We start from the raw sequence: 56,834 nt of genomic DNA, 5'->3' as shown, positions 1-56,834 counted from the left end.
GTCCAGCGCGGCGCGCAGCACCTCCGGCTTCTCGTGCTCGTTGCGGCCGTCGGTGAGCAGGATGCCGTGCCGTATCGACACGTCGGAGGTGGCCAGCAGCCGGTCGGCCAGCCGCAGCCAGGTGCCGATCGCGGTGCCGCCGCCCGAACTGAGGCGGCGCAGCGCCTCCTTGGCCTGGTGCCGGGTGGCCGGGTCGGCGACGGCCAGACCGCCGTTCGCCGGGTAGACCTCCTTGGCCTGGTGGGTGCCGGCGACCACGGCGAAGGCGACGCCGTCGCGGATGGTGTCGATGGCGGCGGCGGTCGCGTCGCGGGCGCTGCGCATCTTGGTCGGCGGGTAGTCCATGGAGCCCGAGCAGTCCACCATGATCACCACGGCCGCACCGGGCGCGGAGCCCGGCACGTCGCCGGGCGCGTGGGTGGCCAGCGGCAGCCCGCCGGTGGTGCCGCCGCCGGTCGAGGTCACGGTGACGATCGCGTTGACCTCGCGCCCGCCCTCCGGGAGGAACTCGTTCTGGTAGATGTCGACGGAGAACTGCGGCACGTTCGACTTGGAGAAGTTGGCCATCGGGTGCGCTCCTTGCGCTTGTTCAACCTTCGGAAGAGAGCATCAGGGAGAGGTCACGCGGCCGGGAACGGCAGCACGGCGACGGTGATGTTGTCGTGGCCGCCACCGTCGATGGCGACCCCGACCAGCGTGCGGGCGCACGTCAGCGGCCGGGTGCGGGCGTCCTCGGGCACCACGGAGGCCAGCTCCGCGGCCGACTCCGCGTAGTTCCACAGTCCGTCGGTGCACACCACCACTACACCCGGTTCGTCCGGTTCGAAGGAAGCGGTGTGCGGGTCCAGTTCCACGGCGTCCGCGCCGAGCCAGCCGGTGATGGCGTGGGCCCGCTCGTCCGCGTACGCCTCGGCCTGGGTCATCAGGCCCATCGTCACCATGCGTTCGGCCCACGAGTCGTCCTCGGTGAGCCGGGAGGCGGGGGTGGAGCGGTCGTCGGGGATCCAGTAGGCACGGCTGTCCCCGATCCAGCCCACGGTGAAGGTCTTGCCGGAGGTGATCGCACTGACGCAGGTGCACGCGGGCGCGTTGTGGTGGCGCCGGGCCTCCTCCTCGGGGGTCTCGGCCGCCAGGTCGGTCACCGCCTGGGCGGCGACGAGCAGCGCGTCGCGCATCGCCTCCTCGGGGTGGGCGCCGCGGGCGAGGGACCGCACGAGGGAGGTGCTCGCGGTGCCCGCGGCCGTCTCCGAGGCGTCGTCGGGACGGTACGCGGAGGACACCCCGTCGCACACCACGGCGACGACGGCGGGCGTGCCGTCGGGCAGCGCGGTCGTCGCCAGCGCGAAGGCGTCCTCGTTGCGGTGGTGCCGCAGGCCCCGGTCGGTCACGGCGGCCACGCCGTCGCACTCCTGCTCCTGGTGGTCCCTGGGCCGGGGCTGTGCGTGCCCGCAGTGCTCGCAGTAGCCGTCCCCGTCGACGTCGCCCATGCCGCAGGCGACGCACCGCGGCGAGGCCGCGGACGTCCCGCCCGGGGACGGGTCCAGCCGCGGATCGGTGATCCGCGCCCGGGGCAGGTCGGCGGTGCCCAGGCCGAAGGCGAGCGTGTCGGTGTCCCTCCCCGGCGGGGCCAGCTCGTACGACTCCGGCTCACCGCCCGGCGGTCCGGGGGCGGCGGCGGGGTCGGGCGGCGCCAGTTCGTACGCGTCCGGTTGCCGGGGCGCGGACAGGTCGGCGCCGCAGACGCCGCAGAACTTGTCGTCGGGTTCCAGAGGCTCGCTGCACTCCGGGCAAACGGTCTCGTGCGGCATGGCGGTTACACCCACGTCCGGGGGCGGAGGCGGTTGGCCCGCTCCACCAGATCGATCCTTGTGCGGCCCTGGTCGGCGAGCCGGGCCAGTACCCGGTACGAGTGTTCCAGGCCGAAGCGCAGCCCCCGTTCGTCCAGGTCCCGGCCCAGGAGCCCGGGCGTGGCGGATCCGGCGGACGGGGCGCCGGCGGCGCCCTGCTGTCCGGCCAGCACCCAGTCCAGCGCGCTGCCCAGCACCTCGGTGGACAGCTGCTCGCGCAACCGCGTGTCAAGACCCAGCCGTTGCAGGTCCTCGACCTGCCGGGCCGCTGCGCGCAGGTCGTCCAGGAGCGGCTCCTGCGGGGCGCGTCCGCGCAGCCGCGCGCGGACGGCCGCCACCCGCGCGGCCGTGTAGTGGATCGAGGACTCGGGGACCGACTCCAGGGCTGCCACCGCCCCCGCCCGGTCGCCCGCGGCGAGCCGGACGCGGGCCAGGCCGAAGGCCGCGCTCACGTAGCTCTGGTCGGTGGTCCACACCAGCCGGTAGTACTCGGCGGCGTTGTCCAGCTGGCCCAGCACCTCGGCGCAGACGCCGAGCGCCAGCTTCGGGGCGGGCTCGCCGGGGAAGGCGTCGTAGACCGCGTCGAAGGACAGCGCGGCGGTGCCGTCGTCACGGGTGACGAGCGCGGCCAGACCGCGGTGCCACACCACGCGCCAGTCGTCGGGATGCTCCTCCTGCAGTCTCCGCAACTCCTCGACGGCCGTGGGCGCGTCGTCGTTGTCGAGCCGGGCGCGCACGGTGCGCAGCCGCAGCTCCGGGGACCGCACCGGCGCCGCCTGCAGCGCGGCCACCAGCTCGGACGGCGCGGCGGCCGCGAGTCCGGCCAGGAAACCGGCGTTGGGGTCGGCGGGGTCGACGTGCGGCACGGGCAGCGAGAGCGCCGCGGCCGGTACGTCGAGCGGCGAGACGGCGGGCCCGGCCGCCAGGGCCGGCGGGGCGGTCCGCTGGGCGGGCACGGTGAACGGGGTGCCCGGCACGGTCGCGGCGTACCCGCCGGGGCCGGGCACCGGTGCCGGCGACGGGGGCAGGGCGGGAGCGGCGGCCGTCGCGGCGGGCAGGGCGGGCGCGGCGCCCCTGCGGTCGCCGTTCGTACCGTTCGCGCCGCGGCCGCCCAGGGTGGAGGCGTCCTCGGCGGCCGCCAGCAACTCGGTGTCGACCACCCGCAGTTCCGGGCCGAACAGGGTGGAAAGCGCGGGCCGCGGCTTGCCGGTGCCGAGCGCGACGACCTCGCGCAGCACGCCCAGCAGCTGCTCGCTCATCTCCTCCGCCGAGCCGAAGCGCCGGCCCGGGTCGGGGTCGGTGGCACGGACCAGCAGCCGGTAGAAGGACTCGTAGCGGGAGAAGACCTCGATGCCGTCCGGGTCCGGCAGGCTGTCCGCGAAGACGTTCGTGTAGCCCTGGAAGTCGAAGGTGAGCACGGCCAGCGTCCGCGCCACCGTGTACAGGTCCGAGGCGACGGACGGGCCGACCTCGGGCACCTCGGGCGCCTGGTAGCCGACCGTCCCGTAGATCGGGCTGTCCTGGTCGTCCATCCTGCGGACGGCGCCCATGTCGATGAGTTCCAGCCGGTCCTCGGTCTGGATGGCGTTGTCGACCTTGAAGTCGCAGTAGAGCAGGTTGCGGCTGTGCAGGTGGCCGAGGGCGTCCAGCGCCTCGATCGCGTAGGCGATGGCCTGGTCGACGGGGAGCGGCTCGCGTCTTCCGTCGGCGCTGCGACGCTCGTTGGCGATCTCCTTGAGGGACTTGCCGCCGACGTACTCCATGACGATGTAGCCGTCGAGGGTGCCGCCCCGCGGGTCGAGGTGCTCGACGAAGTTGTAGATCCGCACGATGTTGGGGTGCTCGATCTCGGCGAGGAAGCGGCGCTCGGAGACCGCCGCGGCCAGCGCGTCCTCGTCACCGGTGTCGAGCAGGCCCTTGAGCACCACCCAGCGGTCGCTGACCGCCCGGTCCACGGCCAGGTAGATCCAGCCCAGGCCGCCGTGCGCCAGGCAGCCCACGACCTCGTACTGGCCGTGCACCACGTCGCCCGCCCGCAGCTTGGGCGTGAACGAGTACGGGTGACCGCACTTGGTGCAGAAGCCCTCGGTGCGCCCGGCCCGGTCGCCGCGGCTGCGTCCGACCGGCGCCCCGCAGTCGCCCTTGCTGCAGAACCGCTTCCGCTCGGGGACCTGCGGGTCGTGCAGCACCGCGGCGGCCGGGTCCGGCCGGGGGATGGGCGGTACGGTCACCAGGCCGGCGCCCAGCTTGCCGCGGGTCGGTCCGCTGGAGCCGGAGCGCGAACTGCGCACGGAGACGGAGGCGGCACCGCTCGTGGTGCCGCTGAGCGAACGGGACAGCCGCCCCGACACCGAACGGCGCGAGGAGCGGGACGAGCCCGAGGTCCGCGACGAGCGCGAGGAGGCTGCGGAACCCGGTCCGGTCCCCGCGGCCCGCGACGGCTGCGACGGCTTCGACGAGCCCCCGCCCCCGCCCGGGCCGGCGGCCGTACCCGCCGCCGCGGCGAGCGGCGCCAGCCCGCACGTGTCGCAGAACAGCTCACCGCCGCCGACGTCCTCGATCGTCCCGTCGCAGCCCGGACGCTGGCAGTTCATCGTGCATCCCCCCTGTGGTCGGCAGGTCCCGCCTGCCCCGGCACCAGCAGCTCGGCAACGGCCTGCTGATAGCGCAGCACCGCGTGCTCCGCGGCGCGCAGGTCGCACGGGGCGCTCCACAGGAGACGCCGTGCGTGGTCGTACCGCTCCATCAGGAGCGGGTCCTCCGCCATCCCGTGACGCGCCACCTTCGCCCGGTACGCGTCGAGCCGGCCGCGCAGCTCGGCGCGGACGGCCAGCGGCGCGGTGACCGCGGTCAGCGACTCGCGGGCGCGCAGCAGTTCGTCGTCCGCGCGCTGTTCGAGGCCGTCCAGCAGCGGGGAGAGACGGTGCCACTGGCCGGTCCTGCGGAAGTCGACCGCGGCGGAGAGCTGATCGTGCAGCGCGACCGGCGCCCCGCTCACCGCGGGCACCTCCGAGGCCGCGATCTTGGCGAGCACCTCGACCCGGGCGCTGCGCGCCTCGGTGAGGGTGCGGTCGGCGCGCGACAGGACGTCCCGCAGCCGCATCAGCCGGTGGTCGGCGTCGTCGCGGACGTGCAGCACGGCCTCGACCTCACGCCGTATGTCCTCCAGGGTCCGCCCGGCCCGGTCGTAGCGCCCGGTGTCGGGCCGGCCGCCGGACCAGAAGGCGAGCGGGTCGGAGACCACCTCGGCGCGCAGCGCCGCCAGCGAGTCCAGCATCCCCGCCAGGTCGTCGCCCGAGGGGTGGGTGCCGGGGCGCACCCCGACGGACTCGGCGAGCGAACGGACCCGCTGCGCCTCCGCGATCAGCAGGTCGATGCGCGCGGGCAGCGCCGACCACACCGCGTCGGCTGCGGACACCACGTCCATCACCTGCGCGTACCACTCGTTCATCCGCGCCAGCAGCTGCTCCAGGCTGACCCGTTCGCTCAGCCGGGCCGGACCCGTCAGGCCCCGTGCCGCCTCCGGCACGGCGCCGCCGGAGACGGTCACGCCGGAGCCGCGCAGCAGCTCGGTCAGTTCCCGCAGTTCGCTCTGGGTGGGCCAGCGGCGCCGGCCGCGCAGGGCCCGGGCGGTGACGAGGGCCTCCGTGTACGTGTCGAAGTGCGCCCACAGCAGGGCGACGGCCTGCTCGGCCGCGGCCCAGCGCTCCTTGGTGGCACCGCTCAGCGCCGCGCCCTCCAGCAGCCTGCGGCCGGAGTGGTCCTGCAGCGCGAGCAGGGACGCCTCGATCGCGTCCCGCTCGTCACAGAGCCGTGCCAGGGCACGGTCGGCGTCCTCACGGCTCATCGCCGGTCCGGATGGTCCCGCGACCGCCATCGCACCTTCCTTCTCTCCCGCCGGTCCCCGTGCTTGGCGTCAGTCCTTGTAGAGCGGTTCCGGCGGCCCCTCGATGCCCGGAAGGTCCGCCTCCAGCCAGGTACGGTACGCCTGCATCCAAGGACTGTCCGCGCCACCGCTGCGGTAGTCCTCCAGCACCCTGTTGACCCGGCGCACCAGGTCGGTGTCCTTCTCGTTCATCGCCACGCCGTAGTACTCGGTGGTGACCGGGGTGCCCACCAGCCGCACCGCCGGGTCCTGGGCGGCCTGGCCGGCGGCCAGCGCGTTGTCGGTGAAGACGGCGTCCGCCTCGCCGAGTTGCAGCATCACCAGGCAGTCCAGCTGGTTCGCCACGAGCAGGACGCGGGGCTGCAGCCGCTCCTTCTCCTTCTCCAGCTCGGCCTGCCCGGTGCTCCCCTGGGCGACGCAGATCCGTTTCCCCTCCACGGAGGAGTCGAACCCCTTGATGGTGGACCCCTGGCGGGGGACCAGCAGTTGCTGCCCCGCCTCGAAGTAGGCGGTGGAGAAGGCGATGTGCTTCTCCTTGATCCGTTCGCAGGTGATGCTCACGGTGCGCACCAGCAGGTCCACGTCACGGTTGTTGACAGCGTCGAAGCGCTTGGCGGTCGGCACGGTCTTGTAGAGGATCGCGTCCTCGCTGCCGAGGATGTCCTTGGCGATGGCCTTGGCCAGGTCGATGTCGAAGCCGACGATCTTCCGGGAGACCGGGTCGCGGTAGCTCCAGCGGTAGCCGTTCTGGTCGACCCCGATGACCAGTTTGCCGCGCTTCTTGATCCGTTCGATCGCCGGTCCGCTCGCGGAGGACGGCCGCAGACTCGCCTCCGGGTGGCCGCTGCAGTCGTCGTCGGCCGTGGCCTTCCCCGGCGCGGCGGCCGGCGTCCCGGTGGCCGCCGCCCGTGCCCCGGGCCGGTCCCGGTCCCCGTCCCCGGACGTGCCGTCCTGCAGCGGCAGCGCGGCGCCGGCGGCCGCTGCCGCGCACAACGCGGCCGCCGAGACCACGGCCGCCCAGCCCCGCACGCGCCAACCACGCTCCTGGCGTCCCATCAGCCGCCTCCCCCCGCTCACCGGTACTCCGACAGCCGGCGCCCGATGCCGAGCACCGCGCCCGCGGCGCCGAGCACCGCCAGCAGCGCGGCACCCGCCACCAGCCCGTCCAGCGCGCCGCGCCCGTCGGCGGCCGCCCGTTCGAACTCCTGCTGCTCGTGGTCGACGGCGTCGGCGAGGTTGTTGTCGACCTCGTCGAAGCAGAAGCCGGTGAACTGCTCGGGCCGCTGCCCGTTCTCGTACGTGCCGCCGATCGTCTGGGCCACGGCGTCCAGGTAGTTGCCCGCGTCGTCCTTCTCGCGGGCCTCGCCGTGCAGTCCCCACCAGGCCTTCGCGGCCTTCATCGCGGACGTGATGCTCTTGCGGCCCTGGTCGTCGTCGGCGAGGTCGAGCGCCCGCGCCAGCAGGCCCGTCCGCCCGTCGGCGTCCGTGCCCGCCAGGCCCTGCAGTTGCTTGTCGTACGCCGTGCTGTAGGCGTCCCCGCCGCCGCGGGCCACGAGCGTCAGGTTCTCGTTGCCCCGGGCCTGCAGGGTCTGGATCCGGGCCTCGTTGAGGACCTGCAGCGACCGCGCGCCGTGCGCGTAGGAGTCGTCCAGTTGGGCACGGGCGACGCCGTGCCCGGCGACCAGCCACAGCAGCACCACGGCGGTGGCCACCGTGCCGGCCAGCATGCCCGGGTTGAACACCCGGTGGGTCCGCCGGTACGAGCGCCGCTGCGCCCACACCAGTGCGACCAGCGCGACGAGGCCGAGGCCCCAGGCGGCCAGCGGCAGGGCCTTGGCGTCCTGGTAGTCCTCGCCCAGCCGTGCGGTCTCGATCGTCCACAGCTGCTTGGCGTCCGGGAGGATCTCCTCGCTCATCATCTTGTTGGCGCGCCGCAGGTACGCCCCGCCGACCGGGAAGCCCTGGCGGTTGTTGGCGCGGGCCCGTTCGACCAGGCCGGTGTAGACCGACAGCCGCTGGTTCAGCCGCTCCAGGCGTGCCTGCGCCTGGGCGGAGTCCTCGGAACTGGCCGCGGCGTCGGCGATGTTCCGCGAGGCGATCTCGATGTCCCGGGTGTACCGCTCGCGGTCCTGCGCGGGGTCGTCGCCGCCGGCGAGGAAGCCGCCGGCGGCGGTGGCGTCCGCGTCGGCGAGCGAGCGGTAGATGTCCGCGGCCCGGGCGCTCAGCGGCTCGCTGTGGTGGATCACGTCGTCGGCCGCGGCGGCGCGATCGGTGATCTGCCACGCCGTCACGGCGCCGAAGGCGACGACGAGCAGGGCCAGCAGCGCCCCGATGATCCGCAGCCGTCCCGGTTCCGTGGTGGCCGCGGCGCGCCACACCCGTAGTTGCTCCACCCATGCCCGTGGCCGCCTGCCGCCGGGTGCGGGCGTGTCCGCCCGCACGGTCGGCGACTGCGTCTCCATCGGCGTCCGTGTCACCTGCCGGCCCTCCCCCCGACCCGTTCCCCCGCGCGTACGCGCGACGAGCCCATGACCAGCAGTATGGCCGTCGTCACCGGCATCCACCCAGGGATTGCGTGGATCTTGCCGTCCGTACAGCCCGTCCGCCGCCCGCCTGGTCCCCCCGCGCGCCGCCCCCTCGCAGCTCACCACGCACGGGGGAGGGCGTTCGGTTCCCCCGGCGTGCGCGCCGGTTATGACACGGAGCCCACCGATGCGTAGTGCGCCCGCAGCCGGGCGTGCGCCTGCGCCGCCGCGCCGGTGGCGTCCAGGCCCAGCAGGGCGGCGCCCAGCACCGGCGGGGAGGTCACCACCTTGGGGACGGCCTTGGGCGCCGCGGCGGCCAGCAGGGAGGTCACGGAGTTCATCAGCAAGGGGTGGCGGGCGGCCAGCACTCCGCCGCCGAGGACGACGTCGGTCTCCTCGTCGAGCAGGCCGAGCCGGCGCAGCGCGACCGTGGCCATGACCACGATCTCCTCGGCCTGCCGCTCCACGATGGCCCGGGCGACCGGGTCGCCAGCCTGCGCGGTCGCGAAGAGGACGGGGGTCAGCTCGTGCTTGCGGGAGATCGCGAGGTGGCCCAGGTGCAGGGCCTCGATCAGGGCGTACATCGAGGTCAGCCCGAAGTGCCCGGGCAGCGCGGCGGCGAGCGCGGTGGCGCCGCCGCGGCCGTCCTCGGCGCGCGCCGCCCACCACAGGGCCTCGTCGGCCAGGCCCGCCCCGCCGCCCCAGTCGCCGGACAGGTGGCCGATGGCCGGGAAGCGGGCCGTGCGCCCGTCCGGGAGCATGCCCGCGCAGTTGATGCCGGCGCCGCACACCACGGCGACCCCGCGCGGCCCGTCGACGCCCGCGCGCAGGAGGGCGAAGGTGTCGTTGGCGACACGGGTGGTCCCGCCCCAGCCCCGGGCGTGGACGGCGAGTTCGAGCTGCTGCTCCTCCACGGGGAGGTCGGCGTTGGCCAGGCACGCGGAGACGTGCCGCACCAGCGGCTCCCCGGGCCGCGGGGCGAGGCCGGCGGCGTCGGCGGCCCGCTCGACGATGCGGGCGATCACCTCGACCGCCGCCTCGGTGCCGACGATCTGCGGCTGGAACCCGCCGCCGCGGGCGGTGCCCAGCACCGTCCCGTCGGCGGCGACGAGGGCGACGTCGGTCTTGCTGTTGCCCGCGTCGACGGCGAGCACCCCGTCGACGACGAGAGGGTTCAGGCCCACGCGAGGTGCTCCCGGTTGTGCGCGATCAGACGGTCGGTCAGGGCCTCGGCGTACTCGTACTGGCCGACGAGGGGGTGCGAGAGCAGGGCCTTGAAGACCCGGTCGCGTCCGCCGTGCACGGCGGCGCTCAGCGCCAGGTCCTCGTAGGCGGTGACGTTCGCGACCAGACCGCCGAACAGCGGGTCCAGGGGCGGGACGGGCAGCGGGTGCGTCCCGTTCGCGTCCACGGTGGCCGGGACCTCGATGACGGCGTCGTCGGGGAGGAAGGGGAGGGTGCCGTTGTTCAGGGTGTTGACGACCTGGACGTCGCCGGTGTCCCGCAGGAGGGAGGAGGCGAGGGCCACGGCGGCCTCGGAGTAGTAGGCCCCACCGCGCCGGGAGAGCAGCTCCGGCTTCTCGTCGAGGGTCTCGTCCCCGTACATCCCCAGCAGTTCCGCCTCGATGGCGGCCACCTCGGCGGCCCGGGACGGCTTGGTCCGCATCTCCCGCACGACCTCGTCGTGGGCGTAGTAGTAGCGCAGGTAGTACGAGGGCACCACGCCCAGCCGGTCCAGCACCGGGCGGGGCAGGTGGAGGTCGGCGGCGATGGCGTCGGCGTGCTCGGCGAGCAGCTTCGGCAGGACGTCCTCGCCGGCGGGGCCGCCGAGCCGGACGCCGCGTTCCCAGGTGAGGTGGTTGAGGCCCACGTGGTCCAGGTGGACGTCCTGGGGCGCCACGCCGAGGAGCCCGGCGAACTTCCGCTGGAAGCCGATGGCGACGTTGCACAGTCCGACGGCCTTGTGACCGGCCTGCAGCAGGGCGCGGGTGACGATGCCGACCGGGTTGGTGAAGTCGATGATCCAGGCACCGGGGGCGGCCCGGCGGACCCGCTCGGCGATGTCCAGCACCACCGGCACCGTGCGCAGCGCCTTGGCCAGCCCGCCCGCGCCGGTGGTCTCCTGGCCGACGCAGCCGCACTCCAGCGGCCACGCCTCGTCCTGCGCCCGGGCGGCCTGTCCGCCCACGCGCAGTTGCAGCAGCACGGCGTCGGCCCCGGCCACGCCCGCGTCCAGGTCCGAGGTGGTGGTCACGGTGCCGGGGTGGCCCTGCCTGGCGAAGATCCGCCGGGCGAGCCCGCCGACCAGCCGCAGCCGGTCCTCGGCGGGGTCGACCAGGACCAGCTCCTCGACCGGCAGGGTCTCCCGCAACCGGGCGAAACCGTCGATGAGTTCCGGGGTGTACGTGGACCCGCCGCCCACGACCGCCAGCTTCATCCTTTGACTCCCGTCAACGTCACGCCTTCGATGAAGGCCTTTTGCGCGAAGAAGAAGACGACGATCACGGGTGCCATGACCAGCACCGTGGCGGCCATCGTCAGGTTCCAGTTGGTGTGGTGGGCGCCCTTGAAGGACTCCAGGCCGTAGCTCAGGGTCCAGGCGGCCGGGTTCTCGCTCGCGTAGATCTGCGGGCCGAAGTAGTCGTTCCAGCAGTAGAAGAACTGGAACAGCGCCACCGCGGCGATGGCGGGCTTGGCCATCGGGAGCACGACGCTCAGCATCGTGCGCAGTTCGCCGCAGCCGTCGACCTTCGCCGCGTCCGTGTACTCCTTGGGGATGGTGAGCAGGAACTGCCGCAGCAGGAAGATGGTGAACGCGTCGCCGAAGGCCATCGGGATGATCAGCGGCCACAGCGTGCCCGACAGGTGCAGCTGCTTCGCCCAGAACAGGTACATGGGCACGATGACGACCTGCGGGGGCAGCATCATCGTGGAGATCACCAGCATCATCGACAGGTTCCGCCCGCGGAAGCGGAACTTGGCCAGCGCGTAGGCGACCGGCGTGCTGGACACGACGGTCAGCACGGTCCCGAGGCCCGCGTACAGCAGGGTGTTGCGCCACCAGGTGAGGAAACCCGGGGCGTCCCAGACGGTGCCGAAGTTGCCCCACTCCCAGGTCCTGGGCCACAGGTCGCGGGTGAGGGCCTGGTTGTCGCTCATCACCGCGGTGAGGAAGACGAAGACGAACGGCAGGACGAAGAAGAGCGCGGCGGCGATGCCGAGGGCGTGCACCGCGATCCAGTGCAGCGCCGCCTTGCGGGCCGCGGTGCGCCGCGCACCGGAGGGGAGTCCGGTGGCGGACGCCGGGGAGGAGGGGGCGAGGGTCGCGTGGGTCGTCATGGGTGTCAGTCCTCCGCCGTCAGGAAGCCGCTGCGGCGGCGCATCAGGAGCGCGGTGAAGGCCATGGAGAGCGCGAAGAGCACGAGGGCGATCACACAGGCCGAGCCGGTGTCGAAGCGCTGGAAGCCGAGGTTGTAGACCAGTTGCGGCAGGGTCAGCGTGGACTTCTCCGGGTAGCCGGGTTCGAACTGCTGGCCGGAGCCGCCGATGATGCCGCTGGCGACCTTCCCGGCGACCAGGGGCTGTGTGTAGTACTGCATCGTCTGGATCACCCCGGTCACGACGGTGAACATCACGATGGGCGAGATGTTCGGCAGCGTGACGTAGCGGAACCGCGACCAGGGGCCGGCGCCGTCCAGCTCGGCGGCCTCGTACTGCTCCTTGGGCACGTCGAGCAGCGCCGCCATGAAGATGACCATGAGGTCGCCGATGCCCCACAGGGCCAGCAGCGTGAGGGCGGGCTTGGACCAGGACGGGTCGTTGAACCAGCCGGGCGCCGGCAGCCCGGCGCTGCCCAGCAGGTGGTTGACCGGCCCGGTGCCGGGGTTGAGCAGGAAGGCGAAGGCCATGGTCGCGGCCACCGGCGGGGCCAGGTAGGGCAGGTAGAAGGCGGTGCGGAACAGCCCCGCGCCCGTCTTGATCTTCGTGATCAGCAGCCCGATCCCGAGCCCGAACACGACCCGCAGGCTGACCATGACGACGACCAGCCACAGGGTGTTGCGCAGCGCCGGCCAGAAGAACGGGTAGTCGTTGAAGACGTACGACCAGTTCTTGAGGCCGTTCCAGGTCGGGGCGGTGAAGCCGTCGTACTTCATGAAGGAGAAGTAGACGGTCGAGACCAGCGGGTAGGCGAAGAAGACGCTGAAGCCGATCAACCAGGGCGAGAGGAAGGCGAGGGTGCGAAGCGCCTCGCGGCGGCGCTTCGCCCTCAGCATCGGGTGGACGGTGCTCATCAGCGGGCCTGCGCGATGTCCTTGTCGACCTGCTCGTCGACGCCCTTGAGGCCGGCGGCCAGGTCGGTCTGCTTGCCCGCCTCGTAGGCGTAGCCGAAGTCCTGCAGCGTCAGCTGGTAGGTGCCGCCGTTGACGCTCGCGGGGGTGGTGGTGCTGTTGGGGTTCTGCGCGATCTCAACGAAGGTGCGGAAGAGGGGATCGGCGTCCAGCTCCGGGGACTTCAGCGCGGCCAGCGTGGACGGCACGTTGTGGATGGCGTTGGCGAAGCTCACCACCGCGTGGGTGTCGGTGGTCATGTACTTCACCAGCTCCCAGGCAGCGTTCTTCTTGGCGCTGGTGTTGGCGACGCCGATGATCGTGCCCGACAGGTAGCCCTTGCCGTAGGTGTCGGCCTGGTCGTCCGGCACGGGGAAGGGGGCGACGCCGATCTCGAACTTCGTGCCCGCCTCCCCGGCCATGCCGGCCCGCCACTCGCCGTCGATGGCCATGGTCACCTGGCCGGTGTGGAAGGGGTTCTTGGCGCCCCACTCGTCACCGAAGCCCGACCGGTACTTCTCCAGCTTCTTGAAGCCGCCGAGCGCCTTCACCATGTCCTGCTGCCAGGTGAACATGGCCGCGAAGCCCGGGTCCTTGGCGACGCCGGACTTGCCGTCGGCGTCGAAGTACTTCGCGCCCCACTGCGCGGCCAGGTGCGTGGTGGTGGACTCGTAGCCGTGGAAGTTCGGCATGAATCCGAGCTGGGAGTAGGAGTCGCCCTTGCTCTTGGTGAGCTTGACCGCGTCGGCCTTGAACTCCGAGAGGGTCTTCGGCGGGGAGGTGATCCCGGCGGCCTTGAAGGCGTCCTTGTTGTAGTACAGCCCGTAGGCGTCGCCGAGCAGCGGCAGCGTGCAGCGCTTCCCCTCGAACTGGGTGTACTCCAGCATCGGCTTGGGGAAGGTCGCGGCCGGGTCGATGCCGGACTTCTTCAGGAACGGGTCCAGGTCGGCGAAGGCGTTGGACGAGCAGAACTTGCCGACGTTGTCGGTGGTGAAGGAGGAGACGACGTCCGGGGCGTTGGGGCCGCCGGCCCGCAGCGCCTGGTTGATCTTGTCGTCGGTGATGTTGCCCTGCACCTTGACGTGGATGTTGGGGTGGGCCTTCTCGAACGCCTTGACGTTGGCGTCGATCGCCTTCACCTCGCTCGGCGCGGACCAGCCGTGCCAGAAGGTGATGGTCACGTCCTTGCTGGGGTCGTCGCCTGCGGTGTTGTTGCCGGAGCCCGTGCACGCGCTCGTCAGCAGGGTTATCGCGGCGGCGGCTGCGACGGCGGCCGCGGCCGTCTTGGTGGAACCGGACACTTCGCTTCCTCCGGGGGACTTCGGGCGGTTCGAGGGTGTGCGAGACCGGCGGAGGGACCCGCGGGGGGTCCGTCCGCTGCGTGTGCGGGTGGGTGGATGGGCCGGTGCGTTCAGCGCGAGGTGTCGAACACCTCGTCGCGGGTGGTGGCGAGGGCGCTCTGCAGCGCCCCGGACAGGACGGGGTCGTTCGGTACGCCGCCGAGCACCAGCCGGGGCCGGGGCACGGCCAGGTCGGCCAGTTCGGACTGGACCAGGGAGCGCAGCGGCTCCCCGCCCGCGGCGATCACCCCGCCGGCCAGGACGATCAGTTCGGGGTCGAGGACGGTCACCAGCGAGGCCAGCCCGATGGCGAGCCCGGTGGCGAAGCGCCGCAGCAGCTCCGCGTGCGCGTCGTCGCCGGTCCCCGCCGCCGCGGCGAGCAGCGCCGAGGCGCCCTCGGCCTGGGTGCCCCGTGGCACGGCGAGTCCCAGTTCCCGCGCGATGCGCAGCACCGCGTTGCAGCCGGCCAGTTCCTGGAAGCCGCCGGCGTTGGCCTTGGCGACGTGCCGGACCAGGGGGGTCCCCGGCACCGGCATGAAGCCGACCTCGCCGGCACCGCCGGTCCAGCCGCGGTGCAGCCGGCCGCCGATCACGATGGCCGCGCCGATGCCCTCCTCGTTCCACAGCAGGACGAAGTCGTCGTGGTCCCGGGCCGCGCCGAGCCGCTGCTCGGCGACGGCGGCGAGGTTCACGTCGTTGTCGTACTCCAGGGGGACGGGCAGGGCGGCGGCCAGGTCGTCCAGGAGGGTGGGGGAGTGCCAGCCGGGGAGGTGGCTGGCGTAGCGCAGCCGGCCGGTGCTGGGGTCGAAGGCGCCGGGGGTGCCGACGACGATCCGGTGCAGGTCGGTGCGGTGCAGCCCGGCCGCCTTCACCGCGCCGTCGACGGCCTGGACGACCTGCTCGACGGCGCCGCCCTGGCCGCCCTGGCCGCGCCGGCCGCGGCCGGGGGCGGCGAGCTCGAACACGCCGGTCACCCGGCCGGTGATGTCGGCGACGGCGGCACGGATGCGCTCGGTCGTCACGTCGAGGCCGGCGACGTGCGCGGCCGCGGGGTTGACCGCGTACAGCTGGGCGTTGGGCCCCGGGCGCCCGGCCGTCGTGCCGGTTGCGAGGACCAGCCCGGCCGCTTCGAGACGGGCGAGCAGCTGGGAGGCGGTGGGCTTGGACAGGCCGGTGAGCTTGCCGATCCGGGTACGGGAGAGCGGGCCGTGTTCGATGAGCAGGTCGAGCGCGGCGCGGTCGTTCATCGCCCGCAGTACGCGCGGTGTGCCGGGGGTACCAGGTGTGCCTGGGCTTCCGGGGGTACCGGCCACGGTCTCGTCCTCCCTCGTCGTGACGGCTCGCGCCGCAGGCTACGGCACGGAGCTGATGGGCTGGGTGGGGTCAGGGGGGCTGGTGTGCCCGGTGGTGGTAGTTAGGAAACTTTCCTGTTGGTGAAAGGCAAGGTAGGCGCCCGTGGCCGGAGCGTCAAGGGCGGTTCGCGAGGTCGGCGCCAAAGCGTTACCGGCCGCGCCACGGCACGGAAAAGGGGCGCCGGGCGGTGCCCGGCGCCCCTGGTGGGCGGTGTCGCTACTTGACGGTGCTCGGCTGGGACGGCGCCGGGGCCGGGGCCAGCGGCTGGGCCGCCAGGGCCTGCGGGGAGGCGGGGTTGGCCAGCGCGGACGGCGGGGCGACGGCGGACGAGGGGTCGGCCGGTTCGGCCTCCTCCGCCGCCTGCGGGGTTCCGCCGACGATTGCGATCCCGGCCGCGTCGAAGGCCCGCTTGATCCTCCAGCGCAGTTCCCGGGCGACCGCCGCCGACTTGCCCGGCATCGTCTTGACCTGCGCCTGGATCAGCACCGAGTCCGAGGTCACCGACTCCAGGCCCAGCACCTCGACCGGCTCCCAGAGCACCTCGTCCCACGGCTGGTCCTTGGCCATGGCGGTGGCGGCCTCCTCGATCACCGTGCGGGCCCGGTCCAGGTCCTCCCCGTAGCCGACCTGGACGTCGACCACGGCCGTCGCCCAGCCCTGGCTGAGGTTGCCGATCCGCTTGACCTCGCCGTTGCGGATGTACCAGATCTCGCCGTTGTCGCCGCGCAGCTTGGTGACCCGCAGCCCGACCTCGACCACGGTGCCGCTGGCGACGCCCGCGTCGATGACGTCGCCGACGCCGTACTGGTCCTCCAGGATCATGAAGACCCCGGAGAGGAAGTCGGTCACCAGGTTCCGCGCGCCGAAGCCGATCGCCACACCGGCCACACCCGCGCTGGCCAGCAGCGGAGCCAGGTTGATCTTCAGCACGGACAGCACCGTCAGTGCCGCCGTCCCCATGATCACGAACGAGGCCACGCTGCGCAGCACCGAGCCGATCGCCTCACTGCGCTGCCGCCGCCGCTCGGCGTTGACCAGCAGCCCGCCCAGCGCGCTCGTCGCCGCGACCTCGGCGCCGCGGTTCATGCGCTCGATGAACTTGGTGATCATGCGGCGGACGACGGACCGCAGCACCAGCGCGATCACCATGATCAGCAGGATGCGCAGCCCGGCGGAGAGCCAGTCCGCCCAGTTCTGGCTGATGTAGTCGGCGGCGTCGGTCGCGCTCTTCTGGGCGTCGTCGATCGTCGTGACGGTGGACGGCGAGGGGGACACGGGCGGAAACCTCCGGGTTGGGCAGGCTTCCCACACTAACGGGGGAGGCGAAGTGTCCCGTTGTGTTGTTCGAGCGCGACGTGCGGTGATTCAGGGCATGTAAAAGGGGTGTGGTTGAAAACACCCTCGCTCCGTTACCCGGTCATGGTGGCGCCGTGACCGGGCTTCCGGAGAGACTGTGGGCAGATCGTCCCGGCGCGAGCCACGCGCCGCCGGCGTAAAAGGAGGCACCCGTGCCGCATGTCCTGGTCCTCAACGCGTCGTACGAGCCGCTCGGCGTCGTACCGCTCCGCCGCGCGCTCATCCTCGTGCTGAACAAGAAGGCCGTGTGCCTCGAGGAGTCCGGCGCCTATATGCACAGCGCGACCTGTACTGTCCCCGCTCCGAGTGTCGTCAAGCTCACCAAATTCGTCCGAGTCCCCTTTCGCGGCCCCGTGCCCCTGACCCGGCGGGCGCTGTTCGCGCGGGACGGCGGCCGGTGCGCGTACTGCGGAGGCGTCGCAACCAGCGTCGACCACGTGATCCCGCGCAGCCGCGGAGGCCAGCACACGTGGGACAACGTGGTCGCGGCATGCCGCCGGTGCAACCACCTCAAGGCCGACCGCCATGTCGCCGAGCTCGGCTGGCGGATGCGCAACCAGCCCGCCCCGCCGTCCGGTCTCGCCTGGCGGATCATCGGGACGGGGCATAGGGACCCGCGCTGGCTGCCATACCTGCAGCCATTCGGCGCGGAGGACGCCATGGCCCGGATCGACGGCATATCCGCCTGAGACCGGGCCTTCGTGTTGTCCTGAACCGTCCCGGACCGGGCTCAGGGCCCCGGACCGCACCCCCGTGCCGGTCCGGGGCCCCTTCCCATGCCCGCCGGCCCCTACTCGTGGCGCAACTGCGCCGGGTGCACGGTGCGGCGCAGCAGCGGCAGGGAGGTGGCGGTGGCCAGCAGGGCGGCGGCCAGCAGGCCGCCCGTGAGCAGCGCCGGCTCCAGCAGTGGCAGAGGGCGCCGCTCGTGGTGGAGCACGACGGGGAAGACGAGCGCCAGGCCGCAGCCGGCGCCGAGCAGCAGCGCCGGGACGAGGGGCAGCGCCGTCTCCAGCAGCGTGGCGCGCCACAGCACCTTCCGGGGCGTGCCCGCCGCGGCCAGGGCGGCCAGGGTCCGGCGGCGGGTCATGAGCGACTCCACGACGCCCACCGCGACGCCGCTCACGGTGACGGCACTGCCGATCAGGATGGCGAGCCCCGCCAGGTTCCAGCCGCCGATGTAGAAGGCCAGGTCGTCGGCGCCGTAGCCCGGATCCGCGCGCAGTCCGTCCAGCGTCACCCGGCGCATGGCCACCCAGCCCGCCCCCACCAGCGCCGCGAGCATCAGCACCGAGTGGGCCCGGGCCGCGGCCCAGGGGTCGTTGCGCAGCCGTTCCCCGGCGATCAGCAGCACCGGACGGCCCGACCGGGCGGCGAGCCGTCCGGTGAGCAGTGCCAGCCCCGCGCTGCTGTGGAGGAGTCCGTAGACGTACAGGACCACGAACGCCGGCACGACCACTGCGGCCGGCGCGCGGTCCAGCGCCACCCGCGTCCCCGCCAGCATCAGCGCGGTCCCCGCGAGCAGCGCCACCGGGCCCAGCAGCCAGCGGATCGCCCCGCTGCGCGCCGGGCGTCGCTTCGCGACCACGCCCAGCGGGTCGTGCGCCGACCGGCGGAGGGCGAACCGTGCCTCCAAGGTGGCCAGCACCGGCACCCCCAGGACGACCAGGGCGGCGGGAAGCCACGGCACCGGCACGTCGGTGGGCCAGGTCGGCGTCCCGCGGTCGTCCTGCACCGCCGCGACCACGGCACGCAGCGCGAGGAAGCCCACCAGTCCGGCCACCGCCCCCAGGCCGCCGGCGGCGCCCGCCTCCAGTGCGGCGATCCGCCGGACCTGCCGCGGGGTGGCCCCGGACAGGCGGAGCGCGGCAAGCCGCCGCTCGCGCCGCAGCGCGCCGATGCGGGTGCACTGGCCGAGGAAGGCGACCACCGGGACCAGGAGCAGCAGGAGCACGGCGACGACCCCCGGCCGCAGCCCGGCGAGGTTGAGCAGGTCGTTGGTATAGCGGGGCGGCCCGTCCGCGTACCGGGTGCCGATCACGGCCACGACGGCGGCCGCCAGGGCGAAGCCCGTGCCGATGGCGGCGCCGAGCGCAGTGAGCGCCAGGCGCCACCACTCGCTGCGCGGGGAGCCCCGCAGCAGTGCCCAGGCCAGCAGGGCGTCCCCCCGAAGGCCCCTCACCGGGTCACCTCGGCGGCGGGCTCGTCCTCTGACTCGACGACGCCGTCCCGCACCGTCGCCTCGCGGTCCGCGTACGCCGCGACCTGGGCGTCGTGCGTGATCAGGAGCACGGCGGTACCGGACTCGCGGGCGGCGTGGACCAGGGCGGTCATGACCTGCTCACCGGCGAGGGAGTCCAGGGCCCCGGTCGGCTCGTCCGCGAAGACCGCCTTCGGGCCGGTGACCATCGCACGGGCCAGGGCGACGCGCTGTGCCTGCCCTCCCGACATCTCGCCCGGGCGCAGGGCGGCCTGACCACGCACGCCGAAGCGCTCCAGCCAGGTGCCCGCACGGTCGTGGGCGGCGGCGCGGGAGGTCCCGGCCAGCAGCAGGGGCAGGGCCACGTTGTCCAGGGCGGTCAGTTCGCCGACCAGTTGGCCGAACTGGAAGACGACGCCGAAGTCGGTGCGCCGCAGCGTGGAGCGGCGGGTCTCCCCGGCCCGGTCGAGCCGCTCCGCGCCGGCCTCGCCGCCCGTGTAGCGGACCTCGCCCTCGTCCGGCCGGACGATGCCCGACATGCAGTGCAGCAGCGTGGACTTCCCGCTGCCGCTCGGGCCGGTGACGGCCAGGACCTCCCCGGGCAGCAGGCGCAGCGAGGCGCCGCGCAGGGCGTCGGTGGTGCCGTACCGCTTGACGAGGCCGCGGGCCTCGATCAGGGGTGTGGTCATGCTGAGGTGACCTCCTCGGCCAGGGCGCCGAGGCGCTGCGCGGCGTTGTCGATCCAGCGCAGGTCGGCGTCGAGATGGGTGAGGGCGTAGTCGGCGGAGAGCACGGCCGACAGCGGGGCGCCGGGCGCGGTCTTCACCGCGGTGAGCTCGCGCATCCGGGCGAGGTGGGCGGCGCGCTGCAGGCGCAGGAACGCGGCGGGGTCGCCGTGGCCGGAGGCCATGATCGCCGTGACCTTGGCGAAGATCTCGTTGGCCGCGCTGACGGGCGCGGGCGGTACGGGCTCGCCGAGCCAGCTCCGCAGTGCCAGCGAGCCCTGTTCGGTGAGCCGGTAGGTGGTGCGCTCCGGGCCGCCGTCGCTCTCGGTGGCGTCGACCTCGGCGAGGCCGTCGCGCACCAGGCGCTGCAGGCTCGTGTAGACCTGGCCGTAGGCGAGGGGGCGGGCCTGGGGGAAGCGTTCGTCGTGCCGCCGCTTCAGGTCGTAGCCGTGGCCGGGACCGGCGGCGAGCAGTCCCAGCAGGACGTTGCCGGTGCTCATGAGACGCCCCCCTCTCTTCACTCAATACATGTACTCAGTGAATAGTGGCAGCCGTGCGACCACCCCGCAACGGTCCGCAACGGTCCGCGGGCGCACGGCGGGCGGTAGGGGTGGGCTGCGGGGGTGGGCGGTCCCGGGTCAGTCGGTGACGGCGTACGCCTGCAGCGAGTACAGCGAGTAGCCGTACTTCGTGCCGCGCTCCAGCCCCTGCACGCGCAGGAAACGCGTGTCGGAGGGGGCGTCCAGCCGTACGGACTCGGTGCCGCCGCGGCCGTCGGAGATCACCGCCGCGGTATGCCAGCTCTGCCCGTCGGCCGAGGTCAGGATCGTGTAGCGGGAGGCGTACGCGTCCTGCCAGCGCAGCACCACCCGGCCGATCCTGGCGGCCCGCGGGAGCTCGGCCTGCACCCAGGCGTCGTCCCGCACGGGGGAGGACCAGCGCGTCCCGGGGTCACCGTCGGTCAGCGCCGAGGCCGGGAAGTCGGCGGTCTCGTCACCGGAGGAGGTGGCCGGGGCGCCCGCGGCGAGGTCGGGGCCGCCGGTGCGCGGATAGGCGTGCACCGTGACGGTCTGCCGCACGGTGCGGCCCTCGGCCCGGAACGCCAGCGGCACCTCGTACAGGCCGGGCACACCGTCCGCGGGCAGGGACAACCGCACCGGCACCACGACCTTGCCGCCGCGCGGCAGTTCCACCTCACCGGGCGTGACGGCCTCGACGCCCTCCGGGGCCTCGGCGGTCAGCGACACCCTGGCGGCGGCGGGCGAGGCGTCGGTCAGCTCCGCGGTGACGGTCGCGGGGGCGCCGCCGAGTTCCAGGTCGGTCTCGGTGCGGTCCAGGGTCATCCGGGCCGCCGGCCGGTCGGCGTACCAGGGCACGATCTCGTGGACGACCGGCGGGTCGGCCCCCGCCGACGGGGTGACCCGCACCGCGTCCGCCCGCAGGCCCTGCGCCGGCAGTTCGGTCCAGCCGCCGCCCAGCGAACCGAGCCGGTGCCAGCCCTGGCCGGGCACCCGCACCTCCACCGACCCGGCGGTACCCGGCCCGGTGTCGGTGAGCACGGTCAGCGCCTCCAGGGGGCGGGCCGAGCCGTACTCCAGGGTCAGCCCCCCGGCGGGCACGCGGACGGTGGTCGTGGCGTCGCCGTCGGCGGCCGCCAGGGACGCGGGGTCGGCGGCGAGGACGCCGGAGGTGCCGTCGTCCTCCGTGCCGACGGTGAACTCCCGCACCGTCACGGCGTTCTCCTGCGCGGCGGTCGCGCGCAGCCGCACGTACCGGGCCCGGGTGCCCTCGGGCAGCCGCACGGTCACGGTCCGGTCGTCGTGCACCGTGGCGACGGTCCGCCAGCCGCCCTCGTCGCCCGCGGAGTACTCCAGTACCGCCTCGCGCAGGTAGTCGTCCCGCTCGGGGCCGCGCTGCGCGGCCCCCATGGCGACGCGCACGCTGCGGATCGTGCGGGTGCCGCCCAGGTCGACCCCGAAGGCGTCGTCCTGCTGGGGAGGGGCGTCGCTGGCCCAGGCGGTGCCGTCCTTGCCGTCGGTCATCAGCGACGGGTCGGTGGACCGGGCCGAACCCAGGGTGGCGGTGGCCTTGCGGCCCGCGGTGCGCACGCCGGTCCACGCGTCCGCCGTGGCGAGCGTCTTCGCCAGGAACGGGTCGAGCACCCCGTGGCCCACGGTGGCCGGGCTGTTCGCTATCCGCCGGCGGGCCCGCTCCAGCGCCAGCCGGTCCCGCCACGCGCCGGTGCCGTCACCCGCGCGCAGCGCCACCAGCATGTCGACGGCGTGCTCGCCCGCCGAACCGTACCGGGCCAGCTGGCTCAGCCACGGCCGCACCTCCCCGGCGAAGGAGCCGTCCGCCAGGCCGTCCAGGCGCTCCGGGGCGCCGCGCATCGTGGTGAACGCCCCGCGCAGCCGCCCGGCCGCCTTCTCCAGGCGCTCCCGGCCGCCGTTCGCGTAGGCGTCCAGGAACTCCGCGATGAGCGGCCGCAGATACGCCGACTCGCCCTCGTCCAGCGCCGAGGAGGCCTCGTTGCCCGCGAGGGCGCGCAGGGCGTCACGGGCTCCGGGATCGCGGCCCGCCAGGTCGTCGACGGCCGCGCGCCAGGAGGCCGCACGGTCGTACCCACGCGGGTTCCACGCGTAGTCGGCCACCGTGAACAGCGCGATCCGGGAGGCGGCGGGCTGGCGCATCGCCGTCGCCAGCAGTCCGGCGGACGCCGTCGCCACCGCGGGCTCACGTCCGCTGTAGGGGCCAAGGAAGATCCGGTCCTCGGCGAAGTCGTTGACCGGGTAGTCGTCCATCGTCAGCAGCGGGTGCTGCAGCGCCGCCCGGGCGTCGGCGATCTGCCGCCCGGTGATCTCCCCCGGGACGACGCCGACGCCCGTCCACGCCACCTCCACGCCCCGGTCGAGCACCCGGGCCAGCTCGCCCCGGAAGTCGGTGGCGCCGTCCTGGTAGTACTCCGTCGGCAGCAGCGACAGCGGTACGGCGGCCCCATGGCGCTCCGCGAGGTGGGCGGCGAGCGCGTTGGCCACGTCGGCCTGCGCCCGGGCCGCGGCCTGCGGGCCGTCGCCGTACGCGTCCGCGTCGGCGTCGCAGTGCCACTCGCTGTAGCTCACGTCCCGGAACTGCAGCTGGAAGCCGCGCACGCCCAGCGCCCACATCGCGTCGGCCTTGCGCAGCAGCGCCCTGCGGTCCTCCTGCGAGGAGAAGCACAGCGCCTGGCCCGGCGACACCGCCCACGCCAGCGTCACGTGGTTGGCCCGGGCCCGCTCGGCCAGGGCGCGGAACTCCGCGCGGCGCGCGGCGGGGTAGGGATCGCGCCACCGCTCCTGGCGGTAGGGGTCGTCGCCGGGGGCGTACAGGTAGCGGTTCTGCTTGGTGCGGCCGAGGAAGTCCAGCTGGGCGAGCCGCTGCTCCTGGGTCCACGGCTCGCCGTAGAAGCTCTCGGTGACGCCGCGCGTCGCCGCCGCGGGCCAGTCGCGGACGACGACGCCCGCCAGGCCGCGCGCGGTCGTCAACTGCCGCAGCGTCTGCGCCGCGTGGAACAGCCCGTCCTCGCCCGCCCCGTCCATCGCCACGACGGTGCGGCCGCCGGTGCGTCCCACGGCGAGCCGGTAGCCGCCGGAGGGCAGGTCCCCGGTGGGCGCGGCGCCCAGGGCGCGCAGCGCGGTGTCGGCCCGCGCGCCGCCGGCGTAGACCACCAGCCCCCGCGGGTCCGCCGCCCCCTCGTGGAGCGCGGTCACGCCCGCGCCGCGCAGGATCGCGCGGAGGGCGTCCAGGGCGTGGGGGTCGGCCCCGGGCCCGGCGACCAGGGTCGCCGTGTCCGGTACGGCGAGGGTGCCGCCGCGACTGCGCAGCGACTGCGGCTTGGGGTGGACGGCGGGCGCGGCGTCCGCCGTCACGGTGCCGTCCGTGGTGCCGGGCGCCGTCAACGGGGCGAGGGGCGGAGCGGCCAGGGCGGCCGGCGTGGTCCCGAGCACCCCGCCGACGACGGCGGCGACGAGCGCTGCCGTGTGGGTCGCGGCGGTTCTCCTGCCCGGGGTCATGGTCCGACAGCCCATCACCCGCACGGAGCGCGTGTCAACGCAGCGACGCGCCCCTTCCGGCCCGTGCCCGCGGGCCGTACCGCCGGTAGCCGGCGGCGCCCGGGGACACGACCGGCCGGTCGAGGGAAAACCCCCGGCCGTCCCACCCCTCCCGCGTGCGAGGATGGCCGAAAACCCGACGAAGGAGACGGACACGTGCCCGGCACCAACCTCACCCGTGAGGAGGCGCGGCAGCGAGCGCGCCTGCTCACCGTGGACGCGTACGACATCGAGCTCGACCTGAGCGGGGCCCAGGAGGGCGGCACCTTCCGGTCGGTGACCACGGTGCGCTTCGACTCCGCCGAGGCGGGTGCCTCGACCTTCATCGACCTGGTCGCCCCCACGGTCCACGAGGTGGTGCTCAACGGCACCGCGCTGGACCCGGCCGAGGTCTTCGCGGACAGCCGCATCGCCCTGCCGTCGCTGCAGGCCGGCGCCAACGACCTGCGGGTCGTCGCGGACGCGGCGTACACCAACACCGGCGAGGGCCTGCACCGCTTCGTCGACCCGGTCGACAAGCAGGCCTACCTCTACACCCAGTTCGAGGTGCCGGACGCCCGCCGGGTCTTCGCCAACTTCGAGCAGCCCGACCTCAAGGCGAGCTTCACCTTCACCGTGAAGGCCCCGGCCGGCTGGACGGTCATCTCGAACTCCCCGACCCCCGAGCCGGTCGACAACGTCTGGAGCTTCGCGGCCACCCCGCGCATCTCCACGTACATCACCGCGCTGATCGCCGGCCCCTACCACGCCGTGCACAGCACCTGGGAGGGCGAGGGCGGCCGCAGCGTGCCGCTGGGCCTGTACTGCCGTCCCTCGCTGACGGAGTTCCTTGACGCCGACGCCATCTTCGAGGTCACCCGGCAGGGCTTCGACTGGTTCGAGGAGAAGTTCGACTTCCCCTACCCCTTCGCCAAGTACGACCAGCTCTTCGTGCCGGAGTTCAACGCCGGCGCGATGGAGAACGCGGGCGCGGTCACCATCCGCGACCAGTACGTCTTCCGCTCCAAGGTGACCGACGCGGCCTACGAGGTGCGCGCCGAGACGATCCTCCACGAGCTGGCCCACATGTGGTTCGGCGACCTGGTCACCATGGAGTGGTGGAACGACCTGTGGCTGAACGAGTCGTTCGCCACCTACACCTCCATCGCCTGCCAGGCCTACGCGCCCGGCAGCAAGTGGCCGCACTCCTGGACCACCTTCGCCAACTCGATGAAGACCTGGGCGTACCGGCAGGACCAGCTGCCGTCCACCCACCCGATCATGGCGGAGATCAACGACCTGCAGGACGTCCAGGTCAACTTCGACGGCATCACCTACGCCAAGGGCGCCTCCGTCCTCAAGCAGCTGGTGGCCTACGTCGGCATGGACGAGTTCTTCACCGGCGTCCAGGCGTACTTCAAGCGCCACGCCTGGAAGAACACCCGTCTGGCCGACCTGCTGTCCGCCCTGGAGGAGACCTCCGGCCGCGACCTGAAGACCTGGTCGAAGAAGTGGCTGGAGACCGCCGGCATCAACATCCTCCGCCCGGAGATCGAGACCGCCGCCGACGGCACCATCACCTCCTTCGCCGTGCGCCAGGAGGCCCCGGCTCTGCCGGCCGGCGCCAAGGGCGAGTCGATCCTGCGGCCGCACCGCATCGCGATCGGCGCCTACGAGCTCCAGGACGGCAAGCTGGTCCGCGTCCAGCGCGTCGAGCTCGACGTCGACGGCGAGCTGACCGCGGTGCCCGAGTTCGTCGGCGTCACGCGCCCGGCGGTCGTGCTGCTCAACGACGACGACCTGTCGTACGCCAAGGTGCGGCTCGACGAGGTCTCGCTGGACACCGTGCGCGAGCACCTCGGCGACTTCACCGAGTCGCTGCCGCGCGCGCTGGTGTGGGCCTCGGCGTGGGACATGACCCGCGACGGCGAACTCGCCACCCGTGACTACCTGGAGCTGGTGCTCTCCGGCATCGGCAAGGAGTCCGACATCGGCGTGGTGCAGTCCCTGCACCGCCAGGTGAAGACGGCGCTGGAGCTGTACGCCGCGCCCGAGTGGCGCGAGACCGGCCTCGCCCGCTGGACCGAGGCGACGCTGGAGCACCTGCGCGCGGCCGCCCCCGGCAGCGACCACCAGCTCGCCTGGGCCCGCGCGTTCACCGCGACGGCCCGCACCAAGGACCAGCTGGACCTGATCGCCGGGCTGCTCGGCGGTACGGAGACGATCGAGGGCCTGGCCGTCGACACCGAGCTGCGCTGGTCCCTCCTGGAGCGGCTGGCCGCCACGGGCCGCGCCGACGAGGAGGCCATCGCCGCCGAGCTCGGCCGGGACGCCACGGCGGCCGGTGAGCGGCACGCGGCGACCGCGCGCGCCGCGCGTCCGACGGCGGAGGCGAAGGCCGGCGCCTGGGCCTCGGTCGTCGAGGCGGAGACGCTCACCAACGCCGTCCAGGAGGCGGTCATCGCCGGCTTCTACGAGCCGGACCAGCGCGAGCTGCTGGCGCCGTACACGCAGCGGTACTTCGCGGCGGTCTCGGACGTTTTCGCGTCCCGGAGCCACGAGATGGCCCAGCAGATCATCGTCGGGCTCTACCCGGCGCTCCAGGTCTCCCAGGACACCCTGGACGCCACCGACGCCTGGCTGGCGGCGGCCGATCCGGCGCCGGCGCTGCGGCGCATGGTGACGGAGTGCCGTGCCGGGGTCGAGCGTGCGCTGAAGGCCCAGGCCGCGGACGCGGCGGCCGGCTGACCGGCGGGCACAGCACTGTGAGGGCCCCCGCGGCGCACCGCCGCGGGGGCCCTCGGGTCTTCCGGGAGTCCTCCGCGCTCTGACCCGGGGCGCGCGGGGCGCCGCGGGGGCTGCCGCCTCGCGACGTGCCGAGGAACGCTGGGCCGTTCGGGGAGCGCTACGCGCCGTCGCGGGGCCGGTCGCCGGCGATGCGGATGCCTGACGACGGGGGCGCGCCGGGGCCGCCGGACGGGCCGGAACGCTCCCGCGGGCGGTACGACCGGCACGAGGTGCCGGGGAACACCTGAAGCCGGGCCGCGGTGCTCCGCGGCCCGGTCAGCGAGGTGGGAAGGGGATCAGCCCTGGGCCTTGCGGGACTTGTCGGTCGCGACGACCAGACCCGCGATGACGAGGAACAGGGCGATCGGCAGGGCGACGTACAGGCCCAGCGTCTGGAGCACGCTCAGACCGGAACCCGGGTCGTCGCCGTCGTCGCGGGTGTTCGCGAACGCGGGGGACGACATCAGCAGCATCAGCGCCGTACCGGCCGTGACGGCACCGGCGCGCAGGGCGTTCTTGTTGAGCTTGTCCACGCTCTCAAAGTAGCGAACGCTCCGGCGGCCCGCGCGTCCGGGGTGGTGTTACGGCCCGCCGGGCGCCGCCATCGCGGTCCGCACCTCGTGCGCCAGCGCGTGCAGCCGGGGCGAGGCGGTCAGCTGCTCCAGGGTGAGCGGCCGGCCTTCGGCGTCCGCCACCGGCAGCCGCCAGTTGGGGTACTGGTCCCAGGTGCCCGGCAGGTTCTGCGGACGGCGGTCGCCGACCCCGTCCGGCAGCCAGACGCCGACCATGCGGGCCGGCGTCCGCGCCAGGAAGCGGTGGACGGCCTTGACGACCGCCTCCTCGTCGCGGGTGCCCTCCGGCAGCATCCCCAGCCGGCCGAGCAGCGCGAGCCACTCCGCGACCTCCACGGCGTCCTCGGCCTGCTCCACCTCCAGCGGCCGGGTCAGCAGGCCCAGCCGGTGCCGCAGCCCGACGTGCTCCCCGGTCAGCCGGGCCGCCGTCGTCGGCAGGTCGTGGGTGGTCACCGTCGCCAGCGCGTCCGCCCGCCAGGCCGCGGGCGGCAGCGGACGGGCGTGCGCGCAGCCGTGCGCCCCCTCCCAGTCGCGCTCGAACCAGAGCACCGACGTGCCGAGGATGCCGCGGTCGGCCAGCTCCTCGCGGACGCCCGGCTCGACCGTGCCGAGGTCCTCCCCTATGACGACGGCACCGGCGCGCTGCGCCTCCAGCGCGAGGACGCCGAGCATCGCCTCGGCGTCGTAACGGACGTACGCGCCCCGCGTCGGCGGCTCGCCCTCGGGCACCCACCACAGGCGGAAGAGCCCCATCACATGGTCGATGCGCAGGCCCCCCGCGTGCCGCAGCACGTTGCGCAGCAGGTCGCGGTAGGGCGCGTACCCCGTGGCGGCCAGGGCGTCCGGGCGCCACGGCGGCAGGCCCCAGTCCTGGCCGTGGGCGTTGAAGGCGTCCGGCGGCGCGCCGACCGACATCCCGTGGGCGAGGGCGTCCTGCAGTGCCCAGGCGTCGGAACCGGAGGGGTGCACGCCGACCGCGAGGTCGTGGACGATGCCGACCGCCATGCCGGCGTCCCGTGCCGAACGCTGGGCCGCGGCCAGTTGCGCGTCCGTCAGCCAGGCCAGCCAGCAGTGGAAGTCGACCTGGTCCAGCCGCTCGCCGCGGAGCCGCGCGACCTGCCCCGAGCGCGGGTCGCGCAGCCCCGCCGGCCAGCCGCGCCACTGCGGGCCGTGCAGCTCGGCCAGCATCGACCAGGTGGCGTGGTCGTCCAGTGCCTGCCCCTGGTCCGCGAGGAAGTCGCAGTACGCGGCCCGCCGTCCCGGCGACAGCGGCACCTTGCGGACCAGCGCCAGCGCCTCGCGCTTCAGCTCCCACACCGCGTCACGGTCGATCAGGGCGTCCTTCAGCAGCACCGAGTCGCGTAGCACGGCCGCCTTGCGCAGCAGGTCCGCGGCCCGCTCGCGGTCGTCGGGGTCGAGGTAGGCGTACTCCGGGATCTCCTCCACCCGCAGGTACACCGGATCGGGGAAGCGCCGAGAGGACGGACGGTACGGCGACGGGTCCGTGGGATGCCCCGGCACGGCCACGTGCAACGGGTTGACCTGCAGGAAGCCCGCGTGCAGCGCCCGGCCCGTCCAGGCCGCGAGGTCCGCGAGGTCGCCGAGGTCGCCCATGCCCCAGGACCGCGAGGACAGTACGGAGTACAGCTGCGCCATGAAGCCCAGGACCCGCTCCGGGGGCCCGGGCAGCCGTTCCGGCGCCACGACGAGCTGCGCCTGCGCCGTGCGCCCGTCGGGGGCCTGCGCGCGCAGCACGTGCCGCCCCACGGGCAGCGGCGTGCCGCCGTCCCAGGTGGTCCCGACGCCGTCCTCCGTCGTCAGCCGCAGCGCGGTGCCCTCGGGCAGTTGGTGCCGGAGCGGACGTCCCCTGCGCATCACGACGCTGCGGGGGAGCAGCCGCCGCCCCGCACGGTGGTCGTGCTCCGCCAGCGCGTTCCGCACCGCCGCCGGGGTCGAGGCGTCGACGCCCAGCGCGGCCAGCACTGCCACGACCGTCCCGTCCGGCACGCGCACCTCGCGGTCCGGCGACGGACGGTAGGTGACGTCCACGCCGTGCAGCGCGGCGAGTCTGTCCCGGTCGGCGGCTTCGGTCATGGGATGCCCTCCTGGGGCGTCATCGCGGGTGCGCTTTCTCCGGACAGCCTCAGCCATACCCACTGCGTGGCCGCACAGTCGCATTCCGTGCACGTGCTCCCACCCAGGAGTGGCGGCACGTCGTGATCCCGGGTTGTGCCGCGAAGCCGCCCGCCCTCCCCCACCTCTTCCGCCGGTACCGGCCGTCATGCGCCCATACGACGGGAGGGGGTGTGGCGGGGTGCGCCCACGGGGGTCCCCCGGCCGAAGGCTGGGGGAGTGCGCCGGCGCGGCCCCGACTCAGGCACACGGTGCGAGGTCCGCACTGACCGACCGGGGCACTGGGCGGGCGGGCGGGAAACCCGCCCGCCGCAGGCGCAACGGCCGCACACGAACAACCGGCCCGTACCCGAACGGACCCCGGGCCGCCGCTGCTCACGTGGGCGGCACGTCGAACGCGCGTACCGTGCGGGCCCGCCAGGGGGAGGCGGCCTCCAGCTGGGCGGCGAGTGCGAGCAGGGGGCCCTCCTCGCCGTGCCGGGCGCCGAGCATCATGCCGATGGGCAACCCCGCCGGGGACCATGCCAGCGGCAGCGACACCGCGGGCAGCCCGGCGATGTTCCAGGGCGCGGTGAACGGCGTGAACGCCAGCTGCGCCGCGAAGTCGGCCTCCGGGTCGGCGTCGTCGCGCAGGGCGCCCACCGGGGCGGGGAGCTGCGCCAGCGTCGGGGTGAGCACCGCGTCGTACGGCTCGGCGGCCTCGGCCAGTTTGCGGCCCACGCCCTGCATCACCCCCAGCGTGCGGGCGTAGTCGAGGCCGCCCACGTCCTGCCCCTGGGCACGCAGCCAGCGGGTGAGCGGCAGCAGGTCCCGCTCCCGTTCCGGTGACACGGGCGTCAGCGCCGCCAGTACGGCCCACACCGGGGTGAAAGCGTCGCGGTCGCCGGGGGCGAGCGGCTGCGGCACGTCCACGACCTCGTGACCGAGCCCGGCCAGCAGCGCCGAGGTGCGTTCGTACGCCGCCAGCACCTGAGGGTCGACCCGTACGCCCGCGACGTCCGGCACCGCCCAGCGGGCGATCCGCAGCCGGCGCGGCTCCCGCTCGCACCACTGCAGGAACGACCGCTCCGGCGGCGGCAGCCGGAAGGGGTCTCCGGGCGCGGGCACCGCCAGCACGTCGAGCAGGGCGGCGGTGTCGCGGACCGTGCGCGCGATGGGCCCGTTGACGGCCAGTCCGCTCCCGTCGCCCCACGGCGCGGGGCTGACCCGGCCCCGGCTGGGCTTCAGCCCGACGACCCCGCAGCAGCTCGCCGGGATGCGGATCGAGCCGCCCCCGTCGCTGCCGTGCGCCGCCGCGGCGAGCCCGGCCGCCACGGCCGCGGCCGCGCCGCCGCTGCTGCCGCCTGCGCCGCGCGCGAGGTCGTACGGGGTACGGGCGGGCGGGCCCACGGCGCCCTCGGTGTAGGCGGGCAGCCCGAATTCGGGGGTGCTGGTCTTCCCCGTCAGGACGGTCCCCGCGTCCCGCAGCAGACGGACGAGGTGGGCGTCCTGGTCGGCGACCCGGTCGGCGAAGACCGCCGATCCGGAGGTGAAGCGCACCCCGGCGACCGGCGTCAGGTCCTTCACCGGCACCGGCACGCCGAGCAGCGGAGGCAGCCGCCCGCCCTCCTTGAGCACGCGTTCGGCGCGCCGCGCGTCGGCCAGGGCCCGTTCGGGCGTGACGGTCAGGTAGGCCCCGAGGGCGGGGTCGAGCCGCTCGATCCGGTCGAGGTAGTGGGCCGTCAGCTCCACGGGCGACAACGCACCCGCCCGGATGGCCGCGGCCTGCTCCAGCATCGTCAGTTCATGAGGGGCGGACACCCCGCCAGGTTAGGGCCTGCCCCGGGACCGGACGCGAGGTGAACGGTGAGGTGAACGTTTTCCGCCGCTGCTGCGTCATAGGGGAAATCGCGGAAGGGGAGGGGCGTGGCGCTGCTGAGACGGAGGTCCCGGCCGGGGGAGGGGGAGGACCCCCTCGCGCCGGAGCACCTCGATCGCGTACGGGCGGTCCTGGCCCTCGGCGGGGTGCCGGCGGGGGACCTGCAGGACGGGGTGCAGCAGGTGCGGCTGAAGCTGCTGGAGCACCGGGCAGGCGGCCGCGAGCCGCTGCGGGACCCGGGGGCGTGGGCGGCCGTCGCCGCCTCCAACGTGGCGATGGACTGGCACCGTTCGCGACGCCGTCAGCAGCGGCTCGGCGAACGCCTGGCGGCCCTGACGCCCCGGGATGAGGCCCGGCACGGCGGGGGAGAGGCGCACGTGCTGGCCCTGGCGGTCGCCGACGGCCTGCAGGAACTCCCGCCGCAGCAGCGGCAGGTGCTGACGCTGCGCTTCTACGCGGATCTGCCCGTGGCGCAGATCGCCACGGCGCTCGGTGTCCCGGAGGGCACGGTCAAGAGCCGTTTGCACGCCGCCGTCCGCGCGCTGCGCGGCCGGCTGCACACCAAGGAGGTGGTGTGACGATGAGCGGGAACGAGCACAGGGCAGACGCGGCGGATCAGACGGACGATGCGGACGAGGCACTGTCGGCCGCCCTCGCGGACGTGCCGCCGGAGGTGTCCGCCGACAGCGAGGCGTACCGGGCGTACGACGCCGCGCGCGCCGACGTGGCTCTGCTGCGCACGCAAGTGCGGCTGATCGGCGACGCCCTCGCCGCACGGCCCGCACCGGCCGTGGAACGACGCCCCCGCGGGCGCAGGGCGCTCGCGCTGTGCCTGGCCGCGGTCGTGGCGGGCGTGGTGGCGGTCACCGGGGGCGTCCTGGCGAGGAACGCGGCCGTGGGCGACCGCTCGGCGGCGGGCGACGCGAAGCCGACGCCGGAGGGCATCGTCGCCTGTGCGCGCGACATCGCCGAGGGCACCGTGCGCGAGGTGACGCCCACCGGGGGGCCGGGGGACCTGCGCGTGGTGATGGACGTCGACCGCCGCCTCAAGCCCGCCGTGGGCGACCCCCGGCTGACGTTCACGATCCACGTCGACGACGACCACGACGACGTGGCCCCGCCCCCTGGACCCGGCTCCCGGGTCCTGGCGATGGTCTCCGTCCTCCCCGGCGAGCCGGTGGACCTGTACGAGGGCGCCGCGGACATCGCCTCCGCCCGCGCCTGGATGGAGAAGGCACTTGCGGCCTCCCGGGGCCTGCCGTGCGAGAGCGACACCGGATGAGAGGGGTGAAGGACATGGGACGCAGGACGGGACCGGCCCTCACTGCGGCTGCGCTGCTCGCGCTCGCCGCACTCGCCGGCTGCGGGGCCGGCACCGGCGAGACCGGCTCCGAGTCGGTCCGCAGCACCGACGCGGAAGTGCTGGCCTGCACCGAACTCGTCGCCGAGGGGACGGTGCTGCGGGTGACGCCCGTGGAGGGACCGGACCGGGTGTCGGTGCGGATGGAGGTGGACCGCTACCTCAAGGGGGAGCGAGCAGACCGCCGGCTGACCTTCCCCGTCGACCGCGACGAGGAGGGGGAGCCCGAGATGGCCGTGGGGAGCCGGCTGCTCGTCAGCGTGATGCTGCGGCCCGCGGGCTACACCTTCGTCCGCCAGGGCGAGGACATCGCCCCTGCGCGGGAGTGGATGGAGCGGGCGCTGCCCCGATCGCGCACGCTGCGCTGCGGGGAGCAGGAGTACGAGTGGCGGCAGAGCTGAAGGGGCGGGCGCTCCGGGGAGCGCCCGCCCCTTCAGGCGGTGGTCAGGCCGTGGCCGCGGGTCAGCCCGCGTTGACCTTGTTGATCAGCACGCTGCCGGTGCCGGCGGCGGTGCCGTCGGCGTTGAGCAGCTGGACCTCGCCGAAGAACTGACGTCCCTCGGGAGCCGGGGCCGCGACCAGGACGTTCGCCGCGACGTTCGCGGAGGCGCCGTTGGCCAGCGGCACGGTCGCCGCCTCGTCCACGGACACCGAGCCCAGCGTCGTCGAGTAGAAGACGTCGCGGTAGTCGTACTCGGTGGTGCCGGCCGGGACCGAGTAGCCGTCCACCGTGATGGTGTACGTGCCGGCCGCCGGGTTGGCGATGCTCACGGCCTCCTCCGAGTCGCCGTCCGCGGACTGGCCGACCACCGCGCCGTTGAGGGACACGGTCAGGTCGAGGTCCGCGGAGGTGTCGGAGGTGCCGCCGATGGCGACGTCCAGCCGGGACGCGCCCGCGGGGACGACGACCGTGCTGGTGACGCTGTCACCGTCGGCGATCGTCTTGCGCGCCGCCGCGGCGGAGCCGAGCGCGCCGCCCTTCAGCTTGCCCTGCACCGGGGCGTAGCCGTTGGTGACCTTCCACGAGACCGGGGCGGCGGTGCCGACCGTGGCCTCCTCGACGGTCTGGACCTCGGGGTCGAAGGAGACGCCGAGCGCGGTCGCGGTCAGGTTGTACGGGTTGTTCAGCACCGGCGAGGTACGGCGCGCCTCGACCTCGATCTCCCACACGCCCGGGATCGGGTTGGCGTAGGAGCGCAGGTCGGGACGGCACCCGTTGGTGGTGGTGTAGTTCGGGTAGCAGAACGTCGTCGTGGTGTTGTCCGCCGGGACGCCCCACGGGGTGATCGCGATGAAGCGCGTCTGGCTGCCGGCGGCCAGGCCGCCCATCTTGACCTCGAGCGTCTTGGCGCCCTCGGGGACGGTCACGAAGTAGGACTTGGTGCCGTTGCGCTGCACCGAGCCCGACGCCTTGACCGCGAACGACGGCTTGGCCTGCGCGGAGGCCACGACCACGGTGTTGAGGATCTGCTGGTCGGTGCCGCGCGTCGAGGGGTCGTCGACCGTCAGGATCGCGCTGTGCAGGCCGGTGGAACCGGGCTTGGCCTTGACGCGCACGGTCACCGGCTTGTTCAGCGGCAGCTGCACGTCGTCGCCGTCGGCGAAGCGGAAGGTGCCGTCGTTGTTCACCCAGTCCAGGTCGTGCCGGACGGAGCGGTCCGGACCGGTGGTGCGGGTGATGGTGACGTCGTACGTCCTGCTTTGACCGGCCTTCAGGCCGCCCTCGCGGTCGTAGATGCCGGTGCCGTAGCCCGGGGTCGCCAGGAACTGCGACAGGGCCGTGGAGACCGGGGCCTTGACCGTGTAGGTGTGGGCGCCGGCACCGGCCCTGATCAGCCGCCAGGCGTCCTCGATGTCGATCAGGCCGGAGCCCTGGGCGTACGCCGGGACGTCCTTGATCTTGTGCGCCGTGCTGGTCAGCGCGGTGCGCAGGGCCGCCGGGGTCAGCGCGATGCGGGCCTGCTTGGCCGCGGACAGCAGCAGCGCGGAGGCGCCGGCCGCCTGCGGGGAGGCCATCGACGTGCCCTGCAGCATGGCGTAGCCGGGCGGCAGGGTGTAGCCGGCCTCGGCGACCGGGCCACCGGGCTCCCAGGTCGGGATGGTGTTGATGGAGGCACCCGGCGCGGAGATGATCGGCGCGAAGCCGCCGTCCTCACGCGGACCGCGCGAGGAGAAGGGCATCATGTCGTACGCCTTGGTCACCTGCGAGCCGTAGTTGGCCGCCCAGGTCTCCTTGGAGATGGTGGCTCCGACGCTCAGGACCTTGTCGGCCAGACCGGGGTCGCCGATGGTGTTGGCGCCGGGGCCGCTGTTGCCGGCCGAGATGACCAGCTGCACGCCGAAGTCGTCGATGAGGCGGGTGTACAGCTGCGCTCGGACGTTGTTGCCGTCGTTCAGCGCGGGCAGGCCGCCGATGGACATGTTGACGATGTCCACACCGCGGTTGACCACCAGGTCGATCATGCCCTCGGTCAGCGCCACGTTGGTGCAGCCGCCGGACCAGGTGCAGGCGCGCGACGAGACGATCTTCGCGCCCGGCGCCGCGCCGTTCATCTTGCCGCCGAACAGGCCGTTGGCGGAGGTGATGCCCGCGACGTGGGTGCCGTGCTCGGACTCGATGACGCCGATGTTGACGAAGTCGGCCTTCTTGCCGACCCAGGTGCCGCCGTACGGGTCCGTGGGGACGTCCTTGCGGACCTGCACCACGAAGGGGATCCGCTCGGAGATGGCGGTGGCGGGGTTGTCGGTGCCGAAGTAGCCGATCTGGAAGCCGTCCTTGTACGGCTTCATCTCGGTGTCGTCGGTGAAGTCCCCGTTGTCGTTCAGGTCGAGGCGGACGGTGCCCTTCGCCGGGTCGTACAGCACGCCCCAGTAGTCGTTGGTGTCGCCGTCGCGGTTGAGGTCACCGGCCATGTCGCCGCCGACGGTGGCGGACTCGAAGAAGACCGTGACCTGCTGCGTCGCCTCGGGGGCGGTCCAGGTGCGGCCCTGGTAGGTGACGCGCGGACCGTTGGTCATGCGGCGCCAGGTGGCGTCGCCGTCGGTGATCGGGTCGGTCGCGGTGACCCAGTCGACGATCTTGCGCTCGCCGGTCGTGGTCTTCTGCAGCGCCGGGTGGCCGAGGTCGACGCCCGAGTCGAGGATGCCGATGGTGACGCCGCGGCCGTCGGCCTTCGGGTTGTTTTTGACGAAGTCCACCGCGCCGGTCTCGAAGGCCGGCTGGTAGGGGTTCTTCGCCGGGGTCTTCGCGTCGGGACCCGGGTAGGTGGTGGAGCCGTGGCCGTGGCCGTGACCCTTCGAGGACCCCTTGCCGCCGTCGGCCGACGGGGACGGGTCGTCGAGGACGATCTCCTGCTTGAGGTCGATCGCCTGCACCGACGAGAGCTTCTGCGCCGCCGCGATCGCCGCGTCCGCCTTGCCCGTCGGGACCGTGGCGCGGACGTAGCCGAGGTTGTCGTAGGTCCGGTCCACCGACGCGCCCTTGAGCGCGCCGAGCTCGTCCGAGACCTGCTCGGTGGAGCCCTTCTTGGTGGCGATCATGAGGGTGACGTTCTTGTCGCCACCGGCTTTGGCCTCGGCGAGCAGTTCGGCGTCGGCCGTTCCGAGCTTGTCGTGCGCGGTCTTGACCGCCGCGTCCGCCGGGTCGCCGGTCGTGTCGGCGAAAGCGGTGGAGGCGGAGATTCCGGTCGTCGTCAGCGCGGCCACCAGGCCCGCCGCGAGCGCGACACGGACCACGCGTCTCTTCCCGCGTATGTGATCGAGAGACATGGGCATCCTGTTCAAGATTTGGGCGCCAGTTGACCGACACATTGCGCCATCCGCGGGGTTGTTGGGGAGTGCCGTAGATGGCGTAAGACCGACATGACGCGAATACGTCAAGAAGCCGGGACCCGTCACGGGGCGCGAAGCATCCCGAACCGGCCCATTGCGTCCGGCCGTCCGATGATCCGGGGCTCGCGACGGCGCGCGGCGCCGGGGCGGTCGGTGAACACCGGATGAGCGTCCGGCCGCCTGCGGACCGGCCGCCGGTGACCGGCGGGAGGACTGCTGATCCATGTCCGGAGATGGGTGCCGGACGTTCCGTTTCCGTTGCACCGCAGGCCATCCCGGGTGCCAACGATCCGGTGAGGAGCGGCACCGCGGTGCCGCCGCAGCCACCGTCAACCGGGGGAACCCGCCATGTCTGGTCCCGTGTCCGCTGCCGTCCTCAGCCGCCGCAACGTCCTGATCGCCTCGGGTACGACCGCCCTGGGTGCGGGGCTCGGTTTCGCCCTCGTCCCCGGTTCGGGCGACGCGAAGGCACAGCCGCCCGCCGAACCCGGCGCCGAACCCGCCCGCGGTGCCGCCCCGTCAGCACCGTCCGCTCCGGCCGCCGCCGAGCCCTTCACCGCCGGCACGACCCTCCAGTCCGTCGCCTCGCCGCGCGGCAGCGGGGGCTATCGCCGGCTCGGCGACGGCCCGGGGTGGCAGCGGGTCGTCCGCACCGAACTGGGCGCCGCCAAGAGCGGCCGGGCCGCGCGCCGTACGCCCCTGTCTTGTTTCGTGCACTTCACCGACCTGCACCTCACGGACGTGCAGAACCCGCAGCGTTACGAGTTCCTGCGCTCCGCCGCCTCCACGGGCTGGCGTCCCCAGGAGGCCCTCACCAACGCCGGCGCCGTCTCCCTGGTCGAGCGGGTCAACGCCCTGCGGCACGGGCCCGCCACCGGCACGCCCATCGGTTTCGTCATGACCACCGGCGACAACACCGACAACAACTCGCGGATCGAACTGGACTGGTTCCTCACGGTGATGAGCGGTGGCCGCTTCACCCCCGACTCCGGCGACCCGGGCCACTACGAGGGCGTCCAGGACTCCGGCCTGAAGGGTTTCTGGCAGCCGGACGCCGCCCTGCGCGACGTCGACAAGGCGCTCGGCTACCCCCGCCTGCCCGGTTTCCTGGCGGCCGCGGTCCGCGAGCTCAACAGCCCCGGGCTGAACGTCCCCTGGTACTCCACCATCGGCAACCACGACCAGCTGTACGGGGGTTCGTACGCCGCCTCGTCCTTCTTCCAGGACCTCGCGCTCGGCTCACGCAAGTTGTTCTCGCTGCCCCCGGCCGAGGCCGAAGCCGTCAACGCGTTCCTGCGCGAGGGGCCCGACCCCCAGGGCGCCCGCTTCCGCCAGGCCTGGAACCGCTACAAGTCCGGCGCCCGCACCGTCACCCCCGACGAACGCCGGGCACCGGTCACCCCGCGCGAGTACATCGCCGCCCACCTGGACCCGGCGCACGCCGGCGCGGGTCCCGTCGGCCACGGCTACACGACGGCCGAACTCGACTCCGGCCTGCTCCACTACACGTTCTGGATCTCCGGCGGCGTGCTCGGCGTCAGCCTCGACACCACCGACCGGGGCGGCGACTACCGCGGCTCCCTCGGCACGGCCCAGATGGACTGGCTGGACCGGACGCTCACCACGCACGCCGACGACACCGTCCTGGTCTTCAGCCACCACGCCAGCTGGTCGATGACCAACCTGGTCCGCGACCCCGCCCGCCCCAGCGAGCGGCGGCACGGTGGCGACGAGGTGCTCGCGCTGCTCCGCAGGCACCGCAACGTCGCCGCCTGGATCAACGGGCACAGCCACAAGAACAAGATCGTCCCGCACGGCACCTTCTGGGAGGTCTCCACCGCCTCCCACGTCGACCACCCGCAGCTGGCCCGGATCGTCGAGCTGACCGACAACCACGACGGCACGCTCTCGCTGCTCTGCACGCTCGTGGAGTCCGCGGCCCCCTACCGCACCGACTTCGCCGACCTGTCGCAGACCGGACTCGCCGCCCTCTACCGCGAGCTCGCGTTCAACTCCCCGGGAGCCCGCGCGACGCTCTCCGGCGAGCCGGGCGACCGCAACGTGGAGCTGCTGCTGAAGAAGCGCTGACCGCCGCGCTCACCGCGGGAGCACCACCACCCACGACGCGGGGTTGCGGTCGGCCGCGGCCATCAGGGCGGTACGGACGACGGTGGCCTGCTGCTCCAGGGACTCCCGCAGCTTGCGCGGCGTGATGTGCACGACCGAGATGCCGAGCCGCTCCAGGTGCTCGCGCTTGCGGGCGTACTCGCCCCACAGGGCGTCGTCCTCCTGCCGGGGCACGCGGGCGTCGAGCTCCACCGCGACCGCGTGCTCCGGCCAGTAGGCGTCCACGCCGCCCAGGTGCGGGCCGCCCGGCAGCCGCAGGTCGACGTTCCACAGCGGATCGGGCAGCCCGAAGCAGCGCACCATCGTGTACAGCCGGTTCTCGGCGATCGACCGGCCCTCGGCCACCAGTGCGTCGACAGCCTCCACCACGTGCGGCCGGGACAGCAGACGGGCCCGGCTCAGCTCCCCGACCAGCGCCGTCGCCTCGCAGTGGCCGCCGCGGACCGCCTCGGTCAGCACCTGGCGGACCGACCGGGCGTCGTCCAGCTCCTCCACCGCGTCCGCCAGCGCCCGGGGCAGCGGCGCGCACGGCATGCCCTGCACCTCCCGCGGCCGGGGCAGCGCGGTGGTGCGCACCAGCCCCACGTCGCCCACGGCGCGCAGCCTGCGCTGCCGGGTCACCAGCAGGTCGATCCGGTCCAGGCCGACCAGCGGCGGCACCGAGGAGAAGCGGTGCAGGGCGAGCGCCGCGAGGCCCGTGACCATCGCCTCGCGGCCCGCGTAGAGCAGCGCCGCCCGGACCCGCTCGTCGCCGGTGGGCCGCCCGCGGTGCAGGACGTACACCCGGGGCAGCACCTCCTGCCAGGGGCCGCCGGGGCGGCAGCGCTCGGCCAGCGTCTCGGGGGTGACGCCGTGCTCCCGCAACTGCCGGGCCGACAGCACCGTCGGCCGGGTACGGGAGAGGTGGTCGAGGGGGCGGGGGCTGAGGGGGATGTTGTGGTTCATGCCGGGTGGATTCCCGCATCCCTCAGGGAGCCTAACGGCTGTTACCGTACCGTCGACAAATGCGGACATCCCCGCACTAAAGTTCAGACGTTCGGTTGCCGAGCGGCATTTTTCACCTATCCGAGTGACCGGCCTTGCCTCACCTGCCCTCGGCCCTGGCGATGCTGCCGCACCACCGGGGCCGGGCGGTACCCCACGTACGCCAATGGGGTGACCGGTCACCTGTTCCCTTCCGGGAGGGGGCCTCAGACCGCCCCCGCCGCCGCGTCCCGCTCCTGGGCCCGCAGCGCCCGGGCGAGGTCGTCACGGCACTCGGCGACCAGCCGGCGCAGCGCCGGCGGCGCGTCCGCGTGCCCGCCCAGCCAGGCGTCGGCGGCGTCGAGGGTGGCGGGCCGGTCCTGGTGGTGCGGGAAGAGCCCGCGGACGACGGCCATGCCGATCTCGATCGAGCGCTCCTTCCAGACCCTCCCGATCACGTCGAAGTAGCGGTCCGCGTAGGGGGCGAGCAGCTCGCGCTGGCCCGCCTGGTCGAAGCCCGCGATGGTGGCCTCGACGAGCGCGTTGGACAGCGCGTCGGACTCCACGACCGACGCCCAGCACTGCTCCTTGACGGCCACGGAGGGCCGCGCCGCCAGGCAGCGCACCTGGTGCCGCTTGCCCGAGGCGGTGTCGTCGCGGGCGAGCTCCGCCGCGACGGCGGCCTCGTCGGCCGCGCCGCCGGCGGCCAGCGCTTCCAGGAAGGTCCAGCGCAGCTCCTGGTCCACCTCGAGCCCGTCGATCTTCCCGGTGCCGTCGAGCAGCCCGCGCAGCACGTCCGCCCCGGCGTCCCCGGAGGCGACGGCCGCGTAGAAGCGGGCCCAGGCCAGCTGGTGGCCGCTGCCCGGGGCCGCCGCGCGCAGCTCGCGCAGCGCGCCGTCCGCCAGCTCCCGCCCGCCCTGCGCGCGCCAGGCGGGTGCCGCGTAGTCGTTCAGGGCCGTACGGGCCTGCATGTGCAGCCCCTGCAGGACGCCGATGTCGGTCTCGGCGCCGGCGAAGCGCAGCACCAGGCCGAGGTAGTCGCGGGCGGGCATCAGGCCGTCGCGGGTCATGTTCCACACCGCGGACCACGCCAGGGCGCGGGCCATGGGGTCGGTGAGCGAGCCCAGGTGCTCCCGGACCGTGGCCAGGGAGTCCTCGTCGAAGCGGATCTTGCAGTAGGTCAGGTCGTCGTCGTTGACCAGCACCAGGTCGGGCCGCTCCGCCCCGGCCAGCTCGCCCACCACCGTGCGCGGGCCCGCGACGTCGGTCTCGGCGCGCGCGTAGCGCTCCACGGTGCCGTCCGCGGTGTGCCGGTAGAGCCCCACCACGACCCGGTGCGGGCGCAGCTCGGGGTGCGAGGGCGCGGCCTCCTGCACCACGGCCAGCTCGGCGATCCGCCCGTCGGCGTCGTACGTCACCTGCGGGGTCAGCGAGTTGACGCCCGCGGTCTGCAGCCAGGACCGGGACCACCCGGCCATGTCGCGCCCCGAGGTCTCGGCCAGCACCGACAGCAGGTCGCCCAGCTCGGTGTTGCCGTAGGCGTGGCGCTGGAAGTAGCGGCGCGCGCCCTCCAGGAAGGCGTCCCGTCCGACGTAGGCGACCAGTTGCTTGAGCACGCTGGCGCCCTTGGCGTAGGTGATGCCGTCGAAGTTGAGCTTGGCGTCCTCCAGGTCGCGGATGTCGGCCGTGACCGGGTGGGTGGAGGGCAGCTGGTCGGCGCGGTAGGCCCAGGCCTTGCGGCGGTTGGCGAAGGTGATCCAGCCCTCCTTGTAGCGGGTGGCCTCCACCAGCGAGAACGCGCCCATGAAGTCGGCGAAGGACTCCTTCAGCCACAGGTCGTCCCACCACCGCATGGTGACCAGGTCGCCGAACCACATGTGCGCCATCTCGTGCAGGATGACGTTCGCCCGGCCCTCGTAGGACGCCTGGGTGACCTTGCCGCGGAAGACGTACTCCTCGCGGAAGGTGACCAGCCCCGGGTTCTCCATCGCGCCGATGTTGTACTCGGGCACGAAGGCCTGGTCGTACTTCCCGAAGGGGTACGGGTAGCCGAAGTGGTCGTGGAAGAAGTCCAGGCCCTGCTTGGTGACGGTGAAGATCTCCTCGGCGTCGAAGTGACGGGCGAGGCCCTTGCGGCACAGCGCCCCCAGCGGGATCTCCAGCTCGGAACCGTCCGGCAGCGCGCGCCGGTAGGTGTCGTGGACCATGTGGTACGGCCCGGCGACGACGGCCGTGATGTACGTGGAGATCGGGCGGGTCGGCGCGAAGTGCCGGGTCTCGCCGCCGTCGCGGACCTCGGTGACACGCTCGTTGCCCAGCACCACCCAGGACTCGGGCGCCGTGACGGAGAAGGTGAACGGCGCCTTCAGGTCGGGCTGCTCGAAGTCGGCGAAGACCCGGCGGGCGTCGGCGGGCTCGTACTGCGTGTAGAGGTAGACCTCGCCGTCCTCGGGGTCGGTGAAGCGGTGCATGCCCTCGCCCGTCCGGCTGTAGGCGCACTGCGCGTCCACGACCAGGACGTTCTCGGCGGCCAGGTCGTCCAGCGCGATTCGCGTCCCGTCGAAGACCACCGCGGGGTCCAGTTCCCGGCCGTTGAGCGTCACCGACGTGACGGAGGGCGCCAGCAGGTCCGCGAAGCTGGACGCGCCGGGCTCCGTGCAGCGGAACCTGACGGTGGTCACGGACCGGAACGTCGGCTCCTGCGGACGCAGCGCCGACCGCAGGTCGAGGGCGACCTCGTAACCGTCCACGGCCAGCAGCCGTGCCCGCTCTCGGGCCTCGTCACGCGTGAGGTTCTCACCGGGCACGGGGTCTCCATCCTTCGCACGCCGTCGTGGGATCTGTCTTGTGGACGCCACGCATCTTCGCACGTCGGCCCGACGGCGGCGCACGGGAATGGGGATGGCACCGAGGGCGTTGCGCGTTGCGGAGCGCGTGTCACCGCATCATGCCCAGAGGAGAGAACCGTGACCGAGACCACGACCACCCCCACCCCGGTGGACTTCTGGTTCGACCCCGCCTGCCCTTGGGCGTGGATGACCTCACGCTGGATGCTGGAGGTGGAGAAGGTGCGCCCCGTCGAGGTGCGCTGGCACGTGATGAGCCTCGCGGTGCTCAACGAGAACCGTGACGAGCTGCCCGAGCAGTACCGGGAGTTCCTGACCACGGCCTGGGGCCCGGTCCGCGTCTGCATCGCCGCCGAGCAGAAGTACGGCAGCAAGGTGCTCGGCCCCCTCTACACCGCGCTGGGCACGCGTATCCACAACCAGGGCCTGGGACACAAGGACCACGACGTCATCGTCGCCGCCCTGGAGGAGGCGGGCCTGCCCGCCGACCTCGCCGACTTCGCCCGCAGCGACGCCTACGACGAGGAGCTGCGCGCCTCCCACCAGGAGGGCATCTCCAAGGTCGGCCAGGACGTCGGCACCCCGGTCATCGCGGTGCCCGGCGCCGACGGCGAGCAGATCGCCTTCTTCGGTCCGGTCGTCACCCCGGCGCCCAAGGGCGAGGCCGCGGCCCGCCTGTGGGACGGCACCCTGCTCGTCGCGTCGACCCCCGGCTTCTACGAGATCAAGCGGACCCGCGACCAGGGCCCCGTCTTCGACTGAGGCTGCCGGTCCGGTTCAAAAGTGCCGGAGCAGTTCGGGGAAGGCCGTCAGCCGCAGCACCCGCCCGTCGGCCGGGTCGAGCTCGGACTGCTCCAGCACCCAGGTGTTCTCGTTGGGGATGAACACCGCGCTCATCCCCGCCTCGCGCGCGGGCAGGATGTCCGACTTCGGGGAGTTCCCGATCATCCAGCTCCTGCCCGGCGCGTAGCCGTACTCCGCCAGCAGGGCGCGGTAGGTGTCCGCGGCCTTCTCCGGCACGATGTGCACCCCGCGGAAGCGGTCGGCCAGCCCCGAGGCGGCCACCTTGCGCGCCTGCTCATCCTCGTCACCCTTGGTGAGCAGCAGCAGCTCGTGGCGGGTGCCCAGCTCCTCCAGCGTGCTCGCCACGCCGGGCATCAGCTCCACCCGGTGCTCCACGAAGGCCACCGCCAGCTCGTCCACCCGCCGGAGCTCGGCCTGCGTGACGGGCCGCTCCCGCAGCCGCTCCAGGAGCTCGCCGAGGCTGCGCAGGAAGACCTTGCTGCCGTAGCCGTGGACGACCGCGTTCGCCGCCTCGATCTCGTTGAGCAGCGCCCTGATCTGCGCGCGGTCCAGGACGGGATGGTCCACCCAGTCCAGGAAGTCCTCTATCACCCGCTCGAAGACCACGTTGTTCTCCCACAACGTGTCGTCCGCGTCGAAGACCAGTACCTGTCCGGTCAGCTGTGCCTCGTCCATCCCGCGAGCGTATCCAGCACCTGCCGCCGGGGCCGCGCATTTTCCGCGCGGCGCTACGCGTGCCGTCCGGCGAGGGCCGCGTCCAGCTCCGCGCGGGACGGCGGATCGGCGCCCACCCGCGTGCAGTTGAGCGCCGCGGCCGTGACGCAGCGCTCCAGTACCGCGGCGAGCTCCTCCCGGGAGGCCGGGACGCCCTCGCCGGCGATGGCGTCGAGCAGCGCCGCCTGGAAGGCGTCGCCCGCGCCGATGGTGTCGACGACGTCGACCTCGGGCGCGGCCACCCGTACCAGGGCGCCGTCGGTCACCGCGAACGCGCCGTCCGGACCCAGCGTGACGACCGCGAGCCGCGGCCCCTCGGCGAGCAGCGCCCGGGCGGCCTCCTCCGGGGCGAGCCGCGGGAAGAGCCAGGCCAGGTCGGCGTCACTGGCCTTGACCACGTCCGTGACCCCGGCCAGCCGCAGGCACGCCCGGCGGTAGGCGAGCCGGTCGGGCTGGACGGCCGGCCGCACGTTGAGGTCGGCGACGACGGTGCGCCCCGGCAGGGCGTGCAGGTCGCGGCAGAGTTCCAGCACCCGCGTCGCACCCGGTTCGACCACCGCGGCGAGCGAACCGGTGTGCAGCACCGCGGTGTCCGCGGGCAGCGGCAGCCGCTCCGGGTCCCACGCGGCCAGGAAGTCGTAGGAGGCGGAGCCGTCCCGGTCCAGGTAGGCCATCGCCAGTGTGGTGCGCCCGGCCGGGCTCGTGGCGCGGACGACCTCGACCCCGGTGGACTCCAGGTGCGCCCGCACCAGCTCGCCGGGCGGGTCGTCGCCCCACGTGGTGACCAGGGTGGTGCGCCGCCCGAGCCGGTGCAGGCCGACCGCGACGTTGGCCGGGCTGCCGCCCGGCACGGGGGTGACCTGCCGCTCCCCGGAACGCCACAGCAGGTCGACGAGGACCTCGCCGACGACGCCGACGCGGGAGGGGGAGGACGGAGCGCTCATGCGGGCAGCATAGGAGGCCGTCGTACGGGCCCCGGAGCGGTGTCGGAGCGGTGCCGGACCCGGCCGGTGGCGCCGCTCCGGCGGCGATTGGAGAAACCCCACTAAGGCCCGGGTGACGAAGCTCACGCCCGGCGCCGCATCCTTGTAGGAAGCCGACCAACGCCGTGATCAGGCCTTTGTGATCGGCGGACGATGATCGGCGGGGGCGACGCGGGTTAACGTCACGGTGTCCCGAACCGACCCTCACCCCGCGGAGTCACCCGATGGCCAGCGCAGTTCCCGCCGCTTCCGCCGTACGGACCCACCCGGTCCTCGCCGACCTCATCCCCGCTTCGCGGTTGCGCGACGTGGCCCTCGTCACCGGTGGCGCCGTACTGACCGGTCTGGCCGCGCAGTTGTCGGTCCCGGTCCCCGGGTCGCCGGTGCCCGTGACGGGCCAGACCTTCGCCGCGCTGCTGGTGGGCACCGCCCTCGGGGCTCGCCGCGGCTTCCTGGCGCTCGCGCTGTACGCGGTCGCCGGTGTCGCCGGCGTGCCGTGGTTCGCGGAGGGTTCGTCGGGCGCGGCGGCGCCGAGCTTCGGTTACATCCTCGGCATGGCGCTGGCGTCGGCGCTCGTGGGCGCGCTGGCCCGGCGGGGCGCGGACCGCAGCGTGTGGCGGATGGCCGGCGTCATGGTGGCCGGCAGCGCCGTCACCTACGCCGTGGGCGTCCCCTACCTCGCGCTGGCCGCGCACCTGACGCTGGGCCAGGCCGTGGCGCTGGGCCTGACCCCGTACCTGATCGGAGACGCGGTGAAGGCCGCCCTCGCCATGGGCGCGCTGCCCGCCGCCTGGAAGCTGGTCGGCCGGCGCGGCTGACCCGCCACGACCTGCGGCGCACCCGGGTGGGGGCGGGGCGAAGGCCCCGCCCCCACCCGTTCTCCGTCAGTGCCGCGGTACCGGCCCGCGCCGGGTCAGCCACAGGCCCGCGCCGCCCGCGGCCAGCAACAGGCCGCCGCCCAGCAGGAGGACGGCCGTGCGGCCGGGAGCGCCGGTGTCCGGCAGCGTGCCGGGCGCGGAGGGACTGGCGCTCGCGGAGGTGTCGGGGCCGAAGGGCACGGGTGGCCCTGCTGACCGCCGCGGGAGCGGCCGCCGCGGCCGTCGCCGTCACCGTCGTCCTGCTCACCGCGCCGCGCACCGGCCATCGCGAGGGCCCCGTGGTCGCGGGCACCAGCCGTCCCCCGTCCACCGGAGCCACCTCGTCCACGGGCACGTCCACCGGCGCGCCCGCCCCCGGGGAGCGCAACGAGACCGGCTTCGCCTGGGAGCCGCCGCGGGGCTGGACGCGCAGCGCCAAGAGCCCTTCCAACGTCCACTACCACGCCCCGGACGGACAGCAGGAGATCGCCGCCTCGTACGCACTCGCACGGGGCGGCGATCTCCTGGAGCAGTGGCGCGCCTTCGAGGCCGGTTCCCACGACGTGCCCGGCTACCGGAAGACCCGGCTGGAGCGGACGTCGTTCCGCGGTCGTCCCGCCGTCGTGTGGGAGTACGCCTTCACCCAGGCCGGCGCGCCCTGGCGGGCACGGCAGCTCGGCTTCACCGAGGGGGGCAAGTCGTACCAGCTGAACGTCTGGTACGCGGCTTCGGCCGGGTCCGCCGCGCTGGCCGCCTACGACCGGGTGGGGGAGTCCTTCCGGCCCTTGTGAAGCAGTTGGCGCACCACCGCGACGGCGACCACGCCGAGCCCCACCAGCACCGAGACGACCACCTGGTCCCGGCCGCCGCCGTCGGCGGTGTCGGTGAGCATGTAGCCGAGCACGAACACGATCATCGCGATCGTCGCCCAGGTCAGGTACGGGTACAGCCACATCCGCACCCGCAACCGCTCCGGGGCCTCCTTCAGGATGATCTTCCGCATGCGCAGCTGCGAGAAGCAGATCACCAGCCACACGAACAGCGCGATCGCACCGGAGGCGTTGAGCAGGAAGAGGAAGACGGTGTCGGGGTACTTGTAGTTGAAGAAGACCGCGACGAAGCCGAAGACGACCGAGCCCAGGATCGCCGCCTGCGGCACGCCGCGCCTGGTGGTGCGGGCGAACGCCTTGGGCGCGTCACCGCGCCGGCCCAGCGAGAAGGCCATGCGCGAGGCCGTGTAGAGGCCGGAGTTGAGGCAGGACAGCACGGCCGTGAGCACGATCACGTTCATGATCTGTCCGGCGTGCGCGATGCCGATCGAGTTCAGCGCGGCGACGTAGGAGCCGTCCTTGGTGATCGACGGGTCGTTCCACGGCAGCAGCGACACCACGATGAAGATCGAGCCGAGGTAGAAGACGCCGATCCGCCAGATCACGCTGTTGGTGGCCTTGGTGACCGCGCGCTCGGGGTCGGCGGACTCGCCGGCGGCCAGTGTGACGATCTCGCTGCCCATGAAGGAGAACACGACCAGCAGCACACCGGTGAGGATCTTGCCGGGGCCGTTGGGGAGGAAGCCGCCGTGCGCGGTGAGGTTGCCCAGCCCCGCGGCGTCGTCGTGGCTGCCGGGCAGCACACCGAGGACCGCGAGCGCGCCGAGCACGATGAAGCCGGCGATGGCCACGACCTTGATCCCGGCGAACCAGAACTCGAACTCGCCGTAGGAGGCCACCGAGGCCAGGTTGGTCGCGGTGAGCACGACCATCACGATCAGCGCCCAGCCCCACTGCGGCACGGCCGGGACCCAGCCCTCCAGGATCTTGGCCCCGGCGGTCGCCTCGACCGCCAGCACCACGACCCAGAAGAACCAGTACAGCCAGCCGATGGAGAAGCCGGCCCAGCGGCCCAGCGCGCGGTCGGCGTAGGCGGAGAAGGAGCCGGAGGTGGGGTTCGCGGCCGCCATCTCGCCCAGCATGCGCATGACGAAGACGACCATGGTGCCGACGAGGGCGTACGACAGGAGGATGCCGGGACCGGCGGCGGCGATGCCGGACGCGGAGCCGACGAAGAGGCCGGCGCCGATCACGCCGCCGATCGCGATCATCGACAGGTGGCGGTTCTTGAGCCCGGCCTTCAGGCCCGAGCCGTCCTGCGGTTCCGTCGTGGCCTCGTGGGCCGCAGCGGTGGAGCCGGCCACTGGGGTGGGGGGACGTGTACTCATGGGGTGGCATGAAACACGGCCCGGCGCGGCCGGGGAACCTTTGATTCCGTTTTGTTGTCTTATCCTCAAGCCACCCTCAAATCCCCCTCACGCAGCACCCACGGCATGTCGCCCAGCGTGCCCGTGCGACACTCGTCCGTATGCGCGTGTACCTCGGTTCCGACCATGCCGGCTTTGAACTCAAGAACCACCTCGTGGAGTGGCTCGAGGCCAACGGGCACGAGCCCGTCGACTGCGGCCCGCACATCTACGACGCCCAGGACGACTACCCGCCGTTCTGCCTGCGCGCCGCGGAGCGCACCGCCGCGGACCCCGGCTCCCTCGGCATCGTGATCGGCGGCTCGGGCAACGGCGAGGCCATCGCGGCCAACAAGGTCAAGGGCGTCCGGGCCGCGCTCGCCTGGAGCCAGGAGACCGCGACCCTCGGCCGCGAGCACAACGACGCCAACGTCATCAGCGTCGGCGCCCGCATGCACACCACCGACGAGGCCACCAAGTTCGTCGAGGTCTTCCTCGGCACGCCCTACTCGGGTGAGCCGCGCCACACCCGCCGCATCGACATGCTCACCGCGTACGAGACCACCGGCGAGCTGCCCCCGATCCCGCCGCACCACCCGCAGGAGGGCTGATCCGGGCATGCCCGAGGGGCATACGATCCACCGCCTCGCCGCGGACCACGAGGCACGCTTCGCCGGCCGGGTGGTCCGCGCGAGCAGTCCGCAGGGCAAGTTCTCCGACGGCGCCGCCCTCCTGGACGGCGCCGTGATGGAGTCCGCGGAGGCCCACGGCAAGCACCTCTTCCTGGGGTTCGGCCCGGTCGGCTGGGTCCACGTCCACCTCGGGCTGTACGGGAAGTCCGGTTTCGGCACCGGGCCGGGCGGGGCCCCCGTCGGCCAGGTCAGGCTGCGCCTGGCCACCGACGAGCACCACGCCGACCTGCGCGGGCCGACCGCCTGCGAGCTGATCACCGGGGCCGAGAAGCAGGCCATACACGACCGGCTCGGCCCTGACCCGCTGCGGCCCGCCGACACCGGGGAGCGCGCCCGGGCCCGCATAGCGCGCAGCCGCACCAGCATCGCCGCGCTGCTGATGGACCAGAAGGTCGTCGCGGGCGTCGGCAACGTCTACCGCGCCGAGGTCCTCTTCCGCCACGGCGTCGACCCGTACCTGGCGGGACGCGACCTGGACCGCGCGCGGTGGGACGCGATCTGGGCCGATCTGGTGGCCCTGATGCGCGAGGGCGTGCGGAACAACCGCATCGACACCGTCCGCCCCGAGCACACCCCCGAGGCCATGGGCCGTCCGCCGCGCGTCGACGACCACGGCGGCGAGGTCTACGTCTACCGCCGTGCGGGGATGCCGTGCCACGTCTGCGGCACCGAGGTGCGCACCGCCTCCCTGGTGGCGCGCAACCTCTTCTGGTGCCCCGTCTGCCAGCCCGTCCGGGGCTGACGCCCCGCTCGGACCAGGGGCCGGCCGGGGACACGCCCAAGGGAGCGCCCCGGCCGGTGGACACGGGCCCGAGCGGGGACCTAGAAGCCGTGCGGCAGCCAGGGGGCGACGTCGCCGCCGAAAGCCACCGTGGTCTCCCGCAGCGCGCCCTGCCGCAGTTCCCGCACGCGTCCGGCCCGCGCCAGCGCGGTCAGCGAGACGTCGCCCAGGTAGGCCGCGCCCAGCTCGCGCACCGACAGTGCCAGGTCCGCGGCGTCCGTCGTCCGCTCGCACGTGGCGCCCTTGGCGTTGCCGCCGAGCCGCCAGCGGCCCTCGTTCCAGGGGCAGAACGGGTCCGAGACCTCCAGTACGACGTCCAGCGGGGCAGCGTAGGTACGGGCCGACAGGGCCGCGCCCACCTCGACCGGGCGCAGCAGCAGGCCTTCCCTGACGCGCACGCCGCAGCGGCGCACGTCGTCGACCAGGTGCAGGACCGGGTCGTCGGCGGGACGGTTGCGCGCGGTGATGCGGCAGGTGAGGTCGATGCCGAACAGGTAGCGCCACAGGGCGGCGTATGTGTCCGGATCCAGTGCCTCCAGGTCGCGCAGCACCACCGTTCCGTCCGGTCCGGCCGCGTTCCAGGCGGACTTCACCGCGTAGCGCGTGTAGCCCCGCACCTCCCCGTCGCGCTCGGCGACCACGCAGAGCAGTTTCGACGCGCCGTCCCGGAACGCCTCCGGGTCGAGCACGCCCTTGCGCTCCCAGTTCGGCCGCCGCTCCAGCATGCCCGGCCGGGTGGGCACCCGCCGCGCGTAGACCTCCTCGCAGGCCGCCAGGGCCTCCTGCGGGTCGGCGAAGCGCAGGGTGACCCCGTCGGCGCCCGCGGGCACGGTGAGGCCGGCGCGCAGGGTGTCGACCTCCAAGGTCGTCTGGCGGGTGGCGACCTCGTAGCCGTACCGGCCGTAGATCGCCGGCTCGGACGCCGTGAGCACCGCAAGGGGCTCGCCCCGTTCGTGCACCTCGTCCAACTGCCGCCGCATCATCGAGGTCAGCAGCCCGCGGCGGCGGTGCGTCGAGGCGACGCTGACCATGGTGACGCCCGCCGCCGGGACCACGGCGCCGCCGGGCACCGCCATGCGGAAGGAGAACGCCCCCGCGGTGCCGACGACCTCCGCGCCGTCCCAGGCCGCGATCGACCGGGAGAACTCGGTCACCCCGCGGTCGAACTCCCGCTCCTCCGCCGGCCAGACCGCGCTGCCGAACGTGCGTTCCAGCGTGCTGAACCACTCGTCCCACTGTTCGGACTCGAGAACCCGCAACTCCACCGTCATGTGCCCTGCCTACCAGTCGCCCCAAGGGCGGGCGAACGGTTTTCGCCGGTCGTGGCGGCGAATCGGCGCACCATGAGGGGCACCTCCGATGCGGAGAACGGGTGAGGGTGGATAGGGTCGCCGGGAACATGGCACGACGCCCGGTAGGAGACGGATTCGGGGCCCGGTGGCGCAGGACGGTCCACCGGGCCCGCGTAGGCCTGCGCAAATCCGCCGTGGACTACTTCCGCGGCGACGCGGCCGACTGGCTCGCCCTGGCCGTCCTGACGATCAGCGTCCCGCTGATCGCCTGGGCCACGGTGCTGGCGCCGCAATGGTGCCCGCCCACCACCTTGGTGCTGCCCGTCCTCGTCGGCGGCCTGCTGCTGCGCCCCTCCAGCCTCCTGCTGCTGTACGGGGCGAGCGCCGCCGCGATGGTGGTGGAGTCCGCCGTCCTCGGCCCGTACCGCGACGGCGTCGGCAGGGTGACCCCGGGCACCGTGCTGGTGGTGGCGGCCGTGGCGCTGGCCGGGCTGATCGTCGCGCAGTTCCGCGCCCGGGTCGGCGTGCCCTGGATGCGCGGCGGCACGATGCTCTTCGACCTGCGCGAGCGCATCCGGGTGCAGAGCAGGCTGCCGCGGCTGCCCGACGGCTGGCACGCCGAGATGGCGCTGCGGCCGGCCGGCGGCCAGTCCTTCTCCGGCGACTTCGTGGTGGCCACCCGCACCTCGGGCGGGCGGATCCTGGAGGCCGTCCTCACCGACGTGTCGGGCAAGGGCATGGACGCCGGCTCCCGCGCCCTGCTGCTCTCCGGCGCCTTCGGCGGCCTGCTCGGCTCACTGCCGCCGCACGCCTTCCTCACCGCCGCCAACGGCTACCTGCTCCGGCAGAACTGGGACGAGGGCTTCGCCACCTCCGTCCACCTGGTGCTGGACGTGGAGACCGGCGACTACGAGCTGCTCTCCGCGGGCCACCTGCCGGGCATGCAGCTCAGCGCGGGCACCGGCCGCTGGGAGGAGAAGGCGGCCGAGGGGCCGCTGCTGGGGGTGTACGACGGCGCCGAGTTCAACAGCGTGAAGGGCACGCTGCGCTCCGGCGACGTCCTGCTGCTCTTCACCGACGGCCTGGTCGAGGCCGCCGGCCGCGACATCACCGAAGGCATCGACCGGCTCATCGGCGAGGCCGACCGGTACGTCGCGCACGGCTTCCGCGGCGCGGCCTGGCAGCTGATCGAGGCGGTCGCCAAGGACGTCAACGACGACCGCGCCCTGCTCATCGTGTGCCGGGACTAGCCGCCGGCCGGAACGCCCAGGACATCTTCGGCTCCATCGCGAAGCGGAACAGCCGCTGCACCGCAGGGGTGCACAGCGCGGTGACCACCACGACGGCGATCGCGGTGACCGCGACCTGGCCCAGCGGGGTGTGGATCCAGTCGTGGTCGTACCAGCTGCCGAAGCGGGAGCCCTTGGCGAGGAAGCCGTGCAGCAGGTACCCGTAGAGCGTGCCGGCGCCGAGGGCCGTGAACCACATGCGGCGGCGCGGCACCCAGGCGAAGAAGCACACCGTCAGCGCCAGGGAGCAGCAGAACAGCGCCAGCGTCATGACCGGCCCCGTCCACCAGGGCGCGCCCAGCTCCTGGGCGCTCGTGCGGTGGTAGAGCCAGGCCCGGTCCATCCGGGGCACCACCCAGTAGGAGACGACCAGCGCGGCGAGCCCCACCGGAACGGACAGCACGCGCACCACCCGGCGCCGGGCAAGGTGGAAGTGCTCCGCCTTCAGGCACATGCCGAGCACGAAGAAGGGCAGGAACTGCAGGACGCGCTGGAGTTCCAGGTCGTCGCCGATGGTCGGGGTGACGGACGCGAGGGCCGCGATCACCAGGGCGACGGCGACCGGCTGCCGGACGATGCGCCAGATGGGGGCCGTAAGGCGCCAGATGAAGAGGGCGGCGAGGAACCAGGTGAGGTACCAGGGGTCGAGCAGGCTGAGCGGTTGCGGCGCCGCGTCGTCGGCCCAGTTCCTGAAGAGCGAGTAGGCGGCCTCGAAGAGCAGGTACGGGACGGCGATGCCGGTGATCAGTCTCCTGACGCGGTCCGGGCGGGCGTCGAAACTCTTCGAGAAGTAGCCGGAGATGACGATGAAGGCCGGCATGTGGAACGCGTACACGAGGATGTAGAGCGCGCCGGCGGCCCTGCTGTGCCCAGTGAGCGGTTCCCAGGCGTGGCCCATCGCGACCAGGACGATCGCGAGGTACTTGGCGTTGTCGAAGAACGGGTCGCGCCCGGCGGAGGGCGCGGAGGCGGTGGCGGGGGCGGCGGACCCCGCGGGGGCGGCCGGCCCGGGGGCGGGGGCGGCTTCCGTGCGGGGAGCGGGGAGAACGGAATTCCCGGTCTGGGTCCTGCCGGGGGACAGGGTGTTCGTGCGGTGGGGCTGGAACATTTGATGCACCATAGCGGGCGCCTCTGCCTGAGTAAATTCTCGATCGGAATGGCGGTAGCGGCGCTGCTACCCCGGAATGCATGTGTCATGCCACTGACCGTTCCGTGACGCTATGGGCAGTCATATAAGGGTTGAACGGGGCATATCGGCAGACGGGTTGGCGTCTGTGCAGGTTTTTTGATGATCGTTTGTGTGGCAAGTGCATGTGCGGGGAAATAGTTTGGGGGAAATTCACTCGAACGTGCCGTGCAATTGCGAGATTGTCCTCATCCGAAGTGATCAGAAGTGATCGCGATGTCCTGCGTCACAGGTGTGCGACCCCGACGCGCGGGGAAGGGGTGTCCCGCGGGGTCACGGTGTCGGTGGCAGGTGGCACGATGGACGTCGCGGGGGTGCGGCTGCGTTGCTCCCCCGGAACGGTGAGGCGTCAGACCGAGGATGTGATCCCCAGTGGCCATCTCCCTGTCCGTGGTGCTGTTGTTGGCGATCATCATGATCGTCCTGATAAGGGGCAAGACGCTCAAGGTCGGTCCGGCCATCGTCGCCGCGCTCTTCGGCTTCTTCCTTGCCTCCACGGGCATGGCGCCGGCGATCAACAAGTTCCTCGACTCGTTGGCGGACACCATCAACCAGATAAACCTCTGAGCGGTCCCCGTCACATGTCACAGGTCACCCGTCACCCGGCGCGGTGGCCGCGCCGGGTGACGGGGAGTCAGGCGACGGCCGGTGTGCGGTCCTCGGCCGTCCCGATGATGCGGCGCAGCGCGGCGGCCCGCTCCTGCGGGTCCCGGGCGGACAGCAACGCCGCCAGTACGGCGATGCGGGCCTGCCCCGCGCGCAGCGTCCCGGCCAGCACGCCGCCGGCCGCGGCGAGGTCCACCGCGCCGCCCCCGGTGTACATCGGCGCCACCGGCCCGGCCGCCACCCGGGTGCTCACGGCGACCAGCACCCCGGCGTCGACCGCGCGGCGGACCGCCGCCACGAAATCGGGCGTCGCGTTGCCCGCGCCGGTGCCTACCAGCACGATGCCCTGGGCCCCCGCACCCAGCGCGGCCTCGAAGAGCACGGGGTCGGCGTCCACGTGGTGCATGACGACGTCGACGCGCGGCGCCGTGACGTGTGCGTCCGGCAGCGGCAGCGCCGTGGCACGCGGCCGGGGGGCGCCCCAGGCGATCTCGCCGAACTTCACCCGTCCCAGCGGCCGGCCCGAGGGGTCGGCGAAGGCCTGGACGTCCAGGGTGTGCGCCTTGACCGTGCCCCGGGCGGCGTGCACGAAGCCGCCGAAGGTGATGACCACGCCGATGTCCTCGCCGGTCGCGGCGGTCAGCAGCGCGTCGTAGAGGTTGCCCGCCGCGTCCCCGTCCACGGCGTCCAGCGGGAGCTGGGCGCCGGTGAAGACCACCGGGCGCCGGTCGCCGTGGTGGAGGTCCAGGAGGAAGGCGGACTCCTCCATGGTGTCGGTGCCGTGGGTCACCACGACGCCGTCCACGCCCGGGTCCGCCAGCACCTCGTGGACCGTCCGCAGCAGTTCCAGCTGGTGGGCGGAGGTCAGCCGCGAGCTGTTCACCGTGAACAGGTCGCGCACGGTCACCTCGACGCCCTCGGGGACCGCGCCCGCCGCCAGCACCTCGTGGCCGGCGGCCTCGGCCGCGTACCCGGCCCCCTGCCACCGGCTGGCGATCGTGCCGCCGGTGCCGATCACGACGATGTGCTTCACGTGTCCCTCACTCGCGTGTTCGCCTGCTCCTCCGCGGCAAGGATATGCGGTGAACCCCGGCATCGGATTGCCAATCAGCCCGCGTAGATCGGCCAAGCGTGGTATCTATCGCCCCTATGGATGCCATTGACAGAAGAATCTTGCGCGAGCTCCAGGCCGACGGCCGGCTCACCAACCAGGAACTGGCCGCCCGCGTCGGCCTCACCCCCTCCCCGTGCCTGCGCAGGGTGCGCCAGCTGGAGGAGGACGGGGTGATCCAGAGCTACCGGGCCGTCGTCGCCCCGGCCGCCGTCGGCCGCGGCTTCGAGGTCTTCGCCTCCGTCGAGGTACGGCGGGACCGCGAGTCCGTCGCCGCCTTCGAGGAGCAGGTGCAGGCCATCCCCGACGTCGTCGAGGCCTACCGGCTCTACGGCGCGCCCGGCTGCCTGCTGCGGATCGCGGTGGCCGACAGCGACGCCTACGAGCGCTTCTGGACCGAGAAGCTGATCGCCCTGCCGGGCGTGAGCGAGGTGAACTCGCAGATGATCATGAAGCGGATCAAGGGCCCGCAGGGCGTGCCGGTCGGTTAGGGCCGGGGTTCGCCGGGGTCCGGGTTCAATGGGCCGGTGGACTACCAGCGTTTCCTCGAACAGGCCATGGCCGCGGCCCTTCCGGAGCTCGGCCGCGGCAAGGTCGCCGACTACATCCCCGCCCTCGCGGCCGCCGACGCCGGCGCCTTCGGCATGGCCCTGGCCACCGTCGGGGGCGAGGTCCACGGCGTCGGGGACTTCGCCGAGCCGTTCTCCGTCCAGAGCGTCTCCAAGCTCTTCACGCTCGCCCTGGCGCTCCACCACGGCGGCGACGCCCTGTGGCGCCGTGTCGGCCGCGAGCCCTCCGGCAGCCCCTTCAACTCGCTCATCCAGCTGGAGACCGAGCAGGGCATCCCGCGCAATCCCTTCATCAACGCCGGAGCCCTGGTCGTCACCGACGCCCTGCTGACCCTCACCGGCGACGCCTCGGGCGCGGTACGCGAACTGCTGCGCGCCGAGTCGGGCAACCCGGCCCTGACCACCGCCCCGGCGGTCGCCGCCTCCGAGGCCGCCCACGGCCACCGCAACGCCGCCCTGGCGCACTTCCTCGCGCACTTCGGCAACCTGCACAACCCCGTGGACACCGTCCTGGAGCACTACTACGCCCACTGCGCCCTTGAGGCCTCCTGCCGCGACCTCGCCCTTGCGGGCGGCTTCCTCGCCCGGCACGGACTGCGCGCCGACGGCGGCCGGCTACTGTCCCGCACCGACGCCAAACGCCTCAACGCCGTGCTGCTCACCTGCGGCACCTACGACGCCGCGGGGGAGTTCGCCTACCGCGTGGGCCTGCCCGGCAAGAGCGGCGTCGGCGGGGCCATCCTCGCCGTCCTCCCTGGCCGGGGCGCCCTGTGCGCATGGAGCCCCGGCCTCGACCCGGCCGGCAACTCCGTCGGCGCCATGGCGGCCCTCGACGCGTTCACCACCGCCACCGGGCTGTCGGTGTTCTAGACGGAGCCCGGGGCGCGGCCCAGCGCGTCCCGCACCGCCTCCTCGGAGCGCGCTACCACCGCCGTGCCGTCCTCGGCGGTGATGATGGGACGCTGGATCAGCCGCGGGTGCGCCGCCAGCGCCCCGATCCAGCGGTCCCGCTCACCCGGCCCGCGCGGCCACTCCTTCAGTCCTAGTTCCTTCGCCTCGGCCTCCTGGGTCCGCACGATGTCCCACGGCTCCAGCCCGAGCCGCTCCAGCACCGCCCGGATCTCGTCCGCGTCGGGCGGATCCTCCAGGTAGCGCCGCACGGTGTACTGCGCGCCCTCGTCGTCCAGCAGGTGCAGCGCGGAGCGGCACTTTGAGCACGCGGGGTTGATCCAGATCTCCATGCCGCCAATGTAGTGAGGCGCTCAGGGGTCGTCGCGCCCGTCGTCGCGCAGTCTGCGCCAGATGCGGGTGCGGTGGAGCACGTAGACGGCGACGGACAGGACGAGCGCCTGCAGTCCCACGGCGAGCAGCCAGAAGACGACCTTGCTCTCCAACTCGTCGGTCATGTAGGTGAAGTTCATGCCGAAGAAGCCGGTCAGGAAGGTCAGCGGAAGGAAGATCGTCGACACGATGGCCAGCCGGTTGATCACACCGTTCTGCTCGCCGGACACCAGGGAGGAGTAGCTGGCGAACGCCCGCCGGGCGGCGTCCTGGAGCGACTCGATGCTGGAGAGCACCATCCGCGCGGCCCGCTGGTACGAGGCGGCCAGCCG

Annotated in this window: 47 protein-coding genes (2 of these 47 only partly in view); 15 read left to right on the top strand and 32 right to left on the bottom strand. The window is 73.4% G+C overall.

All coding sequences use genetic code 11. The features are described from left to right. From ACFYYN_RS15295 to ACFYYN_RS15235, 13 genes are all read right to left on the bottom strand, one after another. Positions 1–567: the 5' portion of a vWA domain-containing protein gene (locus ACFYYN_RS15295; protein WP_500546169.1), read on the bottom strand. It extends 783 nt beyond the left edge of the window; the window shows 567 of its 1,350 coding nt (coding positions 1–567); it begins with the start codon at positions 565–567; its stop codon lies beyond the left edge, outside the window. Positions 568–620: 53 nt separating this feature from the next. Beyond that, positions 621–1,808: a protein phosphatase 2C domain-containing protein gene (locus ACFYYN_RS15290; RefSeq protein WP_500546168.1), complete on the bottom strand. Its 1,188-nt coding sequence runs from the start codon at positions 1,806–1,808 to the stop codon at positions 621–623. Positions 1,809–1,813: 5 nt separating this feature from the next. Then, positions 1,814–4,441 carry a serine/threonine-protein kinase gene (locus tag ACFYYN_RS15285; RefSeq protein WP_500546167.1) on the bottom strand — a complete coding sequence of 876 codons (2,628 nt, stop codon included), beginning with the start codon at positions 4,439–4,441 and terminating at the stop codon, positions 1,814–1,816. Beyond that, a complete protein-coding gene (locus tag ACFYYN_RS15280; RefSeq protein ID WP_500546166.1) occupies positions 4,438–5,724 on the bottom strand; it encodes a hypothetical protein in 1,287 nt (428 codons plus the stop codon). Before ACFYYN_RS15280 ends, ACFYYN_RS15285 begins: the two co-directional genes overlap by 4 nt. Positions 5,725–5,763: 39 nt before the next feature. Continuing rightward, entirely contained in the window at positions 5,764–6,789 is a 1,026-nt protein-coding gene (locus ACFYYN_RS15275) for a glutamate ABC transporter substrate-binding protein (RefSeq protein WP_500546165.1), read from the bottom strand. A 17-nt stretch (positions 6,790–6,806) separates the two neighbouring features. Further along, positions 6,807–8,195 (bottom strand): GlnX family signal transduction membrane protein, encoded by a 1,389-nt coding sequence (locus ACFYYN_RS15270; RefSeq protein ID WP_500546185.1) that lies wholly within the window; start codon positions 8,193–8,195, stop codon positions 6,807–6,809. A gap of 230 nt (positions 8,196–8,425) precedes the next feature. Next, positions 8,426–9,442 carry an N-acetylglucosamine kinase gene (locus tag ACFYYN_RS15265; RefSeq protein WP_500546164.1) on the bottom strand — a complete coding sequence of 339 codons (1,017 nt, stop codon included), beginning with the start codon at positions 9,440–9,442 and terminating at the stop codon, positions 8,426–8,428. Then, positions 9,433–10,695, bottom strand: coding sequence for a 6-phospho-beta-glucosidase (locus ACFYYN_RS15260; RefSeq protein WP_500546163.1), 1,263 nt, complete (start codon positions 10,693–10,695; stop codon positions 9,433–9,435). The genes ACFYYN_RS15265 and ACFYYN_RS15260 overlap by 10 nt, the downstream gene beginning before the upstream one ends. Continuing rightward, on the bottom strand, positions 10,692–11,597 hold the full coding sequence (locus tag ACFYYN_RS15255) for a carbohydrate ABC transporter permease (protein WP_500546162.1): 906 nt from the start codon (positions 11,595–11,597) through the stop codon (positions 10,692–10,694). The genes ACFYYN_RS15260 and ACFYYN_RS15255 overlap by 4 nt, the downstream gene beginning before the upstream one ends. Positions 11,598–11,602: 5 nt before the next feature. Then, positions 11,603–12,550, bottom strand: coding sequence for a carbohydrate ABC transporter permease (locus ACFYYN_RS15250; protein ID WP_500546161.1), 948 nt, complete (start codon positions 12,548–12,550; stop codon positions 11,603–11,605). Further along, positions 12,550–13,887 (bottom strand): ABC transporter substrate-binding protein, encoded by a 1,338-nt coding sequence (locus ACFYYN_RS15245; protein WP_500546160.1) that lies wholly within the window; start codon positions 13,885–13,887, stop codon positions 12,550–12,552. Before ACFYYN_RS15245 ends, ACFYYN_RS15250 begins: the two co-directional genes overlap by 1 nt. 110 nt (positions 13,888–13,997) lie before the next feature. Continuing rightward, entirely contained in the window at positions 13,998–15,173 is a 1,176-nt protein-coding gene (locus ACFYYN_RS15240; protein WP_500546159.1) for an ROK family transcriptional regulator, read from the bottom strand. A 322-nt stretch (positions 15,174–15,495) separates the two neighbouring features. Continuing rightward, positions 15,496–16,554 carry a mechanosensitive ion channel family protein gene (locus ACFYYN_RS15235; RefSeq protein WP_500546158.1) on the bottom strand — a complete coding sequence of 353 codons (1,059 nt, stop codon included), beginning with the start codon at positions 16,552–16,554 and terminating at the stop codon, positions 15,496–15,498. Positions 16,555–16,787: 233 nt separating this feature from the next. Between ACFYYN_RS15235 and ACFYYN_RS15230 the strand changes: the two genes are divergently transcribed. Continuing rightward, positions 16,788–17,324 carry an HNH endonuclease gene (locus tag ACFYYN_RS15230; protein ID WP_499511921.1) on the top strand — a complete coding sequence of 179 codons (537 nt, stop codon included), beginning with the start codon at positions 16,788–16,790 and terminating at the stop codon, positions 17,322–17,324. A gap of 101 nt (positions 17,325–17,425) precedes the next feature. On the opposite strand, the gene ACFYYN_RS15225 is transcribed toward ACFYYN_RS15230, so the two are convergent. The 4 genes from ACFYYN_RS15225 to ACFYYN_RS15210 form a co-directional block, all read right to left on the bottom strand. Continuing rightward, entirely contained in the window at positions 17,426–18,814 is a 1,389-nt protein-coding gene (locus ACFYYN_RS15225) for an FtsX-like permease family protein (RefSeq protein WP_500546157.1), read from the bottom strand. Beyond that, a complete protein-coding gene (locus tag ACFYYN_RS15220) occupies positions 18,811–19,521 on the bottom strand; it encodes an ABC transporter ATP-binding protein (RefSeq protein WP_500546156.1) in 711 nt (236 codons plus the stop codon). The genes ACFYYN_RS15225 and ACFYYN_RS15220 overlap by 4 nt, the downstream gene beginning before the upstream one ends. Continuing rightward, entirely contained in the window at positions 19,518–20,057 is a 540-nt protein-coding gene (locus tag ACFYYN_RS15215) for a PadR family transcriptional regulator (RefSeq protein WP_499511918.1), read from the bottom strand. The genes ACFYYN_RS15220 and ACFYYN_RS15215 overlap by 4 nt, the downstream gene beginning before the upstream one ends. 138 nt (positions 20,058–20,195) lie before the next feature. Then, complete coding sequence (locus ACFYYN_RS15210; RefSeq protein WP_500546155.1) at positions 20,196–23,606, bottom strand: beta-N-acetylglucosaminidase domain-containing protein; 3,411 nt, start codon at positions 23,604–23,606, stop codon at positions 20,196–20,198. Positions 23,607–23,801: 195 nt separating this feature from the next. Here ACFYYN_RS15210 and pepN (ACFYYN_RS15205) point away from each other — a divergent pair, with 195 nt between their 5' ends. Then, positions 23,802–26,372, top strand: a complete 2,571-nt coding sequence (gene pepN / locus ACFYYN_RS15205) for an aminopeptidase N (RefSeq protein ID WP_500546153.1) — start codon at positions 23,802–23,804, stop codon at positions 26,370–26,372. Between the two features lie 335 nt (positions 26,373–26,707). On the opposite strand, the gene ACFYYN_RS15200 is transcribed toward pepN (ACFYYN_RS15205), so the two are convergent. From ACFYYN_RS15200 to ACFYYN_RS15190, 3 genes are all read right to left on the bottom strand, one after another. After that, positions 26,708–26,944, bottom strand: a complete 237-nt coding sequence (locus ACFYYN_RS15200) for a hypothetical protein (protein WP_499517072.1) — start codon at positions 26,942–26,944, stop codon at positions 26,708–26,710. Between the two features lie 48 nt (positions 26,945–26,992). Further along, entirely contained in the window at positions 26,993–29,077 is a 2,085-nt protein-coding gene (gene malQ, locus ACFYYN_RS15195; protein WP_500546152.1) for a 4-alpha-glucanotransferase, read from the bottom strand. Positions 29,078–29,491: 414 nt separating this feature from the next. Further along, complete coding sequence (locus ACFYYN_RS15190; RefSeq protein ID WP_500546151.1) at positions 29,492–30,916, bottom strand: amidase; 1,425 nt, start codon at positions 30,914–30,916, stop codon at positions 29,492–29,494. 111 nt (positions 30,917–31,027) lie between these two features. Here ACFYYN_RS15190 and ACFYYN_RS15185 point away from each other — a divergent pair, with 111 nt between their 5' ends. Genes ACFYYN_RS15185 through ACFYYN_RS15175 form a run of 3 tightly spaced genes read left to right on the top strand, consistent with a single transcriptional unit; the run spans position 31,028 to position 32,735 of the window. Next, positions 31,028–31,552, top strand: a complete 525-nt coding sequence (locus ACFYYN_RS15185) for a sigma-70 family RNA polymerase sigma factor (protein ID WP_499516836.1) — start codon at positions 31,028–31,030, stop codon at positions 31,550–31,552. 2 nt (positions 31,553–31,554) lie between these two features. Then, positions 31,555–32,256, top strand: coding sequence for a hypothetical protein (locus ACFYYN_RS15180; RefSeq protein WP_500546150.1), 702 nt, complete (start codon positions 31,555–31,557; stop codon positions 32,254–32,256). A 14-nt stretch (positions 32,257–32,270) separates the two neighbouring features. Continuing rightward, a complete protein-coding gene (locus ACFYYN_RS15175) occupies positions 32,271–32,735 on the top strand; it encodes a hypothetical protein (protein ID WP_500546148.1) in 465 nt (154 codons plus the stop codon). A 61-nt stretch (positions 32,736–32,796) separates the two neighbouring features. Here ACFYYN_RS15175 and ACFYYN_RS15170 read toward each other — a convergent pair whose 3' ends face one another. Further along, positions 32,797–36,108, bottom strand: coding sequence for a S8 family serine peptidase (locus ACFYYN_RS15170; RefSeq protein WP_500546146.1), 3,312 nt, complete (start codon positions 36,106–36,108; stop codon positions 32,797–32,799). Between the two features lie 405 nt (positions 36,109–36,513). Here ACFYYN_RS15170 and ACFYYN_RS15165 point away from each other — a divergent pair, with 405 nt between their 5' ends. Continuing rightward, a complete protein-coding gene (locus tag ACFYYN_RS15165) occupies positions 36,514–38,253 on the top strand; it encodes a TIGR03767 family metallophosphoesterase (protein WP_500546145.1) in 1,740 nt (579 codons plus the stop codon). Positions 38,254–38,262: 9 nt separating this feature from the next. Here ACFYYN_RS15165 and ACFYYN_RS15160 read toward each other — a convergent pair whose 3' ends face one another. Together ACFYYN_RS15160 and pepN (ACFYYN_RS15155) are read right to left on the bottom strand one after the other, a co-directional pair. Next, positions 38,263–39,237, bottom strand: coding sequence for a hypothetical protein (locus ACFYYN_RS15160; protein WP_500546144.1), 975 nt, complete (start codon positions 39,235–39,237; stop codon positions 38,263–38,265). 245 nt (positions 39,238–39,482) lie between these two features. Next, on the bottom strand, positions 39,483–42,062 hold the full coding sequence (gene pepN, locus ACFYYN_RS15155) for an aminopeptidase N (RefSeq protein ID WP_500546143.1): 2,580 nt from the start codon (positions 42,060–42,062) through the stop codon (positions 39,483–39,485). Between the two features lie 159 nt (positions 42,063–42,221). On the opposite strand from pepN (ACFYYN_RS15155), the gene ACFYYN_RS15150 reads away from it, so the two are divergent. Further along, on the top strand, positions 42,222–42,863 hold the full coding sequence (locus tag ACFYYN_RS15150) for a mycothiol-dependent nitroreductase Rv2466c family protein (RefSeq protein WP_499511907.1): 642 nt from the start codon (positions 42,222–42,224) through the stop codon (positions 42,861–42,863). A gap of 15 nt (positions 42,864–42,878) precedes the next feature. Here the strand turns inward: ACFYYN_RS15150 and ACFYYN_RS15145 are convergent, their stop codons facing one another. Both ACFYYN_RS15145 and ACFYYN_RS15140 read right to left on the bottom strand, forming a co-directional pair. After that, positions 42,879–43,580 carry an HAD family hydrolase gene (locus tag ACFYYN_RS15145; RefSeq protein WP_500546142.1) on the bottom strand — a complete coding sequence of 234 codons (702 nt, stop codon included), beginning with the start codon at positions 43,578–43,580 and terminating at the stop codon, positions 42,879–42,881. A gap of 53 nt (positions 43,581–43,633) precedes the next feature. After that, positions 43,634–44,563 carry a carbohydrate kinase family protein gene (locus tag ACFYYN_RS15140; RefSeq protein ID WP_500546141.1) on the bottom strand — a complete coding sequence of 310 codons (930 nt, stop codon included), beginning with the start codon at positions 44,561–44,563 and terminating at the stop codon, positions 43,634–43,636. 263 nt (positions 44,564–44,826) lie between these two features. Here ACFYYN_RS15140 and ACFYYN_RS15135 point away from each other — a divergent pair, with 263 nt between their 5' ends. Further along, a complete protein-coding gene (locus tag ACFYYN_RS15135) occupies positions 44,827–45,420 on the top strand; it encodes a biotin transporter BioY (RefSeq protein WP_500546140.1) in 594 nt (197 codons plus the stop codon). Positions 45,421–45,486: 66 nt separating this feature from the next. Here ACFYYN_RS15135 and ACFYYN_RS15130 read toward each other — a convergent pair whose 3' ends face one another. Next, complete coding sequence (locus ACFYYN_RS15130; RefSeq protein WP_500546139.1) at positions 45,487–45,660, bottom strand: LPXTG cell wall anchor domain-containing protein; 174 nt, start codon at positions 45,658–45,660, stop codon at positions 45,487–45,489. A gap of 2 nt (positions 45,661–45,662) precedes the next feature. On the opposite strand from ACFYYN_RS15130, the gene ACFYYN_RS15125 reads away from it, so the two are divergent. Further along, complete coding sequence (locus tag ACFYYN_RS15125; RefSeq protein WP_500546138.1) at positions 45,663–46,250, top strand: serine/threonine kinase C-terminal domain-containing protein; 588 nt, start codon at positions 45,663–45,665, stop codon at positions 46,248–46,250. Here the strand turns inward: ACFYYN_RS15125 and ACFYYN_RS15120 are convergent. Further along, positions 46,214–47,677 carry an amino acid permease gene (locus ACFYYN_RS15120; RefSeq protein WP_500546137.1) on the bottom strand — a complete coding sequence of 488 codons (1,464 nt, stop codon included), beginning with the start codon at positions 47,675–47,677 and terminating at the stop codon, positions 46,214–46,216. The genes ACFYYN_RS15125 and ACFYYN_RS15120 overlap by 37 nt on opposite strands. A 140-nt stretch (positions 47,678–47,817) precedes the next feature. Here ACFYYN_RS15120 and ACFYYN_RS15115 point away from each other — a divergent pair, with 140 nt between their 5' ends. Then, positions 47,818–48,306, top strand: a complete 489-nt coding sequence (locus tag ACFYYN_RS15115) for a ribose-5-phosphate isomerase (RefSeq protein ID WP_500322912.1) — start codon at positions 47,818–47,820, stop codon at positions 48,304–48,306. A 7-nt stretch (positions 48,307–48,313) separates the two neighbouring features. Beyond that, the gene (locus ACFYYN_RS15110; protein ID WP_500546136.1) at positions 48,314–49,129 is read left to right on the top strand and encodes an Fpg/Nei family DNA glycosylase; all 816 of its coding nucleotides are present in this window, start codon (positions 48,314–48,316) and stop codon (positions 49,127–49,129) included. Positions 49,130–49,209: 80 nt separating this feature from the next. On the opposite strand, the gene ACFYYN_RS15105 is transcribed toward ACFYYN_RS15110, so the two are convergent. Then, the gene (locus ACFYYN_RS15105; protein WP_500546135.1) at positions 49,210–50,439 is read right to left on the bottom strand and encodes a GNAT family N-acetyltransferase; all 1,230 of its coding nucleotides are present in this window, start codon (positions 50,437–50,439) and stop codon (positions 49,210–49,212) included. Positions 50,440–50,567: 128 nt separating this feature from the next. Between ACFYYN_RS15105 and ACFYYN_RS15100 the strand changes: the two genes are divergently transcribed. Further along, entirely contained in the window at positions 50,568–51,710 is a 1,143-nt protein-coding gene (locus ACFYYN_RS15100; RefSeq protein WP_500546134.1) for a SpoIIE family protein phosphatase, read from the top strand. On the opposite strand, the gene ACFYYN_RS15095 is transcribed toward ACFYYN_RS15100, so the two are convergent. Continuing rightward, complete coding sequence (locus ACFYYN_RS15095; protein WP_500546133.1) at positions 51,691–52,857, bottom strand: acyltransferase family protein; 1,167 nt, start codon at positions 52,855–52,857, stop codon at positions 51,691–51,693. The genes ACFYYN_RS15100 and ACFYYN_RS15095 overlap by 20 nt on opposite strands. A gap of 450 nt (positions 52,858–53,307) precedes the next feature. Between ACFYYN_RS15095 and ACFYYN_RS15090 the strand changes: the two genes are divergently transcribed. Further along, positions 53,308–53,502: a hypothetical protein gene (locus ACFYYN_RS15090; protein WP_361795409.1), complete on the top strand. Its 195-nt coding sequence runs from the start codon at positions 53,308–53,310 to the stop codon at positions 53,500–53,502. A 67-nt stretch (positions 53,503–53,569) separates the two neighbouring features. Here the strand turns inward: ACFYYN_RS15090 and ACFYYN_RS15085 are convergent, their stop codons facing one another. After that, complete coding sequence (locus ACFYYN_RS15085) at positions 53,570–54,574, bottom strand: asparaginase (RefSeq protein ID WP_500546132.1); 1,005 nt, start codon at positions 54,572–54,574, stop codon at positions 53,570–53,572. Between the two features lie 116 nt (positions 54,575–54,690). Between ACFYYN_RS15085 and ACFYYN_RS15080 the strand changes: the two genes are divergently transcribed. Continuing rightward, positions 54,691–55,143, top strand: a complete 453-nt coding sequence (locus ACFYYN_RS15080; protein WP_500546131.1) for an Lrp/AsnC family transcriptional regulator — start codon at positions 54,691–54,693, stop codon at positions 55,141–55,143. Between the two features lie 36 nt (positions 55,144–55,179). Continuing rightward, positions 55,180–56,091 (top strand): glutaminase, encoded by a 912-nt coding sequence (locus ACFYYN_RS15075; RefSeq protein WP_500546129.1) that lies wholly within the window; start codon positions 55,180–55,182, stop codon positions 56,089–56,091. Here the strand turns inward: ACFYYN_RS15075 and ACFYYN_RS15070 are convergent. Beyond that, positions 56,088–56,462 carry an arsenate reductase family protein gene (locus tag ACFYYN_RS15070; protein ID WP_500322922.1) on the bottom strand — a complete coding sequence of 125 codons (375 nt, stop codon included), beginning with the start codon at positions 56,460–56,462 and terminating at the stop codon, positions 56,088–56,090. The genes ACFYYN_RS15075 and ACFYYN_RS15070 overlap by 4 nt on opposite strands. A 21-nt stretch (positions 56,463–56,483) precedes the next feature. Beyond that, on the bottom strand, positions 56,484–56,834 hold the 3' portion of the coding sequence (locus ACFYYN_RS15065; protein ID WP_500546127.1) for a magnesium transporter CorA family protein. The gene runs 615 nt beyond the window's last position; 351 of the gene's 966 nt are visible here — the last part of the coding sequence; its start codon lies beyond the right edge, outside the window — the gene reads right to left on this strand; the stop codon is at positions 56,484–56,486.

It is taken from the genome of Streptomyces sp. NPDC001902 (assembly GCF_042891295.1).
GTDB lineage: Bacteria > Actinomycetota > Actinomycetes > Streptomycetales > Streptomycetaceae > Actinacidiphila.
The sequence above is the reverse complement of the archived record's forward strand: the minus strand, read 5'-3'. Positions and strand labels throughout refer to the sequence as shown.

What these genes read in the sequence shown, in the direction of transcription:
- ACFYYN_RS15175 (WP_500546148.1), top strand. Translation starts at nt 32,271, where the DNA reads ATGGGACGCAGGACGGGACCGGCCCTCACTGCGGCTGCGCTGCTCGCG.
- ACFYYN_RS15140 (WP_500546141.1), bottom strand. Translation starts at nt 44,563, where the DNA reads ATGAGCGCTCCGTCCTCCCCCTCCCGCGTCGGCGTCGTCGGCGAGGTC.
- ACFYYN_RS15135 (WP_500546140.1), top strand. Translation starts at nt 44,827, where the DNA reads ATGGCCAGCGCAGTTCCCGCCGCTTCCGCCGTACGGACCCACCCGGTC.
- ACFYYN_RS15180 (WP_500546150.1), top strand. Translation starts at nt 31,555, where the DNA reads ATGAGCGGGAACGAGCACAGGGCAGACGCGGCGGATCAGACGGACGAT.
- ACFYYN_RS15105 (WP_500546135.1), bottom strand. Translation starts at nt 50,439, where the DNA reads ATGACGGTGGAGTTGCGGGTTCTCGAGTCCGAACAGTGGGACGAGTGG.
- ACFYYN_RS15095 (WP_500546133.1), bottom strand. Translation starts at nt 52,857, where the DNA reads ATGTTCCAGCCCCACCGCACGAACACCCTGTCCCCCGGCAGGACCCAG.
- ACFYYN_RS15255 (WP_500546162.1), bottom strand. Translation starts at nt 11,597, where the DNA reads ATGACGACCCACGCGACCCTCGCCCCCTCCTCCCCGGCGTCCGCCACC.
- ACFYYN_RS15160 (WP_500546144.1), bottom strand. Translation starts at nt 39,237, where the DNA reads ATGAACCACAACATCCCCCTCAGCCCCCGCCCCCTCGACCACCTCTCC.
- ACFYYN_RS15165 (WP_500546145.1), top strand. Translation starts at nt 36,514, where the DNA reads ATGTCTGGTCCCGTGTCCGCTGCCGTCCTCAGCCGCCGCAACGTCCTG.
- ACFYYN_RS15280 (WP_500546166.1), bottom strand. Translation starts at nt 5,724, where the DNA reads ATGGCGGTCGCGGGACCATCCGGACCGGCGATGAGCCGTGAGGACGCC.
- ACFYYN_RS15120 (WP_500546137.1), bottom strand. Translation starts at nt 47,677, where the DNA reads ATGAGTACACGTCCCCCCACCCCAGTGGCCGGCTCCACCGCTGCGGCC.
- ACFYYN_RS15215 (WP_499511918.1), bottom strand. Translation starts at nt 20,057, where the DNA reads ATGAGCACCGGCAACGTCCTGCTGGGACTGCTCGCCGCCGGTCCCGGC.
- ACFYYN_RS15110 (WP_500546136.1), top strand. Translation starts at nt 48,314, where the DNA reads ATGCCCGAGGGGCATACGATCCACCGCCTCGCCGCGGACCACGAGGCA.
- ACFYYN_RS15275 (WP_500546165.1), bottom strand. Translation starts at nt 6,789, where the DNA reads ATGGGACGCCAGGAGCGTGGTTGGCGCGTGCGGGGCTGGGCGGCCGTG.
- ACFYYN_RS15270 (WP_500546185.1), bottom strand. Translation starts at nt 8,195, where the DNA reads ATGGAGACGCAGTCGCCGACCGTGCGGGCGGACACGCCCGCACCCGGC.
- ACFYYN_RS15285 (WP_500546167.1), bottom strand. Translation starts at nt 4,441, where the DNA reads ATGAACTGCCAGCGTCCGGGCTGCGACGGGACGATCGAGGACGTCGGC.
- ACFYYN_RS15250 (WP_500546161.1), bottom strand. Translation starts at nt 12,550, where the DNA reads ATGAGCACCGTCCACCCGATGCTGAGGGCGAAGCGCCGCCGCGAGGCG.
- ACFYYN_RS15170 (WP_500546146.1), bottom strand. Translation starts at nt 36,108, where the DNA reads ATGCCCATGTCTCTCGATCACATACGCGGGAAGAGACGCGTGGTCCGT.
- ACFYYN_RS15220 (WP_500546156.1), bottom strand. Translation starts at nt 19,521, where the DNA reads ATGACCACACCCCTGATCGAGGCCCGCGGCCTCGTCAAGCGGTACGGC.
- ACFYYN_RS15290 (WP_500546168.1), bottom strand. Translation starts at nt 1,808, where the DNA reads ATGCCGCACGAGACCGTTTGCCCGGAGTGCAGCGAGCCTCTGGAACCC.
- malQ (WP_500546152.1), bottom strand. Translation starts at nt 29,077, where the DNA reads ATGACCGAAGCCGCCGACCGGGACAGACTCGCCGCGCTGCACGGCGTG.
- ACFYYN_RS15115 (WP_500322912.1), top strand. Translation starts at nt 47,818, where the DNA reads ATGCGCGTGTACCTCGGTTCCGACCATGCCGGCTTTGAACTCAAGAAC.
- ACFYYN_RS15210 (WP_500546155.1), bottom strand. Translation starts at nt 23,606, where the DNA reads ATGACCCCGGGCAGGAGAACCGCCGCGACCCACACGGCAGCGCTCGTC.
- ACFYYN_RS15080 (WP_500546131.1), top strand. Translation starts at nt 54,691, where the DNA reads ATGGATGCCATTGACAGAAGAATCTTGCGCGAGCTCCAGGCCGACGGC.
- ACFYYN_RS15100 (WP_500546134.1), top strand. Translation starts at nt 50,568, where the DNA reads ATGGCACGACGCCCGGTAGGAGACGGATTCGGGGCCCGGTGGCGCAGG.
- ACFYYN_RS15260 (WP_500546163.1), bottom strand. Translation starts at nt 10,695, where the DNA reads ATGAAGCTGGCGGTCGTGGGCGGCGGGTCCACGTACACCCCGGAACTC.
- ACFYYN_RS15240 (WP_500546159.1), bottom strand. Translation starts at nt 15,173, where the DNA reads ATGAACGACCGCGCCGCGCTCGACCTGCTCATCGAACACGGCCCGCTC.
- ACFYYN_RS15070 (WP_500322922.1), bottom strand. Translation starts at nt 56,462, where the DNA reads ATGGAGATCTGGATCAACCCCGCGTGCTCAAAGTGCCGCTCCGCGCTG.
- ACFYYN_RS15145 (WP_500546142.1), bottom strand. Translation starts at nt 43,580, where the DNA reads ATGGACGAGGCACAGCTGACCGGACAGGTACTGGTCTTCGACGCGGAC.